Origin of the sequence: Streptomyces albidoflavus (assembly GCF_000719955.1) — a bacterium.
GTDB lineage: Bacteria > Actinomycetota > Actinomycetes > Streptomycetales > Streptomycetaceae > Streptomyces > Streptomyces albidoflavus.
The window spans coordinates 1-57,671 of record NZ_JOII01000003.1 but is presented as its reverse complement, the minus strand read 5'-3'; the positions used below and the strand labels follow the sequence as shown (position 1 = coordinate 57,671).

Here is a 57,671-nt window from a genome sequence, read left to right as displayed (position 1 = left end):
TCGTCGCCTCGCGCTTCGGCGGCGGTGAGAGCGGACTGACGCCTCTGCGCGAAGGGATCGTCTGGGAGCTGCGGCTGCCGCGCACCGTCCTGGCGGCCGTCTGCGGGGCCGGGCTCGCGGTCTGCGGCGTGGTCATGCAGTCGCTGCTGCGCAATCCGCTGGCCGACCCGTTCGTCCTCGGCGTCTCCTCCGGGGCCTCCACCGGCGCGGTCGCGGTGGTCGTCCTCGGCCTCGGCGGCGGCGCGCTCTCGATCTCCACCGGCGCCTTCCTCGGCGCCCTCGTCTCCTTCGGGCTGGTGCTGCTGCTCAGCCACAGTCTGGGCGGCACCACCGACCGGGTGGTGCTCTCCGGGGTGGCGGGCATGCAGCTCTTCTCGGCGCTCACCTCCTTCGTCGTGATGTTCGCCGCCGACGCCGAGCAGACCCGGGGCATCCTCTTCTGGCTGCTCGGCAGCCTCTCGGGGGCCACCTGGACCGACGTGTGGGCGTGCCTGGCCGTGCTGGTGGTGGCGCTGGTGGTGTGCGGGGCGCGGGCCGTCCAGCTCGACGCCTTCGCCTTCGGCGCGGAGAGCGCCGCCGCGCTCGGCGTCTCGGTGGCGCGCACCCGGCTGATCCTGCTGAGCGTCACCGCGCTGCTCACCGCCGCGCTGGTCAGCGCGGCCGGGGCGATCGGCTTCGTCGGCCTGGTGCTGCCGCACGCGGCCCGCGCCCTGGTCGGCACCCTGCACGGGCGGCTGCTGCCGGTGGCGGCGCTGAGCGGCGCGGTCTTCCTGGTCTGGGTGGACACCCTGGCCCGGACCGTGCTGGCGCCGCAGGAGATCCCGGTCGGCGTGGTGACCTCGCTGATCGGGGTGCCCGCCTTCGTCCTCATCATGTACCGCACCCGGAGGCCCTCATGACCGGCCCTGACACCCGCTCCGAGGACCGGCCGGCGCTCCGGGCCGAGCGGGTCACGCGGTCGGCGGGCGGGCGGCTGATCCTCGACGGCGTCGACCTGGAGGCGCGCGCCGGCGGCACGGTGGGGCTCATCGGGCCCAACGGCTCCGGCAAGTCGACGCTGCTGCGGCTGCTGGCCGGGCTGCTCGCGCCGAGCGGCGGCACCGTCACCGTGGACGGCTCCACCCCCGCCGAGCTGGGCCGCCGCGAGACGGCCCGGCGGCTCGCCGTGGTCGGGCAGCACGCGGCCACCGACACCGACCTGACCGTCCGCGACGTGGTGGGACTCGGCCGCGTACCCCACCGGCGGGCGTGGGCGGCGCCCGGTGCGGCCGACCGGGAGGCGGTGTGGGCCGCGCTGGAGCGGACCGGGCTGGTGCCGTTCGCCGACCGGCTCTGGCACACGCTCTCCGGCGGGGAGCGGCAGCGGGCGCAGATCGCGCGGGCGCTGGCGCAGGAGCCGCGCCATCTGCTGCTCGACGAGCCCACCAACCACCTCGACGTGCAGCACCAGTTGGAGCTGATGTCGCTGGTGGCGGCGTTGCCGGTGACCTGCGTGGTGGCGCTGCACGATCTCAATCTCGCGGCGATGTTCTGCGACGAGGTCGTGGTGTTGCGCGCCGGGCGCGCGGTGGTCTCGGGGGCTCCCGGGGAGGTGCTCAGCGAGGGGTTGATCGCCGAGGTGTACGGGGTCCGGGCCCGGGTCGTGGCCGACGGCGGGGGCACGTTCGTGCGCTTCCTGGCGCCGGAGGCCGGTGGCTGACCCGGCCGCGGACGCCGGCCGGGATTCGAACGGAATACGGACAGACAAGCGTGTCTGCCCGGTCCGGCCGGCGCCGGCGTGTGAACTCGCGGGACGAGATCGCACGCCTGGACGACAGGAAGGACCCCGCGGTGGACCGGATCGGACGGCGCTGGCCCGCGTACGCGGGGGTGGTGCCGTGGGCCCTGCTGGTCCTGGGCATCGTGATGGACCTGGCGACGCCGAAGGAGGTCAGCGGCGGGCCCCTGATCGTCCTCGCCTGTGTGGCCTCCGGGGTGATCATGTCGTTCCGGGCGACGCTCGGGCTGGTTGTGGTGGCGTTCGTCGCGGAGCTGCTGACGGGGTTCTGGGAGTCGGGCACCGCCGGGGCCCAGCAGTTCGTCGACCTGGCGTACGTGGTGGTCGCGGGCGTCCTCGGGCTCGACCTGAACCGGCTGGTGGTCCGGTACGGCCGGCGGATGACCGAGGTCCGCACGGTCGCCGAGAGCGTGCAGCTCGCCCTGCTGCCCGAACCGCCGCTCCGGCTGGCCGGGTACGACATCGCCGCCTCCTACCGGGCGGCGCAGACCGAGGCACGGATCGGCGGTGACCTGTACGCCGTCCACGACAGCCCGTGGGGGCTGCGGGTCTTCATCGGGGACGTGCGCGGCAAGGGGATGGGCGCGGTCAGCACCGTCGCCCTGCTGCTCGGCGCGTTCCGGGAGGCCGCCGAGGACGTGCCGACGCTGGAGGCGCTCGGCGCCCGGCTGAACCGGCGGCTCGCCCGCGAGGCGCCGGGGCTCGGCGAGGAGCTGCGGATGGAGGGGTTCACCACGGCCGTCCTCGCCGAGTTCCCGCACGGCGGGGAACTGGTACGGCTGCTGAACTTCGGCCACCCCGGCCCCTATCTGGTCTCCGGCGGCCACGTGCGGGGGCTGGACGCCGGGGTGCCGAACCTGCCCCTGGGCATGTCCGGCTTCGGCCAGGAGGTGTCGCCGCACGAGGAGTTCGCCTTCCCGCCCGGGTCGAGCCTGCTCTTCGTCACCGACGGGGTGACCGAGTCGCGCGACCCACAGGGGGTCTTCTTCGACCCGGTGCGCGGCCTGGAGGGCATGTCCTGCGCCTCGGCCAAGGCGGCGGTCAACGGCCTGCTCACCCGGGTCGACGCCTGGACGGGCGGCATCTCCACCGACGACCGCGCGGTCCTCGCGGTCGCCCACTGACCCGCCCTACGAGCCGCCCCGGATCGCCCCCTCCACCGCCGCCAGCCGGTCGGCGAGCAGCCCGAGGGCGGCGACGGCCCGGCCGAGCTGGTCCCCGTCGGCACCGCCGATCGCCTGGTGGCGTACGTGGGCGGCGCACACCTGCTCCCAGCGCGCGGCCTGCTCCTCGGTCAGCCGGCCGCGCAGGGCGGCCAGTTTGAGCAGGTTGGCCTCGGCTCCGCCGGTGAGGGTCTGGGCCTCGGCCCGGTAGTGGTCGTCGAGGAGCGCGGCCAGTTCCGCCTCGTCCATCACCGGGGAGATGCGCTCGGCGATCCGGTTCATGTTGCGGTACGAGCCCTGGAGGCGGAACGGCGGTTCGGTGCGGGTCTCGTCGGCCTGGGCGGCGGAGGCGATGTACGCGGCGTTGACCGTGAGGACCGTCTCGCGGGCGGCCAGCAGGTGGCGCAGGACGGCGGTGGCGCGCTCGCGCTCGGCGGGCGGGCAGGGCGTGAGCAGCTGATCGGGCCGGGCGGAGGCGTCGCCGCGGGCGAGGCGGAGGAAGAGGTCGAGGTCGGCGCGGTCGCGGCCGGCCAGCGGGGCGAGGTCGGGGTGGGAGGTGAGGGCGTTCTCCACGAAGCTCTGCGCGAAGGCCTCCTCCTTGCCGGTGAGGACGTCGCCGAGGTTCCAGACGTCGGCCCGGTTGGCGAGCATGTCGGGGACGCGGAAGAGGTGGCCGGACTCGGTGTAGGGGTTGCCGGTCATGCAGACGGCGAACCGCTTGCCGCGCAGGTCGTAGCTGCGGGCGCGGCCGTCCTGGACGCCGTCGACGCGGCGCTGGGCGTCGCAGAGCGGGATGAACTTGCTCAGGAGTTCGGGTGAGAGGTGCTGGATGTCGTCGATGTGCAGCAGGGTGTTGCTGCCCGCCGCCAGCGCGAAGTTGATCTTCTCGATCTCCTGGCGGGCGGTGGCGTCGGGGGCCTCGGCGGGGTCGAGCGAGGTGACGCGGTGGCCGATGGCGGGCCCGTCGACGCGGACCCGGAGCAGGCCGAGGCGGTCGGCGACGTACTCCATGAGCGTCGTCTTGCCGTAGCCGGGCGGGGAGAGGAGGAGCAGCAGGCCGCTGTGGTCGGTGCGGCGGGCGGCTCCGGCGGCGCCGAGCTGCTTGGCGAGGTTGTCGCCGATCAGCGGCAGGTAGACCTCGTCGATGAGGCGGTTGCGGACGAAGGAGGTGAGGACGCCGGTGCGGTGCTGGTCGAGGCGGAGCCGGTCGCGTTCGGCGGCGACCAGGGCGGCGCGGCGGGCCTGGTAGGCGCGGAAGCCGGGCAGGGTGCGGGTGGTGAAGTGCCGGGTGCGGGCGAGGAAGGTGTCGAGGCGCAGGGTGAGGGTGCGGTGGTGGATGCGGGGGTGGTCGCCGAGGAGCCCTTCGGCGGTGGCGGTGAGCGGCGCGTCCCCCTCGTACCGGTCGAGCCCGGGGCAGAGTTCGGTGGCGGCGGCCTCGGCGAGGTCGCCCGGTTCGGTGGTGTCGCCGCTCGCGGTGGTGGCGGCGGTGAGCCAGGCGGTGACGAGCTGGTGGGCGGCGGGCAGGGCGCCGGGGCCGAGGGCGGCGAGGTCCTCGTCGTAGGCGGGGCCCGCGGTGCGGCGGAACTTCTCCAGCAGGGCGCGGGCGGCGCCGCCGGTGACGAACCCCGGGCGTGCGTCGGCCAGTTCCTCGAAGAGGTAGGCGGCGGCGAGGCCGGTGTCGACGCTCTCGGCGCCGGGGGTGCCGCTCGCGGCGAGGGCGTCGGCGAGTTCGGCGCGCAGTTCCTCCTCGGCGCCGGTGGGGCCGAAGGCGGCGCGGGCGCGGGCCAGTGAGCGGGCGCGGCGGGTGAGGCCGGCGCGGGTGTCGGGGGTGGTGTGGTGGGCCCAGAAGAGCTGCGCGGCGGCGCGTTCGGCGGCGGGGAAGCGGAGCAGGCCGGCCGACCGGTGGAGCGGGAGCAGGGCTTGGAGGATCCGTACGGTGTCGTGGTCGTGGACGCCGCGTTCGTACCCTTCCTCGGGCGCGGCCTCGGCGGCGGCGCGGACCAGCGCGGGCAGGTCGGCGGTGGCGAGGGCCTCGGCGCCGTGGTCGGTGAGGAGGCGGGCGGCGAGGTGTTCGGCGCGGTAGAGCCCGGCGGACTCCGAGGGGAGGGTCTGCTCCCAGTAGGGGCGGGTGGCGGCGAAGCCGGGGTCGGTGACGGGGCTGCGGTAGTCGGTGCCGCTGAGGGCGAAGGCGAGGGTGTCGCCGTCGGGGACGAGGGTGAGTTCGGCGGGGCGGGTGGTGACGGCGAACCGGTGGCGGCCCAGGCGTACGGTGCGGCCGCCGTCGGCGTAGAGGTCGGCGCGGTCGCGCAGGGCGCGGGCGGCCTCCTGGCGGGCTGCCTTGAGGCGGCCGGCCAGTTCCTCGGCGCGGACCGGGTCGTCGGCCTCGCGCAGTGCCTCGATGGTGCGGGTGACCTTGGCGGCCATCGGGTCGGTGGCGAGGAAGGCGGTGACCGCCTCCCGGTCGGGGAGGGCGGCGAGGCGCCGGGTGAGGGTGGCCAGGACCCGGTCGGCGGAGTCGGCGAGCCGCTGGGTGTGGCGGGCGCGGGCGTCGGCGAGGGTCTGGCCGCGAGTGGTGAACGCCTCGTGGATCTCCTCGCGGCGGGCGGCGAGTGCGTCGAGGAAGGCGTCCTGTTCGGCGAAGCGGCTCTCCAGGTCCTCGACGCGCAGCAGCAGGGCGGCGAGTTGCGCGGCGCAGCTCTCGGGGGTGTCCGCGGCGGCCAGTGCGGCGGTGGTGGCCTGGGCGAGCAGGGCGAGTTCGGCGCCGAACTCGGCGCGGCCCTCGGTCTCGGCCAGGGCGCGGCGGCGGGCGGCGAGGGTGGCGCGGGCCCGGTTGACGGCGCCGAGGACCTCGGCGACGGCCTCCAGGATGCCGGTGCGGACGGTGGCGTCGGAGATGTCGATGCCCGCGACCACCTCGGAGACGGTGGTGAGCCGTTCGGTGTGCTCGTCCAGGGCGCGGGTGAGCGGGGCGGCCTCGGCGGCGGTGGCCAGGGCCTCGGCCTCCTCGGTGAGGCGGGCCGCGTCCTGGTGGTGGGCGGCGAAGGCGTCGGGCCGGGCGAGGTGGCTGACGGCGCGGCGGGCGGCGGCGGCCGTCTCCTCGCCCAGTTCCCCGGCGAGCCGGTCGGCGCGCCCGGGGTCGGCGTACCGCAGTTCCTTGGTGGCGAGGATGCGGCCGTGGGCGCGGCGGAGCGCGGTGAGCGAGGCGACCCAGCCGTCGGCGGACTTCGGTGCCTCGCCCCGGACGCGGCGGACCAGGGCGGCGGCCTCGTCGGCGGCCTCGTCGAGGGCCTGGGCGGCCCGCCGGGTGAGGTCGGTGACGTGCTGGAACTCGTCGATGATCTGCCCGGCGGTCTCCCGGATCCGCTCCAGGGGCTCGTGCAGCGCGCCCAGTTCCGGGTCGCCGAGCCAGGGGTGCCGGTCGAGGACGGCGGCGCAGTCGTCGCGCAGGGCGCGGTAGACGGCGGTGGTGGGCACGGTGGCGCCGCCCGCCGTACGGGCCAGCGAGAGGCAGGCGCCCAGTGCCCGCACCAGGTCCGGGTTGCCGACCCGGGCGAGCGGGCCCTCGCCGCCGTAGGCCGCGGCCCGGGTGTCGGCGACGTAGGGGGTGCGCCAGAGCTGGACGGGGTGGACGCGGGTGGGTTCGCCGCCGCCGTCGGCGCGGAGCACGGCGAGGGTGCCGTCCTCGTGCCGCGCCCAGCCGGTGCAGCGCAGCGGCGCGGCCAGCTCCTTGCGGAGCATGTTGTACGAGAGCAGCAGCCCGGGGGCGAGGCCGTGGGCGTGGTACGCGTAGAGCACGTCCTCGCCGAGCGGGGAGCGCAGTTCGCGGTCGAACTCCAGGGCGCCGCCGGCGCGGTCCTCGACGTGCTTGCCGGTGCCGTCGGCGAGGAACATGCCGCCGGGGTGGACGACGCCCTGGTCGTCGGGGAGGCGGCGGAAGGCCCCGTCGGGCGCGTCGAGCCGGTGCACGGCGCCGGTCGGGGTGTGGACGACGAGGTGGCGCCACTCCTCCTCCTTGTAGGGGCGGACCCGCAGCAGGACGAGGGGGCCGACGCGGGCGTGGGCGAGGTCGGCGTCGGCCAGCGACTGGAGCGGTTCGGCGACGGGCTCGCGGTGGGCCGGGGTGTCGTCCTCGCCGGTGGTGACGGTGAGGTGGCCGCCGACGGTGGAGACGCCGACGCCCTCGGCGACGGCGACGTAGGGGTGGCGGCCGAGCACGTGGTCGTCGCGGGTGGCCGGGGTCCATTCGACGCCGGGGCCGCCGGGTGCGGGCTCGCGGGCGTCGCGCTCGCCCCGGGCGTCGAGGAAGGCGACGGAGCCGTCGGCCGCGACGGACCAGCGCAGCACCCGCAGGTCCGCCACGCGCTCGCCGGTCCGGAAGACGGCGAGCAGCTTCTGCCCGGAGCGCCGCAGGCGCAGCAGCCGGGACCGCCGGTAGTAGCGGTGCAGGGCGGCGAACTCGGTGCGGAACGCCGGGTCGTCGAGGAGTCCGGGTACGGCGTCCTCGGGCAGCGGCGAGCCGTCGCGGGCGTGGAGCGAGAAGACGTCCCCGACGGCGGGCCCGCCCCCGGCGGTGACGGTGTCGGGCAGGTCGCGCACGCCGAACAGCAGCACGTCGCCGAGGGCGGCGAGGTCGGCGGCGCGGGCCGGGTGGGCGGTGCGCAGGGTGAGGGTGCCGGTGGCGGCCGGGGCGGTCGACCCGAACGCCTCGGTGCGGCGGGCGTCCAGCGCCCCGGCCCGGCGGGCCAGTTCGCCCGCCTGGGCGGCGAGCCGGTCCCGCAGCACGTCGTAGGCGGCACCGTCGAGCCGGGGCGCGGCCTGGCCGGCGGCCTGGTCCTGGGGCTGCGGGGCGGTGGGCGGGGTGGTCATCTGCTGGTGCTCCTCGGGCTTGTTCCGGCGGGCCGGGCGGGGCCGGGGCCGGGCTGTGGGGAGGCGTCCGGACGACGTACGGGCGGCGAGGCGGCGGCGAGCCGTCCGGGTGGGCGGTCACCCGGACGGCTCGCTTCCCCTCCCCCTGTCTCCCCCGTGTCCCCCCGTCGGTCGGAGGACCGGTCCGGGCCGTAGCTGCCGCCCCCTGTGCCGGCAGCTGCGGGTCCCGGACCGGTGCTCCGGTCGGGTGCGGGGCTCCCCCTGGGCCCCGCGGCCGGCTCCCGGCCCACGGCGCCCCCGGTGGTCTGCCGGGCGGGCGTCCGTGGTGCCGGTGCCGTGGTCGGTGGCGGGGCGTCAGCCCGCCGTGTCGGTGGCGCCGTTGCGGGTGGCGCCGGCCGGTGCGGGCGTCGCGTCGGCGGTGAGCAGCCCCGCCTCGCGGGCCCGGTCGAGGAGTTCGCCGGCCCGGTCGGCCGGGATGCCCTCCTTGGCGAGGCGGCCCATCAGGGCGGAGGCGCTGAGGTCGCGCAGGCCGCCGCTGGTGACGGAGGACAGGACGCTGGTCAGGTCGCCGGTGAAGGAGCTGGTGCCGTCGAGCCAGTCGGCGCCCAGGCGCTGGGCGGTGGCGGAGTTGGTGACGAAGGCGTCCAGGCCCTTGCCGAAGGAGACCGAGTCCACGATCCGGTCGAAGAAGACCGACTCGCCGCCGACGATGTTGATGTCGGCGCTCTCCAGGCCGGTGGCGAGCACGGTGGCCTGTGCCTCGGCGACCTCCTTCTGCGCCTGGAGCCCGGCGAGCCGGATCTCCTTCTCGGCGGCGAGCCGCAGCCGGTACTCCTCGTGGCCGCGCGACGCCTCGTCCAGGGCGGCCATGGCGGCGGCCTTCTCGGTCAGCCCGGCCGCCTCCGCCTTCAGCTTCTCGCCGACGGCGGCGGCGTCCGCGCTCGCCTGGGCGGTGGTGCCCTCGGCGCGGGCCAGGGCCTTGGCGCGCTCGCCCTCGGCCTCGGCGCGCAGCCGTGCCTCGGTGGCCTGGGCCTCGGCGAGGCCGGTCTTCTCCAGCGCGTCGGCCTCCTTCTCCTGGACCTGGACGCGGGCCAGTCCCTCGGCGGCCTGCTCGGCCTGGATGCCCTCGGCGAGCTTCAGCTTGGCCTGGGCGTCGAGCCCGGCGGCCTTGACCCGGGCCTCGGCCAGGGTGAGTTCCTCGTTGGCGCGGTGCACGGCCGCCTGCTCGGCGGCCTCGGCGGCCTTGATGTCCTTGACCAGCTGCTCCTGGGCGACCGCCTCGGCGGCGATGACCAGGGCCTGCCGGTCGCGCTCGGCCTCCTCGACGGCGCGCAGCCGCTTGATGGACTCCTCCTGCTCGGCGACGGTCCGGTCGACGGCGACGCGCTCGCGGATGACCTCGGCGATGTCGCGGCGCTCGGCCTCGACCTCCTTGTCGGCGGCGATCCGGGTCAGTTCGGTCTCCCGGTCGCGGGCGATGACCTCCAGCAGGCGGTCCTTCTCGATCCGCTCGGACTCCACCGCGATGACGCGTTCGCGGTTCTTCTGGGCGACGGCGATCTCGCGGGCCTGGTTCTCGCGCTGCACGCCGAGGTTCTCCTCGGTGTGCAGGAAGGCGGTCTGGGCGCGCAGCCGCTCCTCCTCGGCGACCCGGGCGATCTCGGCCTCCTCGCGGGCCCGGAGCGTCTCGATCTCGCGGCGCTGCCTGATCTCGGCGTCGGAGCGGCGCCGCTCCAGCTCCAGGATCGCCTCGCGGGCGTCGACGTCCTGGCGGGTGATCTCCTTCTCCTCGTGGCGCTGGAACTCGTTGGTGCGGACGTGCTCGGCGGCGGTCAGCTCGGTGATCTTGCGGATGCCCTGGGCGTCGAGGATGTTCTGCGCGTCGAGCTGGGCCAGCGGCGTCTGCTCGACGTAGTCGATCGCCGCGTCCTCCAGGCTGTAGCCGTTGAGGTCGGTGCCGATGACCGCGATGATGCGGTCGCGGAACTCCTCGCGCTGGGTGTAGAGGTCGGTGAAGTCGAGCTGCTTGCCGACGGTCTTGAGGGCCTCGGAGAACTTCGCGTTGAAGAACTCCTGGAGCGCCCCGGCGTCGCTGGCGCGGGCGGTGCCGATGGACTGGGCGACCCGGATGACGTCCTCGACCGTCTTGTTGACGCGCAGGAAGAACTGGATGCGGATGTCGGCGCGGATGTTGTCGCGGCAGATCAGCCCCTCCCGGCCGGTGCGCGAGATCTCCAGCGTCTTCACCGAGATGTCGAGAGTCTCGGCCTTGTGCAGCACGGGCAGGACGACCTGCCCGGTGAAGGTCACGTCGACCGAGCGGACCTTGGAGACGATCAGCGCCTTGCCCTGTTCGACCTTGCGGAACAGGCGGGTCACGACGAGCAGCAGGGCGATCAGGATCAGCAGGACGGCGGCGCCGGCGGCGCCGACCCCCCAGGTGATGGCATTCACAAGCGGCCTCACGGGGTCACGGGGACGTGCGTCGGCACGTCCGGGCGGATACGGCGTACGGCCGTGCCCGCCGGATGGGCGGTGTGCGGTACCGGGCGGGGCCCGGCGCGGGGCCGCCGTGAAGTCCTGTGCGTGTCCGCGGTGTCCGGTACTCCCCCAGCTCGTGGTGGCTCGGGAAGTGCCGGGCGTCGTGGGCACCGGACAGGAGTTCCGGGGCGTCCCCGGGGCCCGCGGGGGCGCGGCGCCGCACCGGCGCCACCGCCGGAGCGGGGGCCGGGACGCGTGCGTGCGGGCCTGGATCAGGTCGTACGGGTGGTGCGGGTGCGGTGGTGTCGTACGGGCGGTGTCTGCAGGTCAGGGGCGGATGCGCGGGTCGAGCGCCGCGTCGAAGGGCGCCACCCAGAAGAACTCTCCGGCCACGTCGTAGGCGTAGAGCAGTCCGGTCCGGCCCGAGCTGAGGGCCGGGTCGGGGTCGCTGGTGCGGACCTGGACGATGGCCGTGGAGCCGTCCTCGGCGACCACCTCGGCCTGTCCGAACCTGCCGTCAACCCGCCCGGTGCGGATGGTGCAGGTGGAGCCGACGAAGTCGAGCCGGGACGGCCCGGGTTCGTCGGGGAAGAGCGTGCGCAGGGGCCGCAGCAGCAGCCGGGTCAGCCCCCAGGCGGCGAGCAGGGCGGCGGCGAGGACGAGGAGGACCAGGGCGGCGTGGGCCACCCCCGTGGTGTCGGTGCGTCCCACCAGGACCCCGCCGGTGAGGCTGGCGAGCCAGCCGGTGGTGACGTAGACGGAGACCGCCACGGTCACCGGGACCCCGCCGAGGCCGAGACCGCCGAGATCGGCGTCGGCCTCGAAGCCGTCGGCGTCGGTGACGCCGATCAGGACCAGGACCCAGAAGACCAGGACGACGGCGAGGGCCGCGGTGAAGACGACGGTGGGGAAGCGGCTGATCGTGTCGATGAACTCGTCCATGCGGCTTCCCCCTCCGTGCCTGCGGCGGTGCCCCTCGCACCCCGCTCCCCCGGTGGACGTCGGCCGGGCATCGCGGTCCGGCCGGGACGTCCCGGCGGCACCGCGGACATTTCCGCAGTGCGGCACCGGGACGCTCTCCCCGTTTCCACCGGGACCATCGTGACAGCCTGTCGGCTTCCCGCGCATTGCCGCGTTCCGGCAATCTTGATGCATCCTTAATGCCGGATGCGGTCACCCCGAGCCCCTCTCGAGGCCGCGTCCGGGGCGTTAAGAAGGCGCTAACAACCCGCCAAGAAGGAGACAGGACCCTTGACTACCGAGCAGCGGACCGACGACTGGGTGTCCGGCTATGACCTGATTCTCGCGGAGGTGGGAGAGACCGGACGGCGCCTCACCCGCGAGGAGATACAGGCCCGCAGGACGCTCGGCGAGCGCGCCGCCGATGCCGGGATACCGCTGCGCACCCTCGTCGGCCGCCATCTCGCCATGACCAGGGAACACTGGCCGGTCACGGCCCTCACCCCGGCGGCGGTCGACGGGGTGCTGGCGGCGGTGGAGCAGTCCGTGGACGCCTTCGCCTCCGGGTACGAGCGGGCGCAGCGGATGGCGGTGCGCCAGGAGGAGGCGGCCCGCCGCGAGTTCATCGACGACCTGCTGTACGGGCGCAGCGACCTCGGCCGGGTCGCGGAGCGGGCGGAGCGGTTCGGGCTGCTGCTGTCGCACGCGCACGCCGTGGCGGTGGCGGTCGGCCCCGAGCCGTACGACGAGACGGACCCGGTGCCGCAGGTGGTGGAGCGGGCGCTGACCGGGCGGTTCGGGGAGCGGTCGATCCTGGTGACCACCAAGGACGGGCGGCTGATCTGCGTCGCCCCCGCCGACCAGGAGGAGGTGCTGCTGTACTTCGCCAAGCAGGCGCACGCGGCGACCGACGGCGGCCAGGTCGCGGTGGGCCGCCCCCATCCGGGCGCGGGCGGCGTCGTGCAGTCCTACGAGGAGGCGCTGAACGCGCTGGACCTGGCCGAACGCCTCGACCTGGACGAGCCGGTGGTGCGCTCGGCGGACCTGCTGGTCTACCCGGTGCTGACCCGGGACCGGCAGGCCATCGCCGACCTGGTGACCAGTGTCCTGGGACCGCTGACCGAGGCGCGCGGCGGCGCCGAGCCGCTGATGGACACGCTGATCGCCTACTTCGACGCCGGCTGCGTGGCGGCCCAGGCCGCCCGGGAGCTGAGCCTGAGCGTCCGCGCGCTCACCTACCGCCTGGCCCGCATCCACCGGCTGACGGGCCACAACCCGGCGGAACCCCTGCATCGTTACACCCTGCAGACAGCCGTGCTGGGGGCGCGCCTGGCAGGCTGGCCCGGGACCCCGCTGTAGGGGTCCGCCCTGCCGTACAGGAGGGTGGAGCCCCCGGACACGGCCGGCCGGGAGTTCACGACGGACGCACACGGGGGTGCGCGAGGGATGACGGCGTACGACGGTTCCGCCACGGCGGAGGACGGGGCAAGGTCCCCGGAGGACGGCGGACGGGTACCAAGGCGGCGGCCGGGGCGGTTCGGCGCGGCGGTGTCGGTGCTGCTGGCGGCGGTGCTCCTCTTCCCGCAGGTGGTGCCCAACGCCCGGTTCCGGGCGGGGAGTCTGGTGGAGACCTTCCTGCCGTGGCTCGGGGCGCCGGCCGTGCTGCTCCTGGTGGTGGGGCTGGTGCGGCGTTCACCGCTCGCGGTCGGCGCGGCGCTGGTGCCGGTGGCCGCGTGGCTGCTGCTCTTCGCGCCGCTGGCGGCGGGCGGGGTCTCGGGGGACGGGGCGCGGCTGTCGGTCGTGCAGCACAACGTCAGCGACGAGAACCCCGATCCGGTCGGCACCGCCCAGGCCCTGGCCGCCCCCGGCCCCGACCTCATCGCGGTGGAGGAGCTGACCGAAGAGGCGGCGCCGTCCTACCGCCGGGCGCTGCGCGAGGCGTACCCGCACCACGTCGCGTACGGCACGGTCGCCCTCTGGTCGCGGCACCCGCTGCTCTCCGACGAACCGGTGGACCTGCGTCCCGCCGGGGTGGACGAGAACTGGCGGCGCGGGCTGCGCACGACGGTGCGGACGCCCCACGGGGACGTCGCGGTGTACGTGGTCCATCTGCCCTCGCTGCGGATCACCTCCCAGGGGATGCGGACCCAGCGCCGCGACGAGAGCGCGCGGCTGCTCGGCCCGCGGCTGGAGCGGGAGCGGGCCGGGCGGGTCCTCGTGGTCGGGGATCTCAACGGCACCCTCGACGACCGGGGGCTCGCGCCCGTGACCGGGCGGATGGGGACTCCGCAGGGCGGGTTCGCGTTCAGCTGGCCCGAGCGGTTTCCGCTGGCGCGGATCGATCACGTGCTGGGGCGGTCGGTGAGCGTGGCGGGGGTGCACACGCTCCCGGCGACCGGAAGTGATCATCTGCCGGTGCTGGCGCGGGTGGACCTGCGGGGAGGGTGAGCCGGCCGGCTGGGGTGGGCTGTCCGGGGGCGGGGTGCGGTACGAAGGAGGGGTGACTTCGTACGTGGGTGGTGCTGGTTCGTTCGTCGCGGCGCTCGGGGAGCGGGCCGTGGTGGTGGACGGCGGGCTGTCCGAGCAGTTGGCGGCGCGGGGGAACGATCTGTCGGACGCCCTCTGGTCGGCGCGGCTGCTCGCCGACGCGCCCGAAGAGGTGGTGGCGGCGCACCGGGCGTACTACACGGCGGGGGCGGAGGTGGCGATCACCGCCAGTTATCAGGCGACGTTCGAGGGGTTCGCACGGCGTGGGGTGGGGCGGGTGGCGGCCGCGCGGCTGCTGGGCGACAGTGTCGGGCTGGCACGGCGGGCGGCGGACGAGGCGCGGGAGGCCGACGGGGTGACGGGACCGCTCTGGGTGGCGGCCTCGGCGGGGCCGTACGGGGCGATGCTGGCCGACGGCTCCGAGTACCGGGGGCGCTACGGGCTGAGCGTCGCGGAGCTGGAGCGCTTCCACCGGCCCCGTCTGGAGGTGCTGGCCGCCGCCGGGCCGGACGTGCTGGCGCTGGAGACGGTGCCGGACGCGGACGAGGCGCGGGCCCTGCTGCGGGCGGTCCGGGGGCTCGGGGTGCCGGCCTGGCTGTCGTACTCGGTGGCGGGCGACCGGACCCGCGCCGGTGACCGCCTCGCGGACGCCTTCGCCTTGGCCGCCGACGCCCCGGAGGTGGTCGCGGTCGGGGTCAACTGCTGCGATCCGCGGGAGGTGGAGCCGGCGGTCCGGCTCGCCGCCCGCGTCACGGGCAAGCCGGTGGTGGCCTACCCGAACAGTGGCGAGCGCTGGGATGCGGCCGCCCGCGCCTGGCGGGGCCCCGCCCAGCCCCTCGCCGGCCTGGCCGGGGAGTGGGTGGCGGCCGGGGCCCGGCTGGTCGGCGGCTGCTGCCGGGTGGGGGCCCAGACGGTACGGGAGGTGGCGGGCGCGGTGCGGGGATAGGTCCGCCGGGAGCGCTGCCGATTCGTTCAAGACCGGGTGCGGGACCGCCGCCTACTCTCACGCCATGAGCACACAGACACCCGGCCGCGTCCGCTTCGACGCCCTCGGCATCGCCACCACCGATCTCACCGCCTCCCTCGCCTTCTACCGGCGGCTGGGGCTGGAGTTCCCCGAGGGCGCCGAGCGGGCACCGCACGTCGAGGCCCAGGTCGCCGGCGGAATCCGCCTCATGTGGGACGTGGTGCCGGCCGAGGAGGCCCCGGCCGGGGGCGGCGGCCCGCAGCTGGCCTTCCTGTGCGACTCGCCCGCCGGCGTGGACGCCCTGTACGCCGAGCTGACCGGGGCCGGGTACCGGGGGACGACCCCGCCGTGGGACGCCGTCTGGGGGCAGCGGTACGCGGTGGTCGCCGACCCGGACGGGAACGGCGTCGACCTCTTCGCGCCGCTGGAGGCGTCCTAGGGCAGGTCCGGAGAGTCCCGCAACAGCTCACCCGCGGTCAGCCCCGTCAGTGCCCGCACCTCGCGGCTGAGGTGGGGCTGGTCGGCGTAGCCGGCGCGGTGGGCGGTCTCGGCGGCGGAGAGGCCGGTGGCGGCCAGTTCCCGGGCGCGGGCCAGGCGCAGGATGCGGGCGAGGGTCTTGGGCCCGTAGCCGAAGCTCTCGCGGGAGAGCTGGTGGAGGCGGCGGGGGCCCAGTCCGAGGGTGGCGGCCGCGTCGGCGACCGAGGTGCCGGCGGCGAGCAGGGGCACGAGGTGGAGCAGGCGCGGGTCGGGTGCCAGACGGTCGGCGGCGTGGCGCGCGGCCCAGGCGTCGAGGGCGCGGGCGGGTCGGTCGGCCGCCTCCAGGTGTCCGGCCAGGGCGCGGACCCGGGCGGCGGGCCACAGGTCGGCGAGGTCGGTCCGGCGGTCCCGCAGTTCGTGGGCGGCGACGCCCAGCAGGGCGGGGGCGGTACCGGGGGCGAAGCGCACGGCGGCGTACCGGGTGCCCGGAGCGGCGTCGGCCGGGTGCGGTCCGGTGTCGGGACCGGCCACGAGCAGCCGCCCGGGGGCGCAGGGCGGCCGGGCCCAGATCAGGTCCATGCAGCCGTCGGGCAGCACCGGGCGTACGGGAGTGGTGGGCGTCGTCCGGGTCCACAGGACCGCGCCGGTGAGCAGGGCGGGGCGCTCGCGGTACGCGCCGGTGTCGGCGGGGCGCCGCGGGTCCACGGGGTCAGCGGTCGCGGTCGCCGGAACGGTCGCCCGGGCGGTACGCCGGTTCCGGCGGGGCGGAGGGGCGGGGGGCCGGGGTGCCGTTGAGGGGTTTCTCGTCGCGGTCCGGCTCCTGTTCCGGGGTGCCGCCGCGCCGGGTCTGGCCGCGCAGGCGGCCGGTGACGTCCTCCGGCGGCAGGAACTTCGACCAGCGCTCGGGGAACTCGGAGGGCATGTCCGGGTCGTCGGGGTCGTCGAGGTCGTCGGGCTCCTCAGGGGCGTCGGGTTCGCCGGACTCCGCGCGCTCGGCCCGGGCGGCGGCCGCGCGCTCCTCGCGGGCGGCGTCGTTGGCGGCGCGGGCGGCGGCGGTGGCCACGGAGGGCCAGACGCGGTCGATGGCGGCGTTGACGGCCGCGCCGACCAGCACGGCGAAGGCGGAGACACCGATCCAGAGCAGCACGGCGACGGGGGCGGCCAGGGAGCCGTAGATGGTGGGGCCCTCGACGGTGTTGGTCAGGTAGATCCGCAGCAGGAAGCTGCCGAGGACCCACATGCCGAGGGCGACCAGGGCGCCCGGGGTGTCCTCGATCCACGGGGAGCGGACCGGCACCGACACGTGGTAGAGCGTGGTCAGGAAGATCACGGAGAGGACGAGGATGACCGGCCAGTAGAGCAGCTGGATCAGGTTCTCGCCCCAGGGCACCACCGAGACCAGGGTGTCCGGGCCGATCACCATCAGCGGCAGCACCACCGAGCCCATCAGCAGGGCGACGACGAAGAGGCCGAAGGCGAGCAGCCGGGTCTTGACGATGCCGCGCACGCCGTCCAGGCCGTACATGACGGTGATGGTGTCGATGAAGACGTTGACCGCGCGGGAGCCGGACCAGAGCGCCAGCAGGAAGCCGATGGAGATCAGGTCGGGGCTGCCGCCCTTGGTGACGTCGTGCAGGATCGGCTGGGCGATCTCGCGGACGCCCTGGTCGGTGAGGACGGCGCGGGACGCCTCCAGGATGTTCTGCTCGACGCTGGCGATGGTGTCGGCGCCGGTCCAGCTGTCGACGTAGCCGAGCAGGCCCACCAGGCTGAGCAGCAGGGGCGGCACGGAGAGCAGCGTGAAGAAGGCGGCCTCCGCGGCCAGCCCGAGGATGCGGTACTCCATGCAGGAGTTGACGGTGTCCTTCAGCAGCAGCCAGGCCGTTTTCCGCTTCGACACGTTGCGGTAGAGCGCACGGGCCCGCCGGAGTCGGCCGGAGCGCCGCTCGGGTGTTTCATTTGCCTGGTCCACGTCCTTACCGTAGCGGCATGGCAGCCAGCACCCACACCGTGACCAATCAGCCCCCGCCCCTGGTCGGCTACGACGTCTACACGGCGGACCACGCGCTCACCGAGGGCGTGGAACGCCATCTCGACGCGGCGCTCCTCGACGAGGCACGGGTGGAGCTGTCCGAACTCGGGCGTGCCGCCGGTTCCGCGCAGGCCCAGGAGTGGGGCGTCCTCGCCAACGAGAACAGCCCCGTCCTGCACACCCACGACCGGTACGGTCACCGCGTCGACGAGGTCGCCTTCCACCCCGCCTGGGACCGGCTGCTGGGCCACGCCGTCTCGGCGGGGCTGAACACCGCCTGGTCCCGTCCCGGCGGCCACCTGCGGCGCGCGGCCGGGTTCCTGGTCTGGACGCAGGCCGAGGCGGGGCACGGCTGCCCGCTGTCGATGACCCACGCCGCCGTCCCCGCGCTGCGCCGCGATCCGGAGCTGGCCGCCTTCTGGGAGCCGCTGCTCACCTCCCGGACGTACGACCCGGGGCTGCGGCCCGCCGCCGAGAAGGCCGGCGTGCTGTTCGGGATGGGGATGACCGAGAAGCAGGGCGGCAGCGACGTCCGGGCCAACACCACCCGCGCCGAGCCGCTCGCCGAGGCGGGCACCTACCTGCTGACCGGGCACAAGTGGTTCTGCTCGGCGCCGATGTCCGACGCCTTCCTGGTACTGGCGCAGGCGCCCGACGGGCTCTCCTGCTTCCTGGTGCCCCGGGTGCTCCAGGACGGGACCCGCAACCCCTTCGCCCTCCAGCGGCTCAAGGACAAGCTGGGCAACCGGTCGAACGCCTCCGGCGAGGTCGAGTTCGACGGGACCTGGGCGCGGCGGATCGGGGACGAGGGGCGCGGGGTGCGCACCATCATCGACATGGTGGCCGCGACCCGCCTGGACTGCGTCCTCGGCAGCGCGGCGACGATGCGGCAGGCGGTCGCGCAGGCCACCCACCACGCGGCACACCGCTCGGCCTTCGGCGGGCTGCTCGCCGACAAGCCGCTGATGCGCAACGTCCTCGCCGACCTCGCCCTGGAGTCGGAGGCCGCGACCACGCTGGCGCTGCGGCTCGCCGCCGCCTACGACGACGGGAGCGAGGCCGAGCAGGCGTTCCTGCGGATCGCGGTGCCGGTCGCCAAGTACTGGGTGACCAAGCGCTGCACCGCGGTGGCCGCCGAGGCGCTGGAGTGCCTGGGCGGCAACGGGTACGTGGAGGAGTCGGGCATGCCCCGGCTCCTGCGCGAGTCCCCGCTCAACTCCCTGTGGGAGGGCTCGGGCAACGTCCAGGCCCTCGACGTGCTGCGCGCGATCGGCCGCGAGCCCGCCGCGCTCAACGCCTTCCTCTCCGAGGTCGGCCTGGCGCGCGGCGCCGACCACCGGCTCGACGGGGCGATCAAGCAGCTCCTCACCGAGCTGGCCGACCTCGACGGCATCGAGGCACGGGCCCGGCGCCTGGTCGAGCGGATGGCCCTGATCCTCCAGGGCTCCCTCCTCCTCCGCTTCGCCCCACCGGAGGTCGCCGACGCCTTCTGCGCCTCCCGCCTGGGCGGCGACTGGGGACACGCCTTCGGCACCCTGCCCCACACGCTCGATCTGGGTTCGGTGGTCGAACGGGCGACGCCGGTGGTGTGAGGGGGCGGGACGGCGTAAGCCGGCGGACGAAAGACCCCGGCCGGAGCTGAACCGACATGGTGCACGAAGAGGACTCGGGCCTGCCCAGCTCCGGTACCCCGTTCTTCCTCTTCCGGCGGCTGCCGGACGGGGCGGAGCGCGCCGCGCGCACGAGGGAGCTGTACCCGGACGCCCTCGGGCGCGGCAGGCTGCCCGGGATGCGCGCGTGGCCCGTGCCCGTGCTGACTCTGCCGCAGGCCCGCGGGCAGGTGAGGCTCCTGCACGCGCGCATCACCGTCGACTACTACGGTGCACTGGGGCGGCAACGGTTCAGGCCCTTGCTCGTCGGCCTCCCGGCGGTGTTCCTGCTCCTCCTGGTCGTCAACGGTGAGCTGCACGCCGCCGGACTCCGCGTCGCGGGTGTCCTGGTCGCGGCGTTGCTGCTCACCGTGACGGCCTCCCGGATCTTCATGCGCCGTCGCCGGGCGGCACGGCGGGAACTGCTGAGGCGCGCGGGGATCCACTGGCCGCCCGCCCCGGTCAGGGACGGAGCACGATCTTCCCCACATGGCGCCTGCGGGCCAGCTCCTGCTGGGCCTCGGCCGCCTGGTCGAGGGGGAAGGCCGCGGCGACCAGGGGGCGGAAGTCGCCGCGGCGGGCCAGTTCCATGAGCAGGGCGAAGTGGCGGGGCGTGTGCATGGCCGAGCCGATGACCTGCGCGTTGTGGAGGTAGAGGCGGCGTACGTCGAAGGCGACCTCGTACCCGGCGAGCGCGCCCGCGACCACCCAGCGGCCCCCTTCGCGCAGGAGCGGCAGCCCGTCGCCCAGCAGGTCGCCGGCGACGACGTCGAGGCCGACGTCGATGCCCTCGGGGGCGGCGGCGCGGACCTGCTCGGCCACGTCCCCCGCGCGGTCGAGCACGTGGTGGGCGCCCGCCTCGCGCACGGCGTCGATCTTGGTGCCGCTGCTGAGGGCGACGACCTGCGCGCCGCGTGCCCGGGCGAGCTGGACGAGGGCGACGCCGACCCCGCCGGAGGCGCCGGAGACGAGGACGGTCTCCCCCTCCCCCAGCCGGCCGCGCTCGATCATGCCGAGCGCCGTGCCGTAGGCGGTCGGCAGGGTCGCGAGCTGCTCGTCGGTGAGCGGGGAGTCCGTCATGTCGTGCACCTGGTGCGCGGGGGCGGTGACGTACTCCGCGTAGCCGCCGTCCCGTTCGCTGCCCATCAGGCCGACCGGGTTGGCGTCCGGCCCCGGGCCGTCGTAGAGCGCGGGGTCGACCACCACCCGCCGGCCCACCAGGCCGGCGTCGACGCCCGGGCCGACCGCCGCGACGCGGCCCGCCACGTCGGCGCCCTGGATGCGCGGGAAGTCGAGCGGGCCGCGCCAGCCCGACCGGGCCGCCGGGTCCCCGGGACGGCCGTACGCCCCCTCACGGGTCCACAGGTCGGTGTTGTTCAGGGCGACCGCGGCCACCTCGACCAGGACGTCCCCGGCCGCCGGGACCGGTACGGGCACCTCGGCCCGTTCGAGGACCTCCGGCCCTCCGTGCTCCGTGATCCGTACCGCTCGCATGGACTCGGGCAGAGTCATCGCCATGACCTCCTCGCAGGTATACTGATCGGTGAACTTCCCCCACCGTACACCGATCAGTGAAGGAGGCAAGGTGGACGCGACGGAGACCCGCCCCCTGACCCCGGCCGGACGGCGCATCGCGGCGGCGGCCGAGGAACTGTTCTACGAACGCGGGATCACCGGAGTCGGCGTGGACCTGATCGCCGAGCACTCGGGCGTGACCAAACGGACCCTGTACAACCAGTTCGGCTCGAAGGACCACCTGGTCGCGGTCTACCTGGCCGAACGCGACCGGCGCTGGCGCTCCCTCGTCCAGACCACGGTGGACGCCCGCGCCACGCCGCGCGATGCCGTCCTCGCCCCCTTCGAGGCCCTGGCCACCTGGAGCGAGACCCACACCCGCGGCTGCGCCTTCATCAACGCCCTCGCCGAACTCCCGGACCCCTCCCACCCGGCCCACCGCATCGCCACCGCCCAGAAACTCTGGCTCCTCGACCTCTTCGAAACCCTGGCCGCCGCCGCGAACTGCCCCGCCCCCACCCCCCTGGCCCGCCAACTCCTCCTCCTCCACGAGGGCACCCTCGCCACCCAGCCCCTCCCCCTGGACACCCTCACCGAGGCAACGAATCTGGCCCGCACCTTGATCGCCTCCGCCACCACACAGTGAGCGGCACACGGAAGGACCACGCGATGCGACAGCCCGAACCACCCCGGAGCAGGCCCGCTCTGGTCGTGATCGGGGGGCTTCCGGCCACCGGGAAATCAACCGTGGGCAGAGCCGTCGCACGCCGACTCGGCGCCAGCTACCTGCGGATCGACACCATCGAGCAGTCCCTCTCCGTCTTCTCCGCCTACGGCGCGGACACGGACGCCTTGTGTCATGCGGTCACCCACGGACTGGGCTACGACGTCGCCTACGCCCTGGCGGAGGACCTCCTCACCCAGGGCCTGCACGTCTTCGCCGAGTGCGTGAACCCCCTGAAGGTGACCCGGGACGCCTGGGCAGCCGTGGCAAGGCGCACCGCCGCCCAGTTCCACGAGGTCGAACTCATCTGCTCCGACCCGGCGGAACACGCACACCGGGCAACCACCCGCACCGTCGCCCTCGCCCTCACCCCCTGACTCCTCGCCCACATTTCCCGGACCTCCGACGGACCACCGGCGGACCACCGGCGGGAGCCCTTGCGGAACACTCGCGGACCACCCGCGGAACGCTGAGAACGACTCAAGCCCGCGAAAATCAGCCCGTCCGGCGCTTGAGGACACTTTTCCAGCCCGTCCGGCGCTTGAGGACACCCCACCCCACCCGTCCGGCGCCGAGGACAAAAAAGGGGGGTGATGCCGCGCCGACACGGCACCACCCCCAGTGCAGCCACCCCCTCGGCCGGAGCCGAAGGCGAAACCACCCCCCCAAGCTTCAACCCCCGCCCCACCTCGCACGAGAGTTGCAAAGGGTTGCAGCCCGATCAGCAAACTCCACCCCCACACCCCCCGCTCCCAGGCACGATGTCCCCAGCACACCCGGCACACCCCCGCGCGGAGCGCACCCCGCACCCCGCGCGGAGCGCACCCCCGGGCGACGATCGAGGAGACACACCGTGACCCAGGCAGCCATCGACCTAGGCCGCCTCGCCGGACGGGACGTGGGCCGCGCGGCGAGGCTGATGGCCGAGGCGCACGCGGCGGCGCTCTCCGGCAAGCCCCCGGCCGTCCCGCCCCGCCCGGAGATAGGCGCGTCCTGGGAACGGATGCTGCGCCGGGGCGTCGACCCGGAGCGCGCGGTCCGCCCCCGCCCGCTCACCCCGGCCGAGCTGGCCGAGCGCCGCCAGCGCTCGCACCTCACCGAGGTACTGCCGCTGCTGCGGGACGGCCTCGTCTCGGTGGCGGAGTCGGCGCAGCACATCATGGTCGTCTGCGACGCGGACGGGGTCGTGCTGTGGCGCGAGGGTCATCCGTCGGTGCTGCGCCACGCGGACGCGATAGGACTGGCCCCGGGGACCGACTGGCGCGAGGCCACCTCGGGCACCAACGGCCTCGGTACGCCCCTGGTGGCCCGCCGCCCGGTGCAGGTCTTCTCGGCCGAGCACTTCGTCCGCGCCCATCACCGGTGGACCTGCTCGGGCGCGCCGATCACCGACCCGCGCGACGGCCGCCTGCTGGGCGTGGTCGACGTGAGCGGGCTGCTGGACACCCTGCACCCGGCGATGCTGAAGCTGGTGGAGTCGGTGGCGAAGCTGGCCGAGGCGGAGCTGCGCGCCCGCCATCTGCGCGGCCTGGACCGGCTGCGTTCGGTCGCGGCGCCCCTGCTGGCCCGGATCGGCGGGCGGGCGGTGGCCGTGGACGAGGAGGGCTGGGTGGCGGCGGTCACCGGTATGCCGCCGGTGGACCGGCTGCCGCTTCCCCGCTCGCTGAGCGCGGGCCCGGTCCGGCTCGGCCCGCTCGGTCTCTGTTCGGCCGAACCGCTGCCCGGCGGCTGGCTGCTGCGCCCGGCCCAGCGCCCGCACGCAGGGGTGGCCCGGCTGCGGCTGGACCTCTCGGAGCCGGGCCGGCCGTCGCTGACGGTGGCAGGTGAGGTCGGCTCGTGGACGCACGACCTCTCGCCGCGCCACGCCGAGCTGCTGTTCCTGCTGGCGGGCGAGGAAGCGGGGTGTTCGGCGGGGGCGCTGGCGGAGGCGGTCTTCGGGGACGCCGGGCGCCGGGTGACGGTCCGGGCCGAGCTGTCGCGGATGCGCCGGTACCTGGGCGAGCTGCTGGAGCACCGCCCGTACCGCTTCCGGGAGGGCACCGGCGTGGAGGTGGTGCTGCCCGAGGACCGGTCGGCGCTGCTGCCGCACTCGCTGGCCCCGGCCGTGGCGCGGGCCCGCGCGGGGACGGCCCCCCGCCGCTGAGCGGGGCGGGGCACGTGGTTGCCTGGCCGCATGAGCATCACCGTGACCACCTGGTACCTGGAGCAGACCTCGCCCGGGGATCTGCGCCCCGCCACCCCGGCCCGCGCCCGCGCGGCCGCCCCGGACGGCGAGGGCCCGCTGATCATGCGGGCCGAGACCCCCTCCCCCGAGTTCAGCCGCTTCCTCTACGCCTCGGTCGGCCAGGACATCCGCTGGACCGACAGGCTGGCGCTGAGCTGGGCCGAGTGGGAGCGGGCGGTCTGCCGGCCGGAGGTGGAGACCTGGGTGGCGTACGACCGGGGGACGCCCGCCGGGTACGCCGAGCTGGAGGCGGGCCCGGACGGTTCGGTGGAGATCGTCTACTTCGGGCTGATCCCGGCATTCCGGGGGCGCGGGATCGGCGGGCCGCTGCTGTCGGAGGCGGTGGCGCGCGCCTGGGACCTCGGTGAGCGGCGGGAGGGGTTCGCGCCGACGAAGCGGGTGTGGCTGCACACCTGCAGCAAGGACGGGCCGCACGCGATGGACAACTACCTGCGGCGGGGTTTCCGGCTCTACCGGACGGAGACCGCCGAGGAGGACGAGGTGGCGACGCCGGGTCCGTGGCCGGGCGCCGGCCCGCTGCCGTACGTGATCGAGAAGCCCGGGCGGCCGGCCGCCGGGAGCTGACCTGCCGTCAGGGGCGGGCGTCCGGACAACCCTGGCCGCTATGTCCGTAAATCATCTTGTTCGTTCCATGGAGGCGCCGGTCGTCGCGTCCTCTCACCGACACCCTTGTCCCACGATGCGGGACAAGGGTGTCCGCATGTTGGATTACGGTGGACTGCCGCGAGAGCGCCGTGCCACGCTTCCGTCATGTCTACAGCTGGAATTGCCTTGGTGAGTCGGCGGCACGTCGATCTCGGCCGCATGTCCAGCGCCATCTGTCGGGCCGGCTGCTAGTTCCAGCAGCGCCGCCCCACTCTCTTTTCCCCGCCCGGCCCGCACCACGTCGCGCACGCCTGCCCGCTCGCACGTATGCCCAGGTCAGAGCCGCTTCCTGCTGTCCCGAAGGACGTACCATCCATGGCCGCAACCCCGCAGAATCCCGCTGCCGCCACGCCGCGCCGCAAGGCGGGCCGTCACCGTGGTGAGGGTCAGTGGGCCGTGGGTCACTTCACCCCGCTCAACGGCAACGAACAGTTCAAGAAGGACGACGACGGTCTCAATGTGCGGACACGCATTGAGACGATCTACTCCAAGCGTGGTTTCGACTCCATCGACCCCAACGACCTGCGCGGCCGCATGCGCTGGTGGGGTCTGTACACCCAGCGCCGCCCCGGGATCGACGGCGGCAAGACCGCCGTGCTGGAGCCGGAGGAGCTGGACGACGAGTACTTCATGCTCCGGGTCCGCGTCGACGGCGGCCGCCTGACGACCCAGCAGCTGCGGGTGATCGGCGAGATCTCCGAGGAGTTCGCCCGGGGCACCGCCGACATCACCGACCGGCAGAACATCCAGTACCACTGGATCCGAATCGAGGACGTCCCCGAGATCTGGAACCGGCTGGAGGCCGTCGGCCTGTCGACGACCGAGGCGTGCGGCGACACCCCGCGCGTCATCCTCGGCTCGCCGGTCGCCGGGATCGCCGAGGACGAGATCATCGACGGCTCCTGGGCCATCGACGAGATCCAGCGCCGCGTCATCGGCAACCCGGAATTCTCCAACCTGCCGCGCAAGTTCAAGTCGGCGATCTCCGGCTCCCCGCTGCTGGACGTCGCCCACGAGATCAACGACATCTCCTTCGTCGGCGTCCGCCACCCGGAGCACGGCCCCGGCTTCGACCTCTGGGTCGGCGGCGGCCTCTCCACCAACCCCAAGATCGGCCAGCGCCTCGGCGCCTGGGTCCCGCTGGAGGAGGTGCCCGAGGTCTACGAGGGCGTCATCTCGATCTTCCGCGACCACGGCTACCGCCGGCTGCGCACCCGCGCCCGCCTGAAGTTCCTCCTCGCCGACTGGGGCACCGAGAAGTTCCGCCAGGTCCTGGAGGACGACTACCTCGGCCGCAAGCTCACCGACGGCCCCGCCCCCGACCAGCCGGTGGCCCGCTGGCGCGACCACATCGGCGTCCACCGGCAGCAGGACGGCCGCTTCTACGTCGGCTTCGCCCCGCGCGTCGGCCGCGTCGACGGCACCACCCTCACCAAGATCGCCGAGCTGGCCGAGGCGCACGGCTCGGGCCGGCTGCGCACCACCGTCGAGCAGAAGATGATCGTGCTCGACCTGGAGGAGGACCAGGTCGCCCCGCTCAGCGCCGGCCTGGAGGCGCTCGGCCTGACCACCACCCCCTCGCCCTTCCGGCGCGGCACGATGGCCTGCACCGGCATCGAGTTCTGCAAGCTGGCGATCGTCGAGACCAAGGCGCGCGGCGCCGCGCTCATCGACGAACTGGAGCGCCGCATCCCGGAGTTCGACGAGCCGATCACCATCAACCTGAACGGCTGCCCGAACGCCTGCGCCCGTATCCAGGTCGCCGACATCGGCCTCAAGGGCCAGCTCATGATGGGCCCGGACGGGACGCAGGTCGAGGGGTTCCAGGTGCACCTGGGCGGCGCGCTCGGCCTGGAGGCCGGGTTCGGCCGCAAGGTGCGCGGGCTGAAGGTCACCGCCGACGAACTCCCCGACTACGTCGAGCGGGTGCTCAAGCGCTTCCAGGAGGAGCGCGAGGACGGCGAGCGGTTCGCGACCTGGGCCGCCCGTGCCGACGAGGAGGCCCTGTCGTGAGCGAGCGTGCCGCCCCCTTCCACTGCCCCTACTGCGGTGACGAGGACCTGCGCCCCGGTGAGCAGGGCCACGGCGCCTGGGAGTGCGCCGCCTGCAACCGCGCGTTCCAGCTGAAGTTCCTGGGCCTGCTCACCCGTGGGCTGGCCCGCACCCCGGACGGAGAGGGCGAGGCGACATGAGCGGGATACGCACCGAACCGGCCGCCGCCGACGCCGGTGAGGACGAGCTGCGGACCCTGGCGGAGCGGGCCGGCGCCGAGCTGGAGGAGGCGCCCGCGCTGGAGATCGTGCGCTGGGCCGCCGACACCTTCGGTGAGCGGTTCTGCGTCACCTCCTCGATGGAGGACGCGGTCGTCGCCCACCTCGCCTCCCGGGTACGGCCCGGCGTCGACGTGGTCTTCCTCGACACCGGCTACCACTTCCCGGAGACCATCGGCACCCGCGACGCGGTCGAGGCCGTCCTCGACGTCAACGTCCTGACGCTGACCCCGCGTCAGAGCGTTGCCGAGCAGGACGCCGAGTACGGTCCGAAGCTCCACGACCGCGACCCGGACCTCTGCTGCGCCCTGCGCAAGGTCAAGCCGCTGGAGGAGGGGCTGGCCGGCTACGCCGCGTGGGCGACCGGGCTGCGCCGCGACGAGTCGCCGACCCGCGCGAACACCCCGGTCGTCGGCTGGGACGCCCGCCGCCGCAAGGTCAAGGTCTCCCCCATCGCCCGCTGGACCCAGGACGACGTGGACGCGTACGTCGCGCGGTACGGCGTGCTCACCAACCCGCTGCTCAGCGACGGCTACGCCTCCGTCGGCTGCGCCCCCTGCACCCGCCGGGTGGCGGCCGGGGAGGACGCCCGGGCCGGCCGCTGGGCGGGCACCGGCAAGACCGAGTGCGGGCTGCACGGCTGAGCCATGACCACCACCGACGCACCGCCCACCGGGGCGGCGACCTCGCAGATCCAACCCCCGCAGCACCATCCGCAGAGGCAGGAGAAGAACGTGACGGGAGCCACCGTCTGGCTCACCGGTCTGCCGAGCGCCGGCAAGACCACCCTCGCCCGGGAAGTGGCGGCCCTGCTCGCCGCCGACGGCCACCGCACCGAGGTGCTCGACGGCGACGAGATCCGCACCTTCCTCTCGGCCGGGCTCGGCTTCGAGCGGGCCGACCGGGACACCAACGTCCAGCGCATCGGCTTCGTCGCCGAACTCCTCGCCTCGCACGGCGTGACCGTGCTGGTCCCGGTCATCGCGCCGTACGCCGACAGCCGCGCGGCCGTCCGCGAGCGGCACGCCAAGAACGGCACCCCGTACCTGGAGGTGCACGTCGCCACGCCGGTGGAGGTCTGCGCCGAGCGTGACGTGAAGGGCCTGTACGCGCGTCAGGCGGCGGGCGAGATCAGCGGGCTGACCGGGGTGGACGACCCCTACGAGGTGCCCGAGGCCCCGGACCTGCGGATCGAGACCCACGGCTCGACGGTCGCCGAGTCGGCCGAGACCCTGCGGACCCTGCTGGCCGGCCTGGGACTCCTCACCCCCGCACCGCCGGCCGGCTCCGACGACGAAAGGCGCAGCGCATGACCACCGTCGCTTCCTCCGCGCGGGCCGCCGGCCCCGAGACCCCGTACGCGCTGAGCCACCTGGACGCGCTCGAGTCGGAGGCCGTCCACATCTTCCGGGAGGTGGCGGGCGAGTTCGAGCGTCCCGTGATCCTCTTCTCGGGCGGCAAGGACTCCATCGTCATGCTGCACCTGGCGCTGAAGGCGTTCGCGCCGGCGCCGGTGCCGTTCTCGCTGCTGCACGTCGACACGGGGCACAATTTCCCCGAGGTGCTGGAGTACCGGGACCGCACGGTGGCCGAGCACGGGCTGCGGCTGCACGTGGCCTCGGTGCAGGAGTACATCGACCGCGGTGACCTGCGAGAGCGTCCCGACGGGACCCGCAACCCACTCCAGACCGTGCCGCTGACCGACGCGATCCGCGAGCAGCGTTTCGACGCGGTCTTCGGCGGCGGACGGCGCGACGAGGAGAAGGCCCGCGCCAAGGAGCGGGTCTTCTCGCTCCGGGACGCGTTCTCGCAGTGGGACCCGCGCCGCCAGCGCCCCGAACTGTGGCAGCTCTACAACGGCCGCCACGCCCCCGGCGAGCACGTCCGCGTCTTCCCCCTCTCCAACTGGACCGAGCTGGACGTCTGGCAGTACATCGCCCGCGAGTCGATCGCGCTGCCGGAGATCTACTTCGCCCACGAGCGGCCGGTGTTCCGCCGCAGCGGCATGTGGCTGACGGCCGGCGAGTGGGGCGGCCCGAAGGACGACGAGCCGGTCGAGACCCGTCTGGTGCGCTACCGCACCGTCGGCGACATGTCCTGCACCGGCGCCGTCGACTCCGACGCCACCACGCTGGACGCCGTCATCACCGAGATCGCCGCCTCCCGCCTCACCGAGCGCGGCGCCACCCGCGCCGACGACAAGCTCTCCGAGGCCGCCATGGAGGACCGCAAGCGCGAGGGGTACTTCTAACCGTGACCACCACCGCCACCACCACCGCCGAGCAGCTCTCGGCCACCACCCTGCTGCGGTTCGCCACCGCCGGCTCCGTCGACGACGGCAAGTCCACCCTGGTCGGGCGGCTGCTGCACGACTCCAAGTCGGTCCTCACCGACCAGCTCGAAGCCGTCGAGGCCGCCTCGCTCAGCCGGGGCCACGAGGGCCCGGACCTGGCGCTGCTCACGGACGGCCTGCGCGCCGAGCGCGAGCAGGGCATCACCATCGACGTGGCCTACCGCTACTTCGCGACCCCCCGGCGCCGGTTCATCCTCGCCGACACCCCGGGCCACGTGCAGTACACCCGCAACATGGTCACCGGTGCCTCCACCGCCGAACTCGCCGTGGTCCTGGTCGACGCCCGCAACGGCGTCGTGGAGCAGACCCGGCGCCACGCCGCCGTCGCCGCCCTGCTGCGCGTCCCGCACGTCGTCCTCGCCGTCAACAAGATGGACCTCGTCGACTACGCCGAGCCCGTCTACGCCGCCATCGCCGAGGAGTTCACCGCCTACGCCACCTCGCTGGGCGTCCCCGAGGTGACCACCATCCCGATCTCTGCGCTGGCCGGGGACAACGTGGTGGAGCCCTCGGCGCGGATGGACTGGTACGCCGGCCCGACCGTGCTGGAGCACCTGGAGACCGTCCCGGTCAGCCACGACCTCACCGCGTGCGCCCCGCGCTTCCCGGTGCAGTACGTGATCCGGCCGCAGAGCGCCGAGCACCCCGACTACCGCGGCTACGCGGGGCAGATCGCCTCGGGCGCGCTGCGGGTGGGCGAGGAGGTGGTGGTGCTGCCGTCCGGGCGGACCACCACCGTCGCGGCGATCGACGTGCTCGGGGAGCCGACCGACATCGCCTGGGCGCCGCAGTCGGTGACGGTCCGCCTCACCGACGACGTGGACGTCTCGCGCGGCGACCTGATCGCGCCGGTGGCCGAGGCGCCGGAGCTGACCCGCGAGGTCACGGCGACCGTCTGCCACGTGGCGGACACCCCGCTGACCCAGGGGCAGCGGGTGCTGCTCAAGCACACCACCCGCACGGTCAAGGCGATCGTGGAGGCCATCCCCTCCCGGCTCACCCTGGACGACCTCTCGCAGCACCCCGAGCCGGGGCGGCTGGAGGCCAACGACATCGGCCGGGTGCGACTGCGCACCGCCGAACCGCTGGCGCTGGACGCCTACGCGCTCTCGCGGCGTACCGGATCGTTCCTGCTGATCGACCCGGCGGACGGGACGACGCTGACCGCCGGGATGGCCGGCGACGCCTTCGCCGACAGCACGGCCGCCGCCGAGCCGGCCCCCGAGGCCGACGACGAGGGCTGGGACTTCTGAGATGACGACGGACGGCAGCACCGCTCCGGGCGCGGACCGCGCCCGGCACGCCGACCCCGGCCACTTCTTCGCCGACGTCTACGGGACGTTCGCGAAGGAGGGCGGCCGGGTCGGCAGCGGGGCGCTCGGCAGCGGGCAGGGCGGGGTCGCGCGATGTGCGCGCTGACGTACGCGCACCGCTCGCGCGCCCACACCCCCCACCCGCTGAACCGAAGACCGCCGACCGCCCGGCCGCCCCGACGACGGGGCCCCTGACAAGCGCCGGGCCTGCGAGAGGACACCCTCCGTGCCTGCCAGCCGTCCCCCGTTCCGTACCCGTACCCGCGCCCTGGCCGCCGTCGCGGCCCTGCCGCTGCTCGTCGGCGCCCTCGCCTCCTGCGGCTACGGTTCGGACGCCGCCGACGACAAGAAGCCCGAGAAGGCCGCGGGCGGCAGCAAGCTCTCCACCGACCAGGTGAAGATCGGCTACTTCCCGAACCTGACCCACGCCACCGCGCTGGTCGGCGTCGAGAAGGGCCTCATCGAGAAGGAACTGGGCGGCGCCGAACTGGTCCCCTCCACCTTCAACGCCGGGCCCTCCGAGATCGAGGCGCTCAACTCGGGCTCCATCGACATCGGCTTCATCGGCCCCTCCCCGTCCGTCAACGGCTACGTCAAGTCGAAGGGCGACAGCCTGCGCATCATCAGCGGCTCCGCCTCCGGCGGCGTCAAGCTGGTCGTCAACCCCGACAAGATCAAGTCGGTCAAGGACCTCAAGGGCAAGAAGATCGCCACCCCGCAGCTGGGCAACACCCAGGACGTGGCCTTCCTGCACTGGATCTCCGAGCAGGGGTGGAAGGTCGACGCCCAGTCCGGCAAGGGCGACGTGTCGGTGGTCCGCACCGACAACAAGATCACCCCGGACGCCTACAAGTCCGGTTCGCTGGACGGCGCGTGGGTCCCCGAGCCGACCGCCTCCAAGCTGGTCGCCGACGGCGCGAAGGTGCTGCTGGACGAGGCGGACCTGTGGCCGGACAAGAAGTTCGTGATCACCAACATCATCGTCTCGCAGAAGTTCCTCAAGGAGCACCCGGACGCCGTCGAGGCGGTGCTGCGCGGGTCGGTGAAGACCAACAAGTGGATCAACGACAACCTGGAGGAGGCGAAGGCGTCCGCCAACGACGCGCTGAAGACCCTCACCGGCAAGCCGCTGCCCGCCGAGGTCCTCGACCCGGCGTGGAAGTCCATCCAGATCACCGACGACCCGCTGGCCGCCACCCTCGACTCGCAGGCCGAGCACGCGGTCAACGCCGGTCTCCTGGAGCAGCCCGACCTGAACGGCATCTACGACCTGCGGCCGCTGAACAAGGTCCTCAAGGCCGAGGGCGCGCCCGCGGTGGACGACGCCGGGCTCGGCGTCAAGTAACCCGTCCCGTCCGGTACCCCCGACCGCAGCCCGTCCGCCCGCTCACCCCGGGCGGACGGGCCCCTTCCCGGAGGTGACTCCCATGACCACCACGGTCACCGAGGCAGGCCCCGCAGACGGTACGTCCGCCGGCGCCGCGCCGTCCCCCGCCGCCCGCATCGCCCACGTCTCCAAGTCCTTCCCCGGCCCGGCCGGGGACCAGCTCGTCCTCGACGACATCACCCTGGACGTGGCGCCGGGCGAGTTCGTCACGCTGCTCGGCGCCTCCGGGTGCGGCAAGTCCACGCTGCTCAACCTCGTCGCCGGGCTGGACGCGCCGAGCGCCGGCACCATCGAGACGCCGGGCCGCCCGGCGCTGATGTTCCAGGAGCACGCCCTCTTCCCCTGGCTGACGGCGGGCAAGAACATCGAACTGGCGCTGAAGCTGCGCGGCGTGCCCAAGCCGGAGCGCCGCCCGCGCGCCGAGGAACTCCTGGAGCGGGTACGGCTGGCGGGCGCCCACGGCAAGCGGGTCCACGAGCTGTCCGGCGGCATGCGCCAGCGGGTGGCGCTGGCCCGGGCGCTGGCCCAGGACAGCCGGCTGCTGCTGATGGACGAGCCGTTCGCCGCGCTCGACGCCATCACCCGCGACGTGCTGCACGACGAGCTGACCCGGGTCTGGCACGCCGCCAACGACGACCCCGACGGCCGGAAGCTCTCCGTCCTGTTCGTCACGCACAACGTCCGCGAGGCGGTCCGGCTCGCCGAGCGCGTCGTGCTGCTGTCGTCCCGTCCCGGCCGGGTGGCCCGGCAGTGGACGGTGGACATCCCGCAGCCGCGCCGCATCGAGGACGCGGCCGTCGCGGAGCTGTCCGTCGAGATCACCGAAGAACTGCGTGGGGAGATCCGCCGCCATGGCCAGCACTGAGACCCGCGACGCCGCCGAGGAGGCGGCCCGCGAGCCGAAGAAGCCCTCCGAGGACCTGGCCGGCCTGGAGGCGGGACTCGACGCCCTGGACGCGGTCCCCACCCGCCGCACCTCGCTGCGCGACACCTTCGTCCGCAAGGTGCTGCCGCCGCTGGTCGCGGTCGCCCTGGTGCTGGTCGTCTGGCAGGTCCTGGTCTGGGCGCAGGTCACCGAGGAGTACAAGCTGCCCTCGCCCGGCGCCGTCTGGGGCGAGGTCACCGACGCCTGGTACCAGGGGACGCTGCTCGGCTACATCTGGACCAGCGTCTCGCGCGGCCTGCTCGGCTTCCTCTTCGCGCTGGCCATCGGCACGCCGCTGGGGCTGCTGGTGGCGCGGGTGAAGTTCGTGCGGGCCGCGATCGGGCCGATCCTCTCCGGCCTCCAGTCACTGCCCTCGGTGGCCTGGGTGCCGCCCGCGGTGATCTGGCTGGGCCTCAACGACCAGATGATGTTCGCGGTGATCCTGCTGGGCGCCGTCCCCTCCATCGCCAACGGCCTCGTCTCCGGCGTCGACCAGGTGCCCCCGCTCTACCTGCGGGCCGGACGCACCCTCGGCGCGACCGGGCTGCGCGGCACCTGGCACATCGTGATGCCGGCCGCCCTCCCGGGCTACCTGGCGGGGCTGAAGCAAGGGTGGGCGTTCTCCTGGCGGTCGCTGATGGCCGCCGAGATCATCGCCTCCTCCCCGGAGCTCGGCATCGGCCTCGGCCAGCTCCTGGAGAACGGCCGCGTCGCGAGCAGCATGTCCATGGTCTTCCTCGCCATCCTGCTCATCCTCGTCGTCGGCGTCGCCATCGACCTGCTGATCTTCAGCCCGCTGGAGCGCTGGGTACTGCGCAACCGCGGGCTGCTCGCCCGGAGCTGACCATGCGCCACCTCACCCTTCCCTCCTCCGCGTCCGCCGCGCCCGTCCTGATGGTGGTCGCCCACGGCAGCCGGGACCCCCGGCACGCCGCCACGGTGCACGCCCTCGTCGAGCGGGTCCGCGAGCTCGCCCCCGGCCTGCGGGTCGAGCCCGCCTTCCTCGACTTCGACGCGGAGACGGTGCCCGTCCTGCTGGAACGGCTCCACGCCGAGGGGGTACGGGACGTGGTGGCGCTGCCGCTCCTGCTGACCCGGGCCTTCCACGCCAAGGCCGACCTGCCCGCCGTCCTGCGCGAGAGCGCGGCCCGGCTGCCGCTGCTGCGCGTACGGCAGGCCGGGGTGCTCGGCCCGTCCCCGCTGCTGGTCGCGGCGTTGGAGCGGCGGCTCGGGGAGGCCGGGGTGGAGCTGGGGCAGCGTGGCTCGACCGGGGTCGTGCTGGCCTCGGCGGGCTCCTCCGACCCGGAGGCGATCGCAGTGATCGCAGAGATCGCGCGGGAGTGGCGGCGTACCGGTTGGTGCGCCGTGCGGCCTGCGTTCGCCTCCGCCTGCGGTCCCGGGCGTCCCCGGACCGAGGACGCGGTCGCCGCGATGCGCGCCGGGGGCGCGCGTCGGGTGGTGGTCGCGCCCTACGTCCTGGCGCCCGGGCGGCTGCCGGACCGGATCGCGGCGGGGGCCGCCGGGGCGGATGTCCTGGCGCCCGTGCTCGGGGCTGCGCCCGAGGTGGCGCGGCTGGTGCTGCGGCGCTACCGTGAGGCCGGGGCGGGTGGGCGGCTGGTCGCCGCCTGATCCTTCGGCGCCTCTGGGCTGGGCTCGGTGGCCTCAAGCGCCGGCCGGGCTCGAAGATGGCCTCAACCGCCGGCCGGGCTCCGAAGGTGGCCTCAAGCGCCGGCCGGGCTGAGTTTCGGCTGATCTCCGAGCCCACACGCCTGTTACCGATGGCCTCAAGCGCCGGCCGGGCTGGATTCGGCTGAGATCCGGCCTCAACCACCGGTCACTGATGGCCTCACACGCCGGCCAGGCTGAGTTGTAGCTGCTCTCCGGCCTCAAGCACCGGTTTCCCACAGCCCCGGAACGCCAGCCCGTTCCCCCCTGAGCCCGGCCGGCGTTTGAGGCCACCCCTGAGCCCGGCCGGCGTTTGAGGCCATCCTGAAGCAGCACCCGGAGCCGGACCCGCACACTCCGAGCCCGGCCGGCGTTTGAGGCCATCTTGAAGCGGCACTCGAAGCCGGACCGACGCACCTCCAGCCCGGCCGGCGCTTGAGGCCACGCCTGGAGCCGGGCCGGCGCTTGAGGCCACCACCCCCGAAGCCCGGCCGGCGTTTGAGGCCATTGAGCCTGCCCGGCGTGTGAGGGCAAGGGTTGCCGGTTCGGCAAAGAAGTTGGCCTTGTTCGGGGGGCGGGCCGCAGGTTGGGGGTCCCGGCGGTCACCGAGGCCGCCCCGCGGAGGGAGCCGCATGGACGCCCAGTACTGGGACGAGAAGTACCGCAGCACGGACCAGCTCTTCAGCGGCGCGCCCAACGCCGTCCTGGTGGCGGAGGTCGCGGAGCTCCCCCCGGGCCATGCCCTGGACCTGGGCTGCGGCGAGGGCGCCGACGCCCACTGGCTGGCCCGCCACGGCTGGCGGGTCACCGCCGTGGACATCGCCCCGACCGCCCTGCGCCGGGCGGCCGAGGCCGCCCCCGAGCTGGCGGACCAGGTGACCTGGACGGCCGCAGACATCACCCGCACACCCCCGGCGCCCCGCACCTACGACCTGGTCAGCGCCCACTACTTCCCGCTCCCCCGCACCGCGGACCACACCGCGCTCCACGGCCTGCTGGAGGCGGTGGCCCCCGGCGGCACCCTCCTCTTCACCGGCCACGACCTGGCCGACCTGGCGGACCACCTGGAGCAGGAGTACACCCCGCACGACTTCTACCAGCCCGCGGAGGTGGCCGCCCTCCTCGGCGAGGAGTGGACGGTCCTGGTCGACGAGACGCGCCCGCGCACCACCCCGCCGCCCCCGGGCACCGGCCACACCCACGACACGGTGCTGCGGGCCCGGCGGCGTCCGTAGCGGGGGCGGGGGGCCGACCGGGCCGCGGGTATCGTCGGCCCGGTTGGCCCGTACCTCTACTCCCCTAGGAGCGACATGTCCGTCCTCGACGTCGAGATCGACGCCCTCACCGGCGGTTCCGCCGACCTGTCCCAGTACCGGGGTTCGGCGGTGCTGGTGGTCAACGTGGCGTCCCGGTGCGGCCTGACGCCGCAGTACGCGGGGCTGGAGAAGCTGCACCAGCGGTACGCGGCACGCGGGTTCACCGTGCTGGGCGTGCCGTGCAACCAGTTCATGGGGCAGGAGCCCGGCACCGCCGAGGAGATCGCCACCTTCTGCTCGGCCACGTACGGCACGAGCTTCCCGATGACGCAGAAGACCGACGTCAACGGCGCGGAGCGGCACCCGCTCTACACCGGGCTGGTGGGGACGGCCGACGCCGAGGGCCACACCGGGGACATCCGCTGGAACTTCGAGAAGTTCCTCATCGCCCCGGACGGCACGGTCGCCGCGCGTTTCGCGCCGCAGACCGAGCCCGAGGCCGAGGAGATCGCCGCGGCCGTGGAGGCGGTCCTGCCCCGCTGACGCGAACGACCGCCGTGCCCCGTGGGGGTGGGCGCGGCGGTCGTCGGCTGCGGGGCGGGTGCCCCGGGCCGGAGCCCGGGACACCCGGTGCCGAACGGGTCGGCGGGGTGCGTCGTGGTTACTCGACGACCTTGAGCAGCAGGTTGGGCGTGCCGGCGCTCGGGTTGGTGATGGCGTCCGGGGTGGCGCCGTCGGTGAGCGCGGTGGCGACCTCCTCCGGGGTGGCCTCCGGGTTGCCCCCGAGGTAGACGGCGGCGGCGCCGACGACGTGCGGGGTGGCCATGGAGGTGCCGGAGATGGTGTTGGTGGCGTCGTCGCCGGTGTTCCAGGCCGAGGTGATCTCGGAGCCCGGGGCGTAGATGTCGACGATGTCGCCGTAGTTGGAGAAGGAGGACTGCGCGTCGTCCTCGTCCGAGGAGGCCACGGTGATGGCTTCCTCGACGCGGGCGGGCGAGCTGGACGAGGCGTCGCTGGACTCGTTGCCCGCGGCGACGCCGTAGGTGACACCGGCGGCGATGGAGTTGCGGACCGCCGTGTCGAGGGCCTCGTCGGCGCCGCCGCCGAGGCTCATGTTGGCGACCGAGGGGCCGGAGTGGTTCTCGGTGACCCAGTCGATGCCGGCGACGACCTGCTCGGTGGTGCCCGAGCCGTTGTCGTCCAGGACGCGGACGGCGACGATGTTCGCCTTCTTGGCCACGCCGTGGGCGGCACCGGCGATGGTGCCGGCGACGTGGGTGCCGTGGCCGTTGCCGTCGTCGGCGTCGTCGTCGCCGTCCACCGCGTCGTAGCCGGAGGTGGCGCGGCCCTCGAAGTCCTCGTGGGTCACGCGGACGCCGGTGTCGATGACGTAGGCGGTGACACCCTCACCGGCCGCGTCGGGGTAGGTGTACTCGCCGTCGCCGGCGGTCTCGGTCTGGTCGATGCGGTCCAGGCCCCAGGAGGGCGGGTTGGTCTGGGTCGCGTCGATGGTGAACTTCTTGTTCTGGACGACCTTCTCGACCGCCGGGTCGGCGGCCAGGCGCTTGGCGTCCTCCAGCGACATGCCGGCGGTGGAGAAGCCGTTGACGGCCGAGCCGTAGTTGCGCTTGAAGGTGCCGCCGTACTCCTTGGCCAGGCCCTTCTTCTCGGCCTTGCTGGCCTTCTCGTCGAGCATGACGATGTAGCTGCCGGAGACGGCGCCCTTGGCGGCGGTGCCGTAGACCTTGCCCTCGGCGGGCGCCGGAGCGGCACCGGCGAAGGGGCTCGCGAAGACGGTCACACCGACCGCCATGGCGGTGGTGGCTATCGCGGCGGTGAGCTTGGTCCTGCGAGCACGCTGGTGAGTTGCCATGAAGAGGGATCTCCTCGCGCTGTGTGGGGGGTTGTGAGGGTGTGCGGCGCGCTCCGTCCGCCCGAGTACGGCAGTGGGGGTGGGGCGGGTGGTGCGGCCGGACGCCAACTGCCCCGCAGATTCTCGCGAATTGCTGGGGCTGGGACGAAACACTGTCTGATTGACGCGCGCAGATCAAGACCTTCATGAGCCTGTGACTTGTTCAACAAGTTTTCGTAATCACAAATCCGCGACCTGCTGACACTTCGGGCACCGGCGGTCGCTTCCCCCACTTTCCGGGGCCATGCGGGTCACGCACGTGAAGGTTCTGCGAGCGTTCCGGCGACTTGGTGATCACCCGGTCGGGGCTCGTGAGCACTCGTGGATACGCCGCACGCGCCCGGCACGACCGGAGCGCGGCGCCCCAGTTGAACCGGCCACCGGCTGGCCGGAACCCCACGGCCACCTCCGCGCCACGACGTCGAGATCCAGCCACCCGATCGGCCGGTAATCCACGTCGGCGCCCCGGCATTCCGTCCGCCGAACGGACGCCGCCCACCTCGCAGCGGTACAGGGGAAGGGCGGGAAAGCCGACATAGCACAGCGAACGACGCGTACCGGATACCGCCCGTCGCTGGAGACCCCCATGACGCTCTCGCACGCTCCCTCCCCCGACACCCTCGACGAGGAGGCGGCCCGGCTCCACGAGTCCGCCGTCTGGCAGGAACTCGTCGCCTCCTGGCCCACCACCGCGCCCCCGGAAGAAACCTGCCTCCGCCCGGCCGCCCCTCAGGAGGAGTGGCGCGCCCTGCTCTCCGTCCCCGTCGCCGACCTGGTCGCCGAGGCCGCCCGCGCCCTGCCCGCACCGGACCCGGCCGTCGCGTCCCCGCTCCCGGGCAGGGTCGGGGCGGTCCTCCCCGACCGCCTGTACGGCTGGCGGCGGGCGGGCCGCGTCGAGGTGCTCCCCTCGGTCCACATGGCGTACGCGCGCCGCGTCCTGGTCGAGTGGGGGTGGCAGAACCGCCCGTACCGGATGCGGAACCTGCGCGGCGCCCGCTGCCTGTGCGGCGCCCTGCTCACCACCCACCGCCTCGGCCACGGCAGCCTGGACACCGCCAACCGCTCGGCCGCCTGGCTCATGACCGAACTGCGCGACCGGGGCTGGCGCGACCTCATCGGCCCGTGGAACCGGGCCCCGGGCAGGACGGCCGCCGAGGCCCTGGAACTCCTCGACGCGGCGAGAGCACGGGCCCGGCGCGCGGGGGAATGAGAGGAGCCGTCAGCCCCGGCCGGTGTCCGGCAGTTCGCGGTGCTCGTCGGCGGCCGTGCCGTCCTTGCCCAGGAGGCCGCCGGCGGGCCGGGGCGGGACCGGGTCGGCCGCGCCCGTGGTGACGCGGGGCAGTGCGTACGGGTGTTCCTCGGCCAGCCAGACGAGGAGCTGTTCGCGGACGGTGCAGCGGGCGGTCCAGATGTCGTCGGCGTCCCGGGCGGTGACGACCACGCGCACCTCCATGGTGGTGGCCGTGGAGTCGGTGACCGCCAGGCTCCAGGAGCGCCGGTCCCACGCCTCGCAGTGCTCCAGGATCTCCTCGGTCTTCTTGCGCATCAGGCCGAGCGGCGCCCGGTGGTCGAGCTGGAGGAAGACCGACCCGGTCATCTGCACGCCGCCGCGCGACCAGTTCTCGAAGGGCTGGCTGGTGAAGTAGGAGACGGGCATGGTGATGCGCCGCTCGTCCCAGGTGCGGACCGCGACCACGGTGAGGGTGACCTCGTCGATGACGCCCCACTCCCCGTCGACCACCACGGTGTCGCCGAGCCGCACCATGTCGCCGAAGGCGATCTGGAACCCGGCGAAGAGGTTGCCGAGGGTGGACTGGGCGGCGACACCGGCGACGATGCCGATGATGCCCGCCGAGGCGAGCATCGAGGTGCCGACCGCGCGCAGTTCGGGGAAGGTCAGCAGCATCGCCGCGCCCGCGACCACGCAGACCACGGCGGTGACGATCCGCATGATGAGCGTGACCTGGGTCCGCACCCGCCGCACCCGCGCCCGGTCCGCGGACATCGAGGCGTACCGCGCGTACGTCGACTCCACGGCGGCGGCCGCGGCGCGCAGCACCAGCCAGGCGGTGGAGGCGATCAGGACGAGGGAGAGCACCTGCCCGATGCCCGCCTCGTGGTCCTGGATGATGTCCAGCTTGGTCTGCCGGTAGGCGCCGCGCAGGATCGCGGTGAGCAGCACCACCTGCAGCGGTGGCCGACAGCGGCGCAGCAGGCCCCAGAGCGGGGTCTCCGGGTGGCGGGCGTTGGCCCTCCTCAGCAGCAGGTCGGCGAGCCAGCCGAGCAGCAGGGTGAGGGCGAGGGCACCGCCCACGACGATCAGCGGACGCAGTACGTTCTCCATGACTCCGGGTGCCTGAGGCGGGACGGGGACGGGGGCATGACCGTACCGCCGCCCGCGCTCCGGCCGGGGGGAAGGGGGAGCGCGAGGCGTGCGGCCGGTCCGCAGTGCGCGTGCCCTTCCCGGACAGGAGGAAACCGCGCCCCGGGTCCCCCGGGCGGGCGCCGCGTCAGTTCCCGTCGGCGCCGTTGTAGCGGAGCAGGTATCCGGCGAACCGGTCGAGATCGGCCTCGTCCCAGTCCCCCAGGCGTTCCCGGTAGGCGGCGCGGCGGACCTCGGTGGCCTCGTCGAGGGCCTGTTTGCCGCCCGCGGTGAGATGGAGCACATGGACGCGGTGGTCGTCCTCGGCCGTACGCCGCTCGATGAGCCCGGAGCGCTCCAGCGCCCCGATCTGCCGGCTGATCGTCGACTTGTCGAGCAGGTAGTGGGCGGCGAGGTCGGTGGCGCGCATCCCCTGCCGGGTCTCCAGATGACTGAGCAGGGTGTACGAGACGAGCGACAGCTCGGGGTGCAGGTGCGCGGCGGCCGCGCGGGCACGGCGGGCGAAGGCCGTCATCTCGCGCTGGATGGTCTCCAGCGCCTCGTCCCGGTGGTTCACCGGCTCACCTCTTTCCCTCCGAACAAGTAGTTGTATAGTACAAAGTAATCAAGAAGTTGTATGAGCCAACCATCGGCGTGGGGTCCGTGCCACGCCGGTGCGGGAGAACGATCCGATGTCTTCAGTCAGGGAACCGGCGGCGCACGCCGCCGCCTCCTCCGGCGCGCTGCGCCACGTCCTGCTCCACCTGGTCACCCCGCTGCTGATGTGCCTGGGGATGGGCCTCGCCTACCTGAGCGCCTTCGTCAGCCCCGAGCCGCACCAGGTCCCGGTGGCGGTGGTCGGCTCCGGCCCGCAGACCCAGGTGCTCGCCCAGACCCTGAAGGACGAGGGCGGGGAGGCCCTGGACGTCCGCACCGTCGCCGACCGCGGCGAGGCCCAGGAACTGCTGCGCGGCCAGGAGCTGTCCGGCGCCTTCCTCCCCGACGCCGACCGGCCCGAGCTGCTGATCGCCTCGGCCGCCTCGGACATGAGCGCCCTCGCGGTCCAGAAGGTCTTCACCCCGCTCGCCGCCGAACAGGGCGCGCCGCTCACCGTCACCGACGTGGCCACCCCGGTCGACGACGACCCCACCGGCCAGGGACTCTTCTTCCTCCTGGTCGCCGTCAGCATCGGCGGCTACGCCTCGGTCGCCGTGGTCGGCGGCGCGGGCGGCGCCCTGCCGATGCGGCTGCGGGCCCTGCTGGTCGCCGGCGTCTCCCTGGTCGTCAGCCTCATCGGCACCGCCCTCGCCGGCCCCGTCTTCCACCTGGCCCACCACAGCCTCTGGGCGGTCTGGGTCCTGAGCTGGCTCTACGCGGCGGGCATCCTCGCCATCGGCACCGGACTGCACACCTTCCTCAAGCGCTGGACCACCCTCGCGATGATGGTGCTCTTCGTGATGCTGAACTTCACCAGCTCCGGCGGCCTCTTCCTGCCCCACCTCCAGAACGGCTTCTTCGGCGCGCTGCACGCCTTCTGGAACGGCGCCGGTTTCGTCGAGGGCCTGCGCTCCGTCCTCTACTTCGACAGCCGCGGCCTGGGCGGCCACCTCTGGACCCTCGTCGCCTGGCTGGCCGTGGGCGCCCTCGCCCTGCTGGCGGCGGCCGCGTACGAGCGCCGGGGGCGCCGGGCCGCAGCCCTGGCGGCCCCCGGCCCCGAGGAGGCGGAGGAGGAGATGGAGGAGTCGGTCGCCGTCTGACCCGCCGCCCCTCGCTCCCCACGCCCGCTGCTCACTGTGCCCCGCCGGACCCGTCCCGGCGGGGCACAGCAGGTCCGGGAACCGGCTGTGCCACCGGGGTGAAAGACTGGCCGCGCACCACACCTACGGAGGAACGATGGACGAGCCCCAGGCCAGATCCGTACTGGCCGCCGCCGGCCTCTCGACCCCCGCCGAAGAGGCGACCCTGCTGGCCTTCGGCGAGAACGCCGTCTTCGCCTTCGGCGACGTCGTGGCCAAGGTGGGCCGCGCCCCCGAACTCCTGGAACGCGCCCGCCGCGAACTGCGGATCGCCGTCTGGCTCCAGGAGCAGGGCGTCCCGGCCGTCCGCGCCGTCCAGCCCGAGCCGCTGCTGGTCGACGGCCACCCCGTCACCCTGTGGCGCCGTCTCTCCGAGCCGGTCCGCCCGGCCGCCCCCGCCGACCTCGCGGCCCTGCTCCGCCAGGTCCACGCCCTGGAGCCGCCGCCGTTCGGCCTGCCCCGCCGGGAACTCCTCGGCGGCGTCGAGCGCTGGCTGCGCCTGGCGGGCGACGCGATCGACCCGGCCGACGCCGACTACCTGCGCGAGCGCCGGGACGGCTTCGCCAAGGCCGCCGCCGCCGCCCTCGTCCCGCACCTGCCGCCCGGCCCCATCCACGGCGACGCCCTGCCGCGCAACGTCCACATCGGCCCCGACGGCCCGGTCCTCACCGACCTGGAGACCTTCTCCTCGGACTTCCGGGAGCACGACCTGGTGGTCCTGGCCCTCTCCCGCGACCGGTACGGCCTCCCCGCCGAGGAGTACCGGCGCTTCACCTCGGTCTACGGCTGGGACGTACGGGAGTGGGACGGCTGCGCGGTGCTGCGCGGCGCCCGCGAGACGGCCAGCTGCGCCTGGGTCTCCCAGCACGCCCCGGGCAACCCGAAGGCGCTGGCGGAGTTCCGCCGCCGGGTCGCCTCGCTCCGCGACGGCGACACCGAGGTCCGCTGGCACCCCTTCTGACGACGGGCCAGGCCGACGCCGTCTCTCAGAGTCCCTCAGGGTCCCTCAGGGTCCCTCAGGCGGCCTCGGCGTGCAGCGGCCACCCACCGTCGACGACCGCGCCCCGTTCCCCCTTGCGCCGCAGGTACGCCTGGAAGTCGGCGGCCCGCTCGGCGGCCCAGCCGATCTGGCGTTCGTGCAGCGCGGCCGCGCCGAGGGCGGCGACCTTGGGGTGGCGCAGGGCTATCGCCCGGGCCAGCCGGGCCGCCGCCAGGGCGTCCGCCGAGGCGTCGTGGGCCTCCTCCAGCGTCACGCCGTACTCCGCGCAGACCGCCGAGAGGCGGCGGCTCCCCTTGCGGTACCGGTCGACGGCGCGGTCCACGGTGAGCGGGTCGATCACCGGCCCGACCGGCGCCCCGCCGAGCCGCTCGGCGAGCGAGGGCAGCCGGTGGCGCCGGAGTTCGGCGGCGAGCAGGGTGAGGTCGAAGGGGGCGTTGTAGGCGACGACGGGGACGCCCGCGCGCCAGTACCCGGTGAGTGCCTCGGCGACCGCGTCGGCGACCCGGTCGGGCGGGCTGCCCTCGGCGGCGGCGCGGGCGTCGGTGATGCCGTGGACGGCGGTGGCTCCGGCCGGGATGGGTATGCCGGGGTCGGCGAGCCAGGTGCGGTGGCCCCGGCGCTCCCCGTCCGCCACCTCGATGACGGCGGCCGTGACGATCCGCGCCTCCCGCGGGTCGGTGCCCGTCGTCTCCAGGTCGAAACCGATCAGCAGCTCCCGGTGCCAGCCCATGGCCGCCCCTCCTTTTGTGCGTTCCCCCAGTGGTGCCCCACCTTCGCACGCACCACCGACAGCGCCCCCGCCGTCCGCTCCGCCGTGGCTGCCGCCTGCCCGGCGGAGCGCGGGCCACACCCGGTCAGGAGACGGGCCGCGAGTCGGCCCAGGCCAGCTCGAACTCCTCGCGGTAGGTCTCGAACAGCCCGTTCTCCCCGGGGCCTTCTCCGCGCACCACGCGCCCGCCGCCGCGCAGCACGAGAACCGGGGCCTCCATGCCCCGGGTGCGCCGCAGGTAGGACTGGACGACCGCGACCCCGTCGGAGCCGTCCCCGTCGACCAGGTACGCGGTGAAGCGGGGCGTCTCGTCGTACACCTGGATCTCGAAGGCGCCCGGGTCGCGCAGGCGGGCGCGGACCCGGCGCATGTGGAGGATGTTCATCTCCACCGAGCGGCTCAGCTCGCCGCGCTTGAGGCCCAGCTCGCGTTCGCGGCGCTTGACGGCGCTGGAGGCCGGGTTGAGGAAGAGGAGCCGGACGCGGCTGCCCTCCTCGGCGAGGCGGACCAGGCGGCGGCCGGAGAAGTTCTGCACCAGCAGGTTGAGCCCTATCCCGATGGCGTCCAGCCGCCGGGCCCCGCCGAACAGGTCCTCGGCGGGGAACTGCCGCAGCAGTCGGACCCGGTCCGGGTGGACGCCGACCACGTCCGCGTACCGGTCGCCGACCAGGTCCTCGACGGCGTCGACGCGCAGCCGCCGGGCCGAGGGCACGTCGGAGCCGGCGCCGAGCATCTCCAGGAGCACCGCCGAGGCCCGTTCGGCCTGGGAGAGGACGGCCTGCGAGAGGGCCCGGTTGCGGGAGACGACGTTGCGGGTGACCTCCAGCTCGTCGAGGGCCAGCTCGACGGCGCGCCGGTCGTCGAAGTACGGCTCGAAGCAGGGCCAGTGCTGCACCATCAGCTCGCGCAGCTGCGGCAGGGTGAGGAAGCTCAGCACGTTGTCGTCGGCCGGGTCGAGCAGATAGCCCTTGCGGCGGCTGACCTCGCGGACGGCGACGGCTCGCTGCACCCACTCCTGTCCGGCGGGCCCGGCGGCGGCCACCACCCAGTCCTCGCCGTGCACCGGCTCGTAGACCGGGCGCAGCACGGCGGCGACCACGGCGCGCAGCCGCTGTTCGACCAGATTGAGCCAGATGTAGGCGCGCCCGGCCCGCTGGGCGCGGGTGCGGACCTCGCTCCAGGCGTCGGCGCCCCAGTCCAGCTCGGGGCCTATCTGGGCGCCGGTCTCCACCGGCCGCGCCAGGGACACCGCTCCGGACGGGACCTCCCCGGAGCCCCCCTCGTGACCTGGGTCACCAGGGGGCAGCTCCAGCCCTCCCGAGCTCACCCGCGTACCGCCTTCCGCTCCCCGGAGGCCCCCGGCACTCCCCTGTTCAACGATCAAGGAAGGGTACTCCGGGTGTGGCGGGTGTGCAGCCCGATGCCCGGGGTCCTCTCCCAACTCGACGGGCCGTCAAGGCCGTTGCCGGAAGCCTAATGGACCCCGGGGGCCCGGCCCGCCGTGGTCACCCGGGTGGACCGGCCGAAGTCCTAGGTACTGGCTCCACTTTCGGGAAGACTCAGCACGAAGCGGTCCCACTGTTCCGGGCTTGTCCCGGGCCTCAGATGGAAGAGTCGAGCCATGCAGGTCTGGCCTGGACAGGCGTATCCCCTCGGTGCCTCCTACGACGGCGCCGGCACGAACTTCGCGGTCTTCTCGGAGGCGGCGGACCGGATCGAACTGGTGCTGCTGCACGACGACGGCTCCGAGACGGCGGTGGAGCTGCGCGAGACCGACGCCTTCGTGCGCCACGCGTACCTCCCCGGCGTCATGCCGGGACAGCGGTACGGCTTCCGCGTGCACGGCCCCTACGCCCCCGAACGCGGCCAGCGCTGCAACAGCGCCAAGCTCCTCCTCGACCCGTACGCCCGCGCGGTCAGCGGCAAGATCAAGTGGGGCGAGGAGGTGTACGGCTACCACTTCGGCTCCCCGGAGAAGCGCAACGACCTCGACTCGGCCCCGCACACCATGACCTCGGTGGTGGTCAACCCGTACTTCGACTGGGGCGACGACCGCCGCCCGCGCACCGACTACCACCGCACGGTGATCTACGAGGCCCACGTGAAGGGGCTGACGATGCTCCACCCGGCCCTGCCGGAGGAGCTGCGCGGCACCTACGCGGCCCTCGCCCACCCGGCGATCCTGGAGCACCTCACCGAGCTGGGCATCACCACGCTGGAGCTGATGCCGGTCCACCAGTTCGTCAACGACCACCGCCTCGCCGACGCCGGCCTCGCCAACTACTGGGGCTACAACACCATCGGCTTCTTCGCCCCGCACAACGCCTACGCCTCCTGGGGCGACCGGGGCCAGCAGGTGCTGGAGTTCAAGTCGGCGGTCCGCGCCCTGCACCAGGCGGGCATCGAGGTCATCCTCGACGTGGTCTACAACCACACCGCCGAGGGCAACCACCTGGGCCCGACCCTCTCCTTCCGGGGGCTGGACAACGCCTCGTACTACCGGCTGAGCGGCGACGACCCCCGCTACTACATGGACACCACGGGCACCGGGAACTCCCTGCTCATGCGGTCCCCGCACGTCCTCCAGCTGATCATGGACTCGCTGCGGTACTGGGTGACGGACATGCACGTCGACGGGTTCCGCTTCGACCTGGCGGCGACCCTGGCCCGCCAGTTCCACGAGGTGGACCGGCTCTCCTCCTTCTTCGACCTGGTGCAGCAGGACCCGGTGGTCAGCCAGGTCAAGCTGATCGCCGAGCCGTGGGACGTGGGCGAGGGCGGCTACCAGGTGGGGAACTTCCCGCCGCTGTGGACCGAGTGGAACGGCAAGTACCGCGACACGGTCCGCGACATGTGGCGCGGCGAGCCGCGCACGCTGGCGGAGTTCGCCTCCCGGCTCACCGGCTCCTCCGACCTGTACCAGGACGACGGGCGGCGCCCGCTGGCCTCCATCAACTTCGTCACCTGCCACGACGGCTTCACCCTGCACGACCTGACGGCGTACAACGACAAGCACAACGACGCCAACGGCGAGGGCAACCGGGACGGCGAGAGCCACAACCGGTCGTGGAACTGCGGGGCCGAGGGCGCCACCGACGACCAGGAGGTGCTGGAGCTGCGCAGGCGGCAGATGCGCAACTTCGTCGCCACCCTGATGCTGTCGCAGGGCGTGCCGATGCTCAGCCACGGCGACGAGTTCGCCCGCACCCAGCGCGGCAACAACAACGCCTACTGCCAGGACAGCGAGGTCTCCTGGGTGCACTGGCCGGAGCAGGGAGACGGCAAGGCGGCCCCGCAGGAGCCGGAGGGCGGGCAGTCGCTGCTCGACTTCACCCGGGCGATGGTCTGGCTCCGCCGCGACCACCCGGTCTTCCGGCGCCGCCGCTTCTTCCACGGCCGGCCGGTGCAGGGCACCCACGACGACCTCTCCGACATCGCCTGGTACACCCCCGAGGGCGAGGAGATGACCCAGCGGGACTGGGACTCCGCCCAGGCCAGGGCGCTCACCGTCTTCCTCAACGGCAACGCGATCTCGGAGCCGGGCCCGCGGGGCGAGTCGATCCACGACGACTCGTTCCTGCTGATGTTCAACGCCTCCCCCGAGCCGCTGGAGTTCCTCGTCCCCACCGGACTCGGCCAGGAGTGGCAGGCCGTGGTGGAGACCGCAGCCCCGGAGGGGGCCCGGCCGGGTGACGGCCCCAAGGTCAAGGCCGGGCAGCGGCTGACCCTGCCCGACCGCAGCCTGACCGTGCTCCAGCGGCCCGCCTGAGGCCGCCCGTGGCCCGCCGGGGACCGGGCGCCCGTCACCCCGGCGCGCCACGCGATGACAACAACGGCCGCCCGGCGGGTACGTACTCGTCCATGACGCCCGCCTCCCCGGTGCCGCCCGCGCCGCCTGCGCCGCCCACCGCCACGTACCGGATCCAGCTCCACCCCGGCCACCCCTTCGCCGCCGCCGAGGCCGACGTACCGGCACTCGCCGCGCTCGGCGTCTCCCACCTCCACCTCTCCCCCGTCCTGGAGGCGGTGCCCGGCTCCACGCACGGGTACGACGTCACCGACCCGACCCGCGTCCGCGCCGAGCTGGGCGGCGAGGCGGGGCTGCGCTCCCTCTCCCGGACCGCCCGCGCCCACGGCCTGGGCCTGGTGGTGGACATCGTCCCCAACCACATGGCCGCCGACCCGGTCCACAACCAGGCCCTGCGCACGGTGCTGCGGGACGGCCCGCACTCGCCGTACGCCGCCTGGTTCGACATCGACTGGGCGGGCGGCGGCGGGCAGCTGCTGCTGCCGGTGCTCGGCGAACGCGCCGGCGAGGCGGCGGCCGGGATGCGCGTCGAGGACGGCGAGCTGCGCCTCCCCGGCGGACTGGCCCTGCCGCTGCGCGCGGGCACCGAGCGGCTGCCGCTGCCGGAGCTGCTCGACGCCCAGTGGTACCGGCCCGTCTGGTGGCGGCTGGCCCGCACCGAGCTGAACTACCGGCGCTTCTTCACCATCAACGACCTGATCGCGGTCCGGGTGGAGGACCCGGCCGTCTTCGAGGCCACCCACGCCACCGTCCTCGCCCTGCTCGACGAGGGCGTCGTGCACGGCCTGCGCGTCGACCACCCCGACGGCCTGACCGACCCGGGGGCCTACCTGGCCCGGCTGCGCGAGCGCTCCGGCGGGCGGTGGACGGTGGTCGAGAAGATCCTCGCCGACGGCGAACCGCTGCCGCCCGCCTGGCCGGTGGCCGGCACCACGGGCTACGACGCCCTCCGCCACGTCGACGCGGTCCTCACCGACCCCGAGGGCGCCCGCACCCTGGTGGAGCAGTACCGCGCCTTCGCCGACCCGGAGCCGGAGGAGGGCGGCGAGTGGCACGCCACCGCCCGCCGCGCCGCCCGCCAGGTCGCCGGGCACGACCTCGCCGCCGAGGTGGAGACCCTGGTGCGGATCGCCACCCGGGTCTGCGCCTCCGGCCTCGGCCTGCGCGACCACGCCCCGTGGGCGCTGCGCACCGCCGTCCGCGAACTCCTCGTCCGCGTCCCCGTCTACCGCCCCTACCCCGAGCAGTCCCCCGCCGAGACCGCCGCCGTCCTCACCGAGCGGGCGGCCGAGGAGGCCCGCGCCGCCTTCGACGTGCCCGAGGAGGCGCACGCCGTGGACGTGGTCCGGGGCCTGGCCGCCGGCACCCTGACCGGCCTCTCCGACACGGCGGGCGCGGACGCCTTCCGGGCCCGCTTCGCCCAGGTCGCCTCGGCCCTGCACGCCAAGGCCGTCGAGGACCGGGCGTTCTACCGGTACGTCCCCCTCCTCTCCGCCTGCGAGGTCGGCGGCGACCCGGGCAGCCCGGCCCTGGCCCCGGAGGCGTTCCACGCGTTCTGCGCGCGGCTCCAGCGGGAGTGGCCGGAGACCGGCACCGTGCTCTCCACCCACGACACCAAGCGCAGCGCCGACGCCCGCGCCCGGATCGGGGTGCTCGCCGAGTTCCCGCGCCTGTGGGGCGAGTTCCTGACCGGCGCCGTCCGCCGCGCGGGCAAGGACGCGGCGGCCGCCGTCGGCCTCCCCTTCACCTGGGCCGCCTGGCAGACCGCCTGCGCCCTGCTGCCCGAGGACGGCACCCCGCCGTCCGAGAGCGCCGGTTCCTCCGCCGACCGGCTCTCCGGCGCCCTCCTCAAACACGCACGCGAGGCGGGCCTGCACACCACCTGGACCGAGCAGGACCCGGCGTACGAGGAGGCCGTGGAGCGGTACGTCCGCGAGGGGCTGACCGGGACCGCCGCCGACCAGTTCCCCGCCCTCGCCGAACGCCTCGGCCCCTACGTCCGCGCCCGTGTCCTCGCCGCCGCCCTGCTCCACCTGACGATGCCGGGCGTCCCCGACGTCTACCAGGGCACCGAACACGACCTGCGCACCCTCATGGACCCCGACAACCGCCGCCCGGTCCCCTCCCCGGCCGGCGCGCTCCAGACGCTGGGCTCCGGCGGCCGGCCCACCGGCCTGGACGAGGAGAAACTGGCCCTCACCGCCACCGCGCTCCGCCTCCGCCGCGACCGCCCCGGTCTCTTCGGCGCCGCCTCCGGCTACCACCCCGTCACCGCCCGGGGCCCGGCCGCCGCGCACTGCCTCGCCTTCGGGCGGGGACCCGGCACGAACCCGCCGCTCCTCACCGCCGTGACCCGGCTGCCCGGCGCCCTGCACCAGGCGGGCGGCTGGCGGGGGACCACCCTGCCGCTGCCTCCCGGGCGGTACACGGATCTGCTGGCCGGGGCGGACCCGCGCCCCACCGCCGCCTACGAGGGCGAGGCCGACCTCGCCGCCCTCTTCGCCCACCGCCCGGTCGCCCTGCTCCGACGCGAGGAGGAATGAGGACCCCGGCTGAGTACGCGCCGGGCCGTACGCCGGAGTGCGCCGTACCGCACCTGGCGTAGTTGCGCGCGGGACGGCGTGTTCTCCTCCCCCGTGCGCCCCGGTGCGGCGGATCGTACGGTGCACGTCCGGCGTCCACGCCCGCGCAGGCCGCCGGTGGCGAACAACGGGGGGTGGGCGCGCATGTCCCAGCACGAGCACGCGGATTCCTTCTTCACACCGGACACCGGAGGGGCCGCGGCCGACCGCTTCCCGGTGCCCTCGGAACTGGTGCGCGCCGCCACCGCCCTGGTACGCCGACATCCCCGGCTCTGCGCCCTGCGCCGGATCGGTCTCTCCCGCGCGGGGCGCCCGCTCCACCTGCTCTCCGTCGGCCACGCGGACGCCGCCGTCCTGGTCGTCGCGGGGGCGCACGCCAACGAGCCGGCGGGCGGACCGGCCGTACGCCGCCTGGCCGCACGCGTCGTCGCCGACCCCGCCCTGCGGGCCCGCGCCTCCTGGCACTTCCTGCTCTGCGCCGACCCGGACGGGGCGCGCCTGCACCGGATGCGCGCCCCCGGCTCACTCCTGGAGTACCACCGGCGCTTCTACCGTCCGCGCGGCGCCGAACAGCCCGAGTGGTCCCCCTCCTACGTCCCGCCGGACCGCCTGCCTCCCGAGACCCTGGCCCTCACCGGCGTCCTGGACGAGCTGCGCCCCTACCTCCAGGTCTCCCTGCACGGCACCGACCTCGGCGGCAGCTGGGTGCAGGTGACCCGCGACATCCCCGGCCTCGCCGAGCCCTTCGCCAAGTCCGCCGCCGAACTGCGCATCCCGGTCGAGGCGGGCCCCTCCGACGCGGTGGGCTGGCCCGTCTCGGGCCCCGGCGTCCACGTGATGCCGGAACCCGGCGCGGGCACCCCGTTCCCCAGCGTCCCCGAGGACGTCCGCCACAGCACCTGGCACCACATCCACCGCTACGGGGGCCGCACGGCCGTGGTCGAGGTCCCCCTGTGGGCGAGCGACCGCGTCACCGACCTCACCCCCCACCCGGACCCCGCCGCCGCCCTGCGCGCCAGCGCCCACCGCCTGCGCACCCACACCCGCGCCGTCACCCGCGTCCTCACCACCGCCCTGCCCCACCTCCCGCACCCGCCGGGCCCCCTGACCCGCTCGGCCCGCTGGATCCTCGACCTCTCCCCCGCCCTCGCCGACGACTGGGAGCACCTGCCCTCGCAGAACGCCACCGCCGCCTACGTCTCCGGCATGGAAGCCTTCGGCCGCCGCCTCCCCCTCCGCGCCGCCGGCATGCTCCTCCGCGAACTGACCCGCCACCACCCCCCGTCAGCCACCACCCTCGAATCCCTCGTCACCCACTGGTCCCACGACTTCACCACCCGCTTCACCCCCCGCTGGGTCCCCCTGGAAGCCCAAACAGAACACCAGACCCGAACCACCTTGGCAGCCGCCATCCACACCCCACACCCCTGACCAGCACCCTGACGCCACCTACACCCTCCGCCAGCCGGTCACCCCCTCACCGGCACGCACCCCAGAAGCACCACTCAGCCCGGCCACAACTTCAGCCCGGCCGGCGACTGAGGCCACTTCTCAAGCCCGGCCGGCGTCTGAGGCCACCTTTCAAGCCCGGCCGGCCGGCCCAAGGCCAATCTCAAGAAACCGCCACGCGATACACCATGGACCCGAAACTGACATGGTCCCCGTCCCGCACCACGGCAGACCCCACCACCCGACGCCCGTTCACGGAGGTCCCGTTGGTGGACCCCAGATCCCGCACCACCCACATCCCGCTCTCGAAGCTCAGCTCCGCGTGATAGCGCGACACCGTGTCATGGCTGAGCCGCAGCCCGTTCCCCCGGTCCCGCCCGATCCTCAGCGCCCCGCGCAACTCGGGCCCGGGCAGCAGCAACTTGGGCAGCCGCTCGGCCTGCCAGGCCCGCCGCATCTTGACGGTGAAGCCGGAGACGGCCCGCACCGACCCGAACACCGCCCGCGAGAGCGCCCCCTCCTGCGGCAGATCGGCCGTCAGCTCGGAGAGCTGGGCCACACTGCGCGCCGCGAGCGCCAGCTCCATCCGCCGGATGAAGGTGTCGTGCGACAGCCGTCCCTCGGCGGCCCCGTCCCGCAGCACCTTCAGCGCCCGGTCCCGCTGCGCGTCGGTGACGCGGGGCGCCGGCTGGGGGTGGAACTGCGAGGTGGTCACCGCCCGATTGTCCGCCACGCCGCAACACGCTGTCCAGCGCCGCACCCGCCCCCACCGGCCCGCCGGCGGGCCGTCAGCGAACCTCCGTCGGAAACGAATTGATCTCACCACCCCGTCCTGCCCCCGGTTGTCGGTGGCAGCGTGTTGACTGTTGACAGCGGTGTGTGAGCACCGCGAGAAGACCGCCCGCGCCCGACGGCACGGGGCGACACCGACCGAGGACGGGCGAGAGACGGATGACCGAGGGGGCCGAGGTGGCACGGTTCGAGGTGTGGGCACCGGACAAGGACGAGGTGACGCTCGACGTGGGCGGCGAGCGCCTCCCCATGGAGCGGGACGTCTCCCGCCAGGGCTGGTGGGCCGCCCAGGCCCCGGCGGAGGACGGCACCCGGTACGGCTTCTCGGTCGACGGCGGCCCGGTCCTCCCCGACCCCCGCTCCCGCCGCCAGCCCGACGGCCCGGACGGCCTGAGCGCCGTCGTCGACCACGACGCGTACGCGTGGCGTGTCCCGTGGCCCGGCCGCGGCCTGCCGGGCGCGGTCCTCTACGAGTTGCACGTCGGCACCTTCACCCCCGAGGGCACGCTCGACGCCGCGGCGGACAGGCTGGACGCCCTGGCCGCCCTCGGCGTCACCCACGTCGAGCTGATGCCGCTCGCCCCGTTCCCGGGGGTGCACGGCTGGGGGTACGAGGGGGTCTCCCTCTGGGCGGTCCACGAACCGTACGGCGGCCCGGCGGCCCTGAAGCGCTTCGTCGACGCGGCCCACGAGCGCGGCCTCGGCGTCGTCCTCGACGTGGTCCACAACCACCTCGGCCCCTCCGGCAACTACCTCCCCGCCTTCGGCCCGTACTTCACCGACACCCACCACACCCCGTGGGGCTCGGCCGTCAACCTCGACGCCCCCGGCTCCGACGAGGTCCGCGCCTTCCTGGTGGAGAGCGCCCTGGCCTGGCTGCGCGACTACCACCTGGACGGCCTGCGCCTGGACGCCGTGCACGCCCTCTGCGACACCCGGGCGGTGCACTTCCTGGAGGAGCTGGCGGACGCCGTCCGCGACCTCTCCCGCGACCTGGGCCGCCCGCTCTTCCTCATCGCCGAGTCCGACCTCAACGACCCGCGCCTGATCACCCCGAGGGACCAGGGCGGCCTCGGCCTCCAGGCCCAGTGGAACGACGACTTCCACCACGCCCTGCACACCGCCCTCACCGGCGAGGCCGCCGGCTACTACGCGGACTTCGCCGAACACCCCCTGCGCGCCCTGGCCAAGACCCTCACCGGCGGCTTCTTCCACGACGGCACGTACTCCTCCTTCCGCGGCCGCACCCACGGCCGCCCCCTGGACCGCACCCGCGTCTCCGCCCACCGCCTCCTCGGCTACGCCCAGACCCACGACCAGATCGGCAACCGCGCCCAGGGCGACCGCCTCGCCGACTCCCTCCCGCCCGGCCTGCTGGCCTGCGCGGCCGCACTGGTCCTCACCGGCCCGTTCACGCCGATGCTCTTCATGGGCGAGGAGTGGGGCGCGCGCACCCCCTGGCAGTTCTTCACCGACCACACCGACCCGGAGCTGGCCGACGCGGTCCGCCAGGGGCGCCGCCGTGAGTTCGCCGCGCACGGCTGGGCCGAGAAGGACGTCCCGGACCCGCAGGACCCCGCCACCCGCGACCGCTCGTGCCTCGACTGGTCGGAGCGGGAGCGCGAGCCGCACCGGCACCTCCTGGAGTGGCACCGCACCCTGATCGCCCTGCGCCGCGCCCGTCCCGACCTCCTCGACGCCGACCTGGCGGCGGTCCGCGTCGCCTTCGACGAGCAGGCCCGCTGGTTCGCCTTCCGCCGGGGCGACATCAGGGTGGCCCTCAACCTCGGCGACGAACCGGCGGCCATCCCCCTCGGCGGCGGCGCCCTGCGCACCCTCGCCGGCTGGGACGACTCGGCCTCCCTGGACGGCGACGGTGTCCTCCACCTCGGCCCGCGCTCGGCGGTCGTCCTGGGCGAACGGTGACCCCGCCGATACGCCTCCGGGCCGCCGCCTACGTGATCCGGCGCGGCCCGGCCCCGGCCCTGCTCGTCTTCGACCACGTGGGCATGCCGGAGGCGGGCACGCAGGTCCCGGCGGGCGGCATCCGCCCCGGCGAGCCACCGGAGCGGGCGGTGGTGCGGGAGACGGCGGAGGAGACGGGAGTGGCCGCCACCGTGGTGCGGCGCCTCGCGGTGGAGGAGAAGCCGCACCCCGACACGGGACTCCCCCGGCGGACGACCTTCTTCCTCCTCCACGCCCCGGACGAGGCGCCGGACAGTTGGCTCCACCAGGTCGGGGGCGAGGACGGCGACGCGGGGTTCACCTTCGCCTGCCGCTTCGTCCCTCTTCCGCTGGACGGCCCGTTGGCCGACGGACAGGACGCCTGGCTGGCCTCGGCCGACCCCGCCTGGGCCACCCCCGGCCCGCCGTCCGCCCCCGCCGCCGCGAAGTGCTCGTAACCGTTCCGCCGAACTCCGCCCGGGGGAACGCCTGTTCTGCTGGGATGGCACCGGCGGCCCGCCGGGCAACCCGCCGGTGCCCGGGCCCGACCGGCGCGAAAGGATGCGGACGTATGAGCCTCGCCCAGCTGCACCACACCTCGTCCGGCCCCGGCCTGGCCGCCGTCTCCCCGGGTGTCCCGCCCGGCATCCGCAAGGCGGCGGAACACCTCTTCGGCTACGTCCCGCCCCGGGGCACGCCCCCGCACCCCACCCCCGCCGAGGTGGACCGGCTGCCCACGGCGTACGCGCTCACCGCGCTGGAGGACGGCAGCCTCCTGCTCAGCCACACCGCGCCCGTGGCGGCCGGCGGCCCGGCCGGCCTCACCGCCCACACCCACGCGGTGCACCTCCCGCACGGGGCGGCCCTGCCGGACGACGCCCTGCCGGTCTTCTGCTGGGGTGCGCCGCAGTGGGCCCGTACCACTCCCGAGGGCGGAGTCCCGAAGCCCGTCGCCGCCTTCACCCCGGCCCGCGAACTGAGCCGAAGCGCGCTCACCCAGTTCGCCGCCACCCGCACCCCGTGGCTCGCCGACTTCTTCGCCGCGATACGCACCCTGGTCGCCGACCCGGCGAGCCCGCCCCTCGTCGTGGTCGAGCGCGACCCGGTGGCCGTCGCCCGCTGGCTCGCCCTGGCCGCGACCGCCCTCCCGCCGTCCGAGGCCCACCGGCTCACCTTCACCACGTACACCCGCGTCCCCGCCCACGGACACCGCATATCGGGCATGCTCCCCGAGGACTACGCCGCCCTGGACGACCCGGGCCGCTACCGGGTTCTCGACTGCTCCGCCGCCCCTCCGCCCCCGCGTCCCGTCCCGGACCTCTGGGCCCGCCTCTGCGCCCGCGTCTGGCTGGCCGGCGCCCCCGGCCTCTTCAAGGAGACGGCCCACTCCCCCGAGCCGGGCTGCCTGGCCGCCGCCGCGGTACGCACCGGGGTCCAGGTCGATGCCGAGGCCCGTGCGGTCGCCGCCGCCTGGATCGCCGCCGCCGGACCCGCCGTGGGCCAGAGCCAACTCGCCGCCTTCGTCACCGCCCTCAGCGCCGCCGCCGACCAGAGCGACCCGGTCGAGGCCCCCGCCCTCACGGGCCTGCGCGAGGCACTCCGCGGCCGCCTGACCGTCAGCCAGCTGGAACCCCTGACGGCGACCGCCCTCACCGCCGCCGTCCGCACCGACATGCCCCGCCTCCCCTTCCTCTACGCCGGGGACCTCGGCCCCGCGCTGCGCGACCGGCTGGCGTCCCGGCTCCGCTCCGACATCCGGCGCGGCCTCACCGACCCCGCCGCCCCTCCGCTCGGCCGCCCGTTGGCCCTGCTGCGGATCGCCGAGACCCTGGGCGTCGACCACGCCGACCTGCTGCCGGAACTCACCTCCCGCGCGGCCCGCGCCGTCTTCGCCGACCCGGAGGCGGCCGCCGGCATCGAGGAGTTCCGCTCCACCCTGACCGGCAGCCCCTCCGTACGGAACGCGGTGGTCGACCGCCTCGACGCCCTGGCGGCCGAGGACCCCGCCGCCGGCTCGCGCGTACTGGCCGCGCTGCCGCTGGAGGTGGACCGCTTCTCCGCGCCCCACCTGCTGCTCTGCTCCCTGCCGGTTCCGGAGGGCGACCGCGTCGCGGCGGTGGAGGGTCTGCTGCGCGCGGGCGGCCTGTCGCCCATGACCGCCCCCGAGGCGCTGGGGACCGCGGCCCGCCGCGTCTGGGCGGAGGTTCCGCCCACCGGTGACGAGGCCCGGCGCCTCCTGGCCGCCACCGGCTCCGACACCCACCGGACCGCCGGCACCCTGCCGTTCCTGCTCCGCGCCGCCTTCGAGGCCCGCCCCGACGACGAGGAGGCCGGCCTGCTGGCGACCGACCTCCTCAACTCCTTCGCCCCCGACCTCACGGCCCGCGACTGCGTCGCCCTGGACCTGCTCCTCTACACCGACCGCCTCGGCACCCCCGCCGAGGGCACCGAATGGGTACGCCACCTCACCGAGCACGCCACCGCAGCGGCCCCTCTGCCGGACGCCCTGCGAACCCGCGCGGAACGCGCCCTCGCCCACCGTCTCCTCGCGGGCGAGGCCGACGACATCGCCGAACTGAGCGACCTCGCCCGCTCCGGAGAGCCCGCGTTCCTCGCCGCGTACGCCGAGGTGGCCGCCGAGGACGCCACGGCCCGGCGTCTCCGCACCGACCCGGCGTACGCGGCGGCCTGCTTCCGCGACTGGTCGTCCCATCCGGGCGCCACCCCCGCATGGGACGAGACCCGGCTCTCCCTCCTCACCACGGTGCTCCGCCCCGTCGTCCGCGCCCTGCCGGCGGAGGAAGTGCGCCAGATCGAGCACCTGCTGGCCTCCCACCGCAGCACCCTCGCCGAGGAGTTCCGCGCGGCCAACCAGGGCCGCCTGACCCGCCTCACCCGTGGCCTGACGACCCGAGGCCGCCGCCGCGGTACCCCGTCGTAGCCACGGCGTTCCAGGAGGCGGGCACAGCGAAGCCCCTGGGGTGCGATCGAGAAATCTGACGTCTCCACCGCACTGCCCGGGGGCCTCGTTAATTACCATCCTGCCGCACTTCCACCCGCCCCATCGGCCACGGAACGGGTCCCCGGCCCCTCGTCACTCGCGAGAGCGACAGCCACCGCAAGCCCGGCCCGCCCCGGCGTACGACGCCTGCACAGATGTACCGAACACCTCATCCACCAGCAACGCCGAGCCGCGCACCCTCACATCCGAGACTTCAGTACGTCGACCTCGCAGCCCGGCGCGAACGGGTCGAAGCCGTGCTCGCTCAGCCACCGGACCGCCAGCAGACTCCTCAACGCCCACCACGCCCGGACCACTTCGAGATCGACATGACCGCCGTAGCCGGCGAGGAGATCACCGAGACGCTCCTCGTGTCCGAGCGAGAAGGTGGCGAGGTCGTACAAGGGGTCGCCCTGGCCGGCCTCGGACCAGTCGATGACGCCCGTGACCTCGTCGCCGTCCAGGAAGACGTGCGCGATCTGGAGATCGCCGTGCGTGAACGCGGGGGTCCACTCCCGGAACGCGACCTCGGCCACCCGCCGATTGCGCGTGACCAGCTCGGCCGGCAGCAAGCCCTTCACCACCAGCAACCGGCACTCCCGGTCGAGTTCCTCCGCCAGCGTGACGACGCTCCGGCCGGCCCGCCCGGTCCACGACGGCAGCGGCGCCTCGTGCAGCTGCCGGATGGCGGCGCCCGCAGCCATCCACGCCGCCGACGTTCCGGTCGAGGGCCCGCCCAGACGCCCGAGCGTCGTCCCGCGAAGGGCGGCGAGCGCGAGCACGGGCGGCTTGTGCCACAGAACGTCCGGAGTGGGGACCGGCGCGAGCGCCATCGCCTGGACCTCGACATCGACGCGCGCCCGATCCGCGTCCACCTTCAGATACACGTCACCGACGCGCAGAGTCGCCCGCTCGGAATGGGCGACAACAACTTCGACCTCATCATCCATGGCCGCCCAGTATCCCGGGGAGGACCGCCGCCGTCGCCGGATTTATCGCGCACCCGGGCAACAAAAAAGTGGTGGTCCCCGGACCGAAATCCGGGGACCACCACTCTCAATAATAGTTCGGCGGCGTCCTACTCTCCCACAGGGTCCCC

General features: G+C 74.4%; 48 protein-coding genes (1 of these 48 running past the window's edge). 35 read left to right on the top strand and 13 right to left on the bottom strand.

The annotated features are described in order from the left end of the window. From IF45_RS0103620 to IF45_RS0103610, 3 genes are all read left to right on the top strand, one after another. Positions 1-899 carry the 3' portion of a FecCD family ABC transporter permease gene (locus tag IF45_RS0103620; protein ID WP_030305435.1) on the top strand. 160 nt of this gene lie to the left of the window's left edge, so the window shows 899 of its 1,059 coding nt (coding positions 161-1,059); the start codon falls outside the window, past its left edge; it ends in the stop codon at positions 897-899. Beyond that, positions 896-1,699 (top strand): ABC transporter ATP-binding protein, encoded by an 804-nt coding sequence (locus IF45_RS0103615; protein WP_030305434.1) that lies wholly within the window; start codon positions 896-898, stop codon positions 1,697-1,699. Before IF45_RS0103620 ends, IF45_RS0103615 begins: the two co-directional genes overlap by 4 nt. Positions 1,700-1,830: 131 nt before the next feature. Then, positions 1,831-2,901: a PP2C family protein-serine/threonine phosphatase gene (locus IF45_RS0103610; RefSeq protein WP_226660196.1), complete on the top strand. Its 1,071-nt coding sequence runs from the start codon at positions 1,831-1,833 to the stop codon at positions 2,899-2,901. 6 nt (positions 2,902-2,907) lie between these two features. Here IF45_RS0103610 and IF45_RS0103605 read toward each other — a convergent pair whose 3' ends face one another. From IF45_RS0103605 to IF45_RS0103595, 3 genes are all read right to left on the bottom strand, one after another. Further along, positions 2,908-7,806, bottom strand: a complete 4,899-nt coding sequence (locus IF45_RS0103605) for a DNA repair ATPase (protein ID WP_030305431.1) — start codon at positions 7,804-7,806, stop codon at positions 2,908-2,910. Between the two features lie 354 nt (positions 7,807-8,160). After that, positions 8,161-10,260 carry a flotillin family protein gene (locus IF45_RS0103600; RefSeq protein WP_018469157.1) on the bottom strand — a complete coding sequence of 700 codons (2,100 nt, stop codon included), beginning with the start codon at positions 10,258-10,260 and terminating at the stop codon, positions 8,161-8,163. A 354-nt stretch (positions 10,261-10,614) separates the two neighbouring features. Next, the gene (locus IF45_RS0103595) at positions 10,615-11,229 is read right to left on the bottom strand and encodes a hypothetical protein (RefSeq protein ID WP_008406206.1); all 615 of its coding nucleotides are present in this window, start codon (positions 11,227-11,229) and stop codon (positions 10,615-10,617) included. 309 nt (positions 11,230-11,538) lie between these two features. Between IF45_RS0103595 and IF45_RS0103590 the strand changes: the two genes are divergently transcribed. From IF45_RS0103590 to IF45_RS0103575, 4 genes are all read left to right on the top strand, one after another. Continuing rightward, complete coding sequence (locus IF45_RS0103590) at positions 11,539-12,606, top strand: PucR family transcriptional regulator (RefSeq protein ID WP_018469158.1); 1,068 nt, start codon at positions 11,539-11,541, stop codon at positions 12,604-12,606. An 87-nt stretch (positions 12,607-12,693) separates the two neighbouring features. After that, positions 12,694-13,695, top strand: a complete 1,002-nt coding sequence (locus IF45_RS0103585) for an endonuclease/exonuclease/phosphatase family protein (protein WP_037637570.1) — start codon at positions 12,694-12,696, stop codon at positions 13,693-13,695. A gap of 109 nt (positions 13,696-13,804) precedes the next feature. After that, on the top strand, positions 13,805-14,680 hold the full coding sequence (gene mmuM / locus IF45_RS0103580) for a homocysteine S-methyltransferase (protein ID WP_030305428.1): 876 nt from the start codon (positions 13,805-13,807) through the stop codon (positions 14,678-14,680). A 64-nt stretch (positions 14,681-14,744) separates the two neighbouring features. Then, on the top strand, positions 14,745-15,140 hold the full coding sequence (locus IF45_RS0103575; RefSeq protein WP_018469161.1) for a VOC family protein: 396 nt from the start codon (positions 14,745-14,747) through the stop codon (positions 15,138-15,140). Here the strand turns inward: IF45_RS0103575 and IF45_RS0103570 are convergent. Both IF45_RS0103570 and IF45_RS0103565 read right to left on the bottom strand, forming a co-directional pair. Beyond that, a complete protein-coding gene (locus IF45_RS0103570; RefSeq protein ID WP_030305426.1) occupies positions 15,137-15,883 on the bottom strand; it encodes a helix-turn-helix domain-containing protein in 747 nt (248 codons plus the stop codon). The genes IF45_RS0103575 and IF45_RS0103570 overlap by 4 nt on opposite strands. A 4-nt stretch (positions 15,884-15,887) precedes the next feature. Then, positions 15,888-17,150, bottom strand: coding sequence for a YihY/virulence factor BrkB family protein (locus IF45_RS0103565; protein ID WP_008405342.1), 1,263 nt, complete (start codon positions 17,148-17,150; stop codon positions 15,888-15,890). A gap of 17 nt (positions 17,151-17,167) precedes the next feature. Here IF45_RS0103565 and IF45_RS0103560 point away from each other — a divergent pair, with 17 nt between their 5' ends. After that, the gene (locus tag IF45_RS0103560) at positions 17,168-18,802 is read left to right on the top strand and encodes an acyl-CoA dehydrogenase family protein (RefSeq protein WP_008405340.1); all 1,635 of its coding nucleotides are present in this window, start codon (positions 17,168-17,170) and stop codon (positions 18,800-18,802) included. Positions 18,803-19,321: 519 nt separating this feature from the next. On the opposite strand, the gene IF45_RS0103555 is transcribed toward IF45_RS0103560, so the two are convergent. Next, positions 19,322-20,371 carry a zinc-binding dehydrogenase gene (locus IF45_RS0103555; protein WP_030305424.1) on the bottom strand — a complete coding sequence of 350 codons (1,050 nt, stop codon included), beginning with the start codon at positions 20,369-20,371 and terminating at the stop codon, positions 19,322-19,324. A gap of 73 nt (positions 20,372-20,444) precedes the next feature. Between IF45_RS0103555 and IF45_RS0103550 the strand changes: the two genes are divergently transcribed. The 18 genes from IF45_RS0103550 (at position 20,445) to IF45_RS0103470 (ending at position 35,700) form a co-directional block, all read left to right on the top strand. After that, positions 20,445-21,020, top strand: a complete 576-nt coding sequence (locus IF45_RS0103550) for a TetR/AcrR family transcriptional regulator (protein WP_030305423.1) — start codon at positions 20,445-20,447, stop codon at positions 21,018-21,020. Positions 21,021-21,043: 23 nt separating this feature from the next. Further along, on the top strand, positions 21,044-21,475 hold the full coding sequence (locus IF45_RS0103545; protein ID WP_226660197.1) for a P-loop nucleotide/nucleoside kinase family protein: 432 nt from the start codon (positions 21,044-21,046) through the stop codon (positions 21,473-21,475). 476 nt (positions 21,476-21,951) lie between these two features. Next, complete coding sequence (locus IF45_RS0103540) at positions 21,952-23,241, top strand: GAF domain-containing protein (RefSeq protein ID WP_003951635.1); 1,290 nt, start codon at positions 21,952-21,954, stop codon at positions 23,239-23,241. 30 nt (positions 23,242-23,271) lie between these two features. Beyond that, the gene (locus tag IF45_RS0103535) at positions 23,272-23,907 is read left to right on the top strand and encodes a GNAT family N-acetyltransferase (protein WP_030305421.1); all 636 of its coding nucleotides are present in this window, start codon (positions 23,272-23,274) and stop codon (positions 23,905-23,907) included. 186 nt (positions 23,908-24,093) lie between these two features. Next, a complete protein-coding gene (locus IF45_RS34355) occupies positions 24,094-24,180 on the top strand; it encodes a putative leader peptide (protein WP_350495124.1) in 87 nt (28 codons plus the stop codon). A gap of 123 nt (positions 24,181-24,303) precedes the next feature. Beyond that, the gene (locus IF45_RS0103530; RefSeq protein ID WP_003951633.1) at positions 24,304-26,001 is read left to right on the top strand and encodes a nitrite/sulfite reductase; all 1,698 of its coding nucleotides are present in this window, start codon (positions 24,304-24,306) and stop codon (positions 25,999-26,001) included. After that, on the top strand, positions 25,998-26,180 hold the full coding sequence (locus IF45_RS0103525) for a hypothetical protein (protein ID WP_008403897.1): 183 nt from the start codon (positions 25,998-26,000) through the stop codon (positions 26,178-26,180). Before IF45_RS0103530 ends, IF45_RS0103525 begins: the two co-directional genes overlap by 4 nt. After that, positions 26,177-26,902 (top strand): phosphoadenylyl-sulfate reductase, encoded by a 726-nt coding sequence (locus IF45_RS0103520; protein WP_018895718.1) that lies wholly within the window; start codon positions 26,177-26,179, stop codon positions 26,900-26,902. Before IF45_RS0103525 ends, IF45_RS0103520 begins: the two co-directional genes overlap by 4 nt. Positions 26,903-26,905: 3 nt before the next feature. Further along, entirely contained in the window at positions 26,906-27,571 is a 666-nt protein-coding gene (cysC, locus tag IF45_RS0103515; protein WP_003951630.1) for an adenylyl-sulfate kinase, read from the top strand. Next, the gene (gene cysD, locus IF45_RS0103510; protein WP_003951629.1) at positions 27,568-28,509 is read left to right on the top strand and encodes a sulfate adenylyltransferase subunit CysD; all 942 of its coding nucleotides are present in this window, start codon (positions 27,568-27,570) and stop codon (positions 28,507-28,509) included. The genes cysC and cysD overlap by 4 nt, the downstream gene beginning before the upstream one ends. Before the next feature lie 2 nt (positions 28,510-28,511). Further along, a complete protein-coding gene (locus tag IF45_RS0103505; protein WP_030305418.1) occupies positions 28,512-29,864 on the top strand; it encodes a sulfate adenylyltransferase subunit 1 in 1,353 nt (450 codons plus the stop codon). Between the two features lies 1 nt (position 29,865). Then, positions 29,866-30,030 (top strand): hypothetical protein, encoded by a 165-nt coding sequence (locus tag IF45_RS0103500; protein WP_008403888.1) that lies wholly within the window; start codon positions 29,866-29,868, stop codon positions 30,028-30,030. A 120-nt stretch (positions 30,031-30,150) separates the two neighbouring features. Then, entirely contained in the window at positions 30,151-31,269 is a 1,119-nt protein-coding gene (locus IF45_RS0103495; protein ID WP_030305415.1) for an ABC transporter substrate-binding protein, read from the top strand. 82 nt (positions 31,270-31,351) lie between these two features. Then, positions 31,352-32,176: an ABC transporter ATP-binding protein gene (locus IF45_RS0103490; RefSeq protein WP_003951625.1), complete on the top strand. Its 825-nt coding sequence runs from the start codon at positions 31,352-31,354 to the stop codon at positions 32,174-32,176. After that, positions 32,163-33,080: an ABC transporter permease gene (locus IF45_RS0103485; protein ID WP_003951624.1), complete on the top strand. Its 918-nt coding sequence runs from the start codon at positions 32,163-32,165 to the stop codon at positions 33,078-33,080. Before IF45_RS0103490 ends, IF45_RS0103485 begins: the two co-directional genes overlap by 14 nt. A 2-nt stretch (positions 33,081-33,082) precedes the next feature. Then, a complete protein-coding gene (locus IF45_RS0103480) occupies positions 33,083-33,865 on the top strand; it encodes a sirohydrochlorin chelatase (protein WP_030305413.1) in 783 nt (260 codons plus the stop codon). A gap of 668 nt (positions 33,866-34,533) precedes the next feature. Continuing rightward, a complete protein-coding gene (locus tag IF45_RS0103475; RefSeq protein WP_015506885.1) occupies positions 34,534-35,136 on the top strand; it encodes a class I SAM-dependent methyltransferase in 603 nt (200 codons plus the stop codon). A 75-nt stretch (positions 35,137-35,211) separates the two neighbouring features. After that, positions 35,212-35,700 (top strand): glutathione peroxidase, encoded by a 489-nt coding sequence (locus IF45_RS0103470; RefSeq protein ID WP_003951621.1) that lies wholly within the window; start codon positions 35,212-35,214, stop codon positions 35,698-35,700. Between the two features lie 118 nt (positions 35,701-35,818). On the opposite strand, the gene IF45_RS0103465 is transcribed toward IF45_RS0103470, so the two are convergent. Continuing rightward, complete coding sequence (locus IF45_RS0103465; RefSeq protein ID WP_003951620.1) at positions 35,819-37,030, bottom strand: S8 family peptidase; 1,212 nt, start codon at positions 37,028-37,030, stop codon at positions 35,819-35,821. Between the two features lie 625 nt (positions 37,031-37,655). Here IF45_RS0103465 and IF45_RS0103460 point away from each other — a divergent pair. Next, positions 37,656-38,279, top strand: coding sequence for a DUF6197 family protein (locus tag IF45_RS0103460; protein ID WP_030305410.1), 624 nt, complete (start codon positions 37,656-37,658; stop codon positions 38,277-38,279). Between the two features lie 9 nt (positions 38,280-38,288). On the opposite strand, the gene IF45_RS0103455 is transcribed toward IF45_RS0103460, so the two are convergent. Both IF45_RS0103455 and IF45_RS0103450 read right to left on the bottom strand, forming a co-directional pair. After that, a complete protein-coding gene (locus IF45_RS0103455; protein WP_030305408.1) occupies positions 38,289-39,413 on the bottom strand; it encodes a mechanosensitive ion channel family protein in 1,125 nt (374 codons plus the stop codon). Positions 39,414-39,579: 166 nt separating this feature from the next. After that, positions 39,580-40,008 (bottom strand): MarR family winged helix-turn-helix transcriptional regulator, encoded by a 429-nt coding sequence (locus IF45_RS0103450; protein WP_008410987.1) that lies wholly within the window; start codon positions 40,006-40,008, stop codon positions 39,580-39,582. 115 nt (positions 40,009-40,123) lie between these two features. Between IF45_RS0103450 and IF45_RS0103445 the strand changes: the two genes are divergently transcribed. Next, on the top strand, positions 40,124-41,188 hold the full coding sequence (locus tag IF45_RS0103445; protein WP_030305407.1) for an ABC-2 transporter permease: 1,065 nt from the start codon (positions 40,124-40,126) through the stop codon (positions 41,186-41,188). Positions 41,189-41,324: 136 nt separating this feature from the next. After that, positions 41,325-42,188 (top strand): aminoglycoside phosphotransferase family protein, encoded by an 864-nt coding sequence (locus tag IF45_RS0103440; protein ID WP_030305405.1) that lies wholly within the window; start codon positions 41,325-41,327, stop codon positions 42,186-42,188. 55 nt (positions 42,189-42,243) lie between these two features. On the opposite strand, the gene IF45_RS0103435 is transcribed toward IF45_RS0103440, so the two are convergent. Both IF45_RS0103435 and IF45_RS0103430 read right to left on the bottom strand, forming a co-directional pair. Continuing rightward, positions 42,244-42,957 (bottom strand): exonuclease domain-containing protein, encoded by a 714-nt coding sequence (locus IF45_RS0103435; protein WP_008410980.1) that lies wholly within the window; start codon positions 42,955-42,957, stop codon positions 42,244-42,246. A gap of 124 nt (positions 42,958-43,081) precedes the next feature. Beyond that, positions 43,082-44,323, bottom strand: coding sequence for a DUF5919 domain-containing protein (locus tag IF45_RS0103430; protein WP_003951613.1), 1,242 nt, complete (start codon positions 44,321-44,323; stop codon positions 43,082-43,084). Between the two features lie 294 nt (positions 44,324-44,617). Here IF45_RS0103430 and glgX point away from each other — a divergent pair, with 294 nt between their 5' ends. From glgX to IF45_RS0103415, 3 genes are all read left to right on the top strand, one after another. Continuing rightward, positions 44,618-46,765 carry a glycogen debranching protein GlgX gene (gene glgX / locus IF45_RS0103425; protein ID WP_003951612.1) on the top strand — a complete coding sequence of 716 codons (2,148 nt, stop codon included), beginning with the start codon at positions 44,618-44,620 and terminating at the stop codon, positions 46,763-46,765. A gap of 92 nt (positions 46,766-46,857) precedes the next feature. Beyond that, on the top strand, positions 46,858-49,347 hold the full coding sequence (gene treY / locus IF45_RS0103420) for a malto-oligosyltrehalose synthase (protein ID WP_008410977.1): 2,490 nt from the start codon (positions 46,858-46,860) through the stop codon (positions 49,345-49,347). 183 nt (positions 49,348-49,530) lie between these two features. After that, positions 49,531-50,817: a M14 family zinc carboxypeptidase gene (locus IF45_RS0103415; RefSeq protein WP_008410976.1), complete on the top strand. Its 1,287-nt coding sequence runs from the start codon at positions 49,531-49,533 to the stop codon at positions 50,815-50,817. 181 nt (positions 50,818-50,998) lie between these two features. Here the strand turns inward: IF45_RS0103415 and IF45_RS0103410 are convergent, their stop codons facing one another. After that, positions 50,999-51,550 carry an FHA domain-containing protein gene (locus tag IF45_RS0103410; RefSeq protein WP_008410975.1) on the bottom strand — a complete coding sequence of 184 codons (552 nt, stop codon included), beginning with the start codon at positions 51,548-51,550 and terminating at the stop codon, positions 50,999-51,001. Between the two features lie 236 nt (positions 51,551-51,786). Between IF45_RS0103410 and treZ the strand changes: the two genes are divergently transcribed. The 3 genes from treZ to IF45_RS0103395 all read left to right on the top strand — a co-directional run bounded on the left by treZ (position 51,787) and on the right by IF45_RS0103395 (position 56,512). Beyond that, the gene (treZ, locus tag IF45_RS0103405) at positions 51,787-53,553 is read left to right on the top strand and encodes a malto-oligosyltrehalose trehalohydrolase (RefSeq protein ID WP_008410974.1); all 1,767 of its coding nucleotides are present in this window, start codon (positions 51,787-51,789) and stop codon (positions 53,551-53,553) included. Further along, on the top strand, positions 53,550-54,029 hold the full coding sequence (locus IF45_RS0103400) for an NUDIX hydrolase (protein ID WP_008410973.1): 480 nt from the start codon (positions 53,550-53,552) through the stop codon (positions 54,027-54,029). Before treZ ends, IF45_RS0103400 begins: the two co-directional genes overlap by 4 nt. Positions 54,030-54,142: 113 nt before the next feature. Then, on the top strand, positions 54,143-56,512 hold the full coding sequence (locus tag IF45_RS0103395; RefSeq protein ID WP_008410972.1) for a GTPase-associated protein 1-related protein: 2,370 nt from the start codon (positions 54,143-54,145) through the stop codon (positions 56,510-56,512). Between the two features lie 260 nt (positions 56,513-56,772). Here the strand turns inward: IF45_RS0103395 and IF45_RS0103390 are convergent, their stop codons facing one another. Next, a complete protein-coding gene (locus IF45_RS0103390) occupies positions 56,773-57,522 on the bottom strand; it encodes a phosphotransferase family protein (protein ID WP_030305401.1) in 750 nt (249 codons plus the stop codon). Between the last annotated feature and the right edge of the window lie 149 nt (positions 57,523-57,671).

Coding starts and splice junctions, on each gene's coding strand:
- IF45_RS0103615 (WP_030305434.1), top strand. CDS start 896: ATGACCGGCCCTGACACCCGCTCCGAGGACCGGCCGGCGCTCCGGGCC.
- IF45_RS0103605 (WP_030305431.1), bottom strand. CDS start 7,806: ATGACCACCCCGCCCACCGCCCCGCAGCCCCAGGACCAGGCCGCCGGC.
- IF45_RS0103595 (WP_008406206.1), bottom strand. CDS start 11,229: ATGGACGAGTTCATCGACACGATCAGCCGCTTCCCCACCGTCGTCTTC.
- IF45_RS0103585 (WP_037637570.1), top strand. CDS start 12,694: ATGACGGCGTACGACGGTTCCGCCACGGCGGAGGACGGGGCAAGGTCC.
- IF45_RS0103575 (WP_018469161.1), top strand. CDS start 14,745: ATGAGCACACAGACACCCGGCCGCGTCCGCTTCGACGCCCTCGGCATC.
- IF45_RS0103560 (WP_008405340.1), top strand. CDS start 17,168: ATGGCAGCCAGCACCCACACCGTGACCAATCAGCCCCCGCCCCTGGTC.
- IF45_RS0103555 (WP_030305424.1), bottom strand. CDS start 20,371: ATGACTCTGCCCGAGTCCATGCGAGCGGTACGGATCACGGAGCACGGA.
- IF45_RS0103545 (WP_226660197.1), top strand. CDS start 21,044: ATGCGACAGCCCGAACCACCCCGGAGCAGGCCCGCTCTGGTCGTGATC.
- IF45_RS0103535 (WP_030305421.1), top strand. CDS start 23,272: ATGAGCATCACCGTGACCACCTGGTACCTGGAGCAGACCTCGCCCGGG.
- IF45_RS34355 (WP_350495124.1), top strand. CDS start 24,094: ATGTCTACAGCTGGAATTGCCTTGGTGAGTCGGCGGCACGTCGATCTC.
- IF45_RS0103530 (WP_003951633.1), top strand. CDS start 24,304: ATGGCCGCAACCCCGCAGAATCCCGCTGCCGCCACGCCGCGCCGCAAG.
- IF45_RS0103520 (WP_018895718.1), top strand. CDS start 26,177: ATGAGCGGGATACGCACCGAACCGGCCGCCGCCGACGCCGGTGAGGAC.
- cysC (WP_003951630.1), top strand. CDS start 26,906: ATGACCACCACCGACGCACCGCCCACCGGGGCGGCGACCTCGCAGATC.
- cysD (WP_003951629.1), top strand. CDS start 27,568: ATGACCACCGTCGCTTCCTCCGCGCGGGCCGCCGGCCCCGAGACCCCG.
- IF45_RS0103500 (WP_008403888.1), top strand. CDS start 29,866: ATGACGACGGACGGCAGCACCGCTCCGGGCGCGGACCGCGCCCGGCAC.
- IF45_RS0103490 (WP_003951625.1), top strand. CDS start 31,352: ATGACCACCACGGTCACCGAGGCAGGCCCCGCAGACGGTACGTCCGCC.
- IF45_RS0103485 (WP_003951624.1), top strand. CDS start 32,163: ATGGCCAGCACTGAGACCCGCGACGCCGCCGAGGAGGCGGCCCGCGAG.
- IF45_RS0103480 (WP_030305413.1), top strand. CDS start 33,083: ATGCGCCACCTCACCCTTCCCTCCTCCGCGTCCGCCGCGCCCGTCCTG.
- IF45_RS0103475 (WP_015506885.1), top strand. CDS start 34,534: ATGGACGCCCAGTACTGGGACGAGAAGTACCGCAGCACGGACCAGCTC.
- IF45_RS0103470 (WP_003951621.1), top strand. CDS start 35,212: ATGTCCGTCCTCGACGTCGAGATCGACGCCCTCACCGGCGGTTCCGCC.
- IF45_RS0103465 (WP_003951620.1), bottom strand. CDS start 37,030: ATGGCAACTCACCAGCGTGCTCGCAGGACCAAGCTCACCGCCGCGATA.
- IF45_RS0103460 (WP_030305410.1), top strand. CDS start 37,656: ATGACGCTCTCGCACGCTCCCTCCCCCGACACCCTCGACGAGGAGGCG.
- IF45_RS0103455 (WP_030305408.1), bottom strand. CDS start 39,413: ATGGAGAACGTACTGCGTCCGCTGATCGTCGTGGGCGGTGCCCTCGCC.
- IF45_RS0103445 (WP_030305407.1), top strand. CDS start 40,124: ATGTCTTCAGTCAGGGAACCGGCGGCGCACGCCGCCGCCTCCTCCGGC.
- IF45_RS0103440 (WP_030305405.1), top strand. CDS start 41,325: ATGGACGAGCCCCAGGCCAGATCCGTACTGGCCGCCGCCGGCCTCTCG.
- IF45_RS0103435 (WP_008410980.1), bottom strand. CDS start 42,957: ATGGGCTGGCACCGGGAGCTGCTGATCGGTTTCGACCTGGAGACGACG.
- glgX (WP_003951612.1), top strand. CDS start 44,618: ATGCAGGTCTGGCCTGGACAGGCGTATCCCCTCGGTGCCTCCTACGAC.
- treY (WP_008410977.1), top strand. CDS start 46,858: ATGACGCCCGCCTCCCCGGTGCCGCCCGCGCCGCCTGCGCCGCCCACC.
- IF45_RS0103415 (WP_008410976.1), top strand. CDS start 49,531: ATGTCCCAGCACGAGCACGCGGATTCCTTCTTCACACCGGACACCGGA.
- treZ (WP_008410974.1), top strand. CDS start 51,787: ATGACCGAGGGGGCCGAGGTGGCACGGTTCGAGGTGTGGGCACCGGAC.
- IF45_RS0103395 (WP_008410972.1), top strand. CDS start 54,143: ATGAGCCTCGCCCAGCTGCACCACACCTCGTCCGGCCCCGGCCTGGCC.
- IF45_RS0103390 (WP_030305401.1), bottom strand. CDS start 57,522: ATGGATGATGAGGTCGAAGTTGTTGTCGCCCATTCCGAGCGGGCGACT.